This is a genomic window from Actinomadura livida (genome assembly GCF_014648675.1).
GTDB lineage: Bacteria > Actinomycetota > Actinomycetes > Streptosporangiales > Streptosporangiaceae > Spirillospora > Spirillospora livida.
Genome location: NZ_BMRO01000026.1, coordinates 1 through 40,492, shown reverse-complemented (window position 1 = coordinate 40,492; position 40,492 = coordinate 1). Strand labels below are relative to the sequence as shown.

General features: G+C 70.3%; 28 protein-coding genes and 2 CRISPR repeat arrays. Of the genes, 17 read left to right on the top strand and 11 right to left on the bottom strand.

From position 1 onward, the window contains the following. The 5 genes from IEZ03_RS38395 to IEZ03_RS36095 form a co-directional block, all read right to left on the bottom strand. A partial coding sequence (locus IEZ03_RS38395) for a TetR/AcrR family transcriptional regulator (protein WP_229808798.1) occupies positions 1–381 on the bottom strand: 381 nt, incomplete at its 3' end. 71 nt (positions 382–452) lie between these two features. Then, positions 453–2,036, bottom strand: a complete 1,584-nt coding sequence (locus IEZ03_RS36110) for a GMC oxidoreductase (RefSeq protein ID WP_184889617.1) — start codon at positions 2,034–2,036, stop codon at positions 453–455. Positions 2,037–2,233: 197 nt separating this feature from the next. Next, positions 2,234–3,136: an SDR family oxidoreductase gene (locus IEZ03_RS36105; RefSeq protein ID WP_184889615.1), complete on the bottom strand. Its 903-nt coding sequence runs from the start codon at positions 3,134–3,136 to the stop codon at positions 2,234–2,236. Between the two features lie 146 nt (positions 3,137–3,282). Further along, complete coding sequence (locus IEZ03_RS36100; protein WP_184889614.1) at positions 3,283–3,852, bottom strand: hypothetical protein; 570 nt, start codon at positions 3,850–3,852, stop codon at positions 3,283–3,285. Next, positions 3,849–4,865: a PH domain-containing protein gene (locus tag IEZ03_RS36095; RefSeq protein WP_184889612.1), complete on the bottom strand. Its 1,017-nt coding sequence runs from the start codon at positions 4,863–4,865 to the stop codon at positions 3,849–3,851. The genes IEZ03_RS36100 and IEZ03_RS36095 overlap by 4 nt, the downstream gene beginning before the upstream one ends. Positions 4,866–5,031: 166 nt before the next feature. Here IEZ03_RS36095 and IEZ03_RS36090 point away from each other — a divergent pair, with 166 nt between their 5' ends. Beyond that, entirely contained in the window at positions 5,032–6,528 is a 1,497-nt protein-coding gene (locus IEZ03_RS36090; protein ID WP_184889609.1) for an RsbRD N-terminal domain-containing protein, read from the top strand. A gap of 160 nt (positions 6,529–6,688) precedes the next feature. On the opposite strand, the gene IEZ03_RS36085 is transcribed toward IEZ03_RS36090, so the two are convergent. Continuing rightward, positions 6,689–7,888: a N(5)-(carboxyethyl)ornithine synthase gene (locus IEZ03_RS36085; protein WP_221480919.1), complete on the bottom strand. Its 1,200-nt coding sequence runs from the start codon at positions 7,886–7,888 to the stop codon at positions 6,689–6,691. A 929-nt stretch (positions 7,889–8,817) separates the two neighbouring features. Here IEZ03_RS36085 and IEZ03_RS36080 point away from each other — a divergent pair. Continuing rightward, entirely contained in the window at positions 8,818–9,984 is a 1,167-nt protein-coding gene (locus IEZ03_RS36080; protein ID WP_184889607.1) for a serine hydrolase domain-containing protein, read from the top strand. Between the two features lie 124 nt (positions 9,985–10,108). On the opposite strand, the gene IEZ03_RS36075 is transcribed toward IEZ03_RS36080, so the two are convergent. Beyond that, on the bottom strand, positions 10,109–10,675 hold the full coding sequence (locus IEZ03_RS36075) for a TetR/AcrR family transcriptional regulator (RefSeq protein ID WP_184889605.1): 567 nt from the start codon (positions 10,673–10,675) through the stop codon (positions 10,109–10,111). Between the two features lie 175 nt (positions 10,676–10,850). On the opposite strand from IEZ03_RS36075, the gene IEZ03_RS36070 reads away from it, so the two are divergent. The 5 genes from IEZ03_RS36070 (at position 10,851) to IEZ03_RS36050 (ending at position 16,384) form a co-directional block, all read left to right on the top strand. Continuing rightward, positions 10,851–11,696, top strand: a complete 846-nt coding sequence (locus IEZ03_RS36070; protein WP_184889603.1) for an alpha/beta fold hydrolase — start codon at positions 10,851–10,853, stop codon at positions 11,694–11,696. 179 nt (positions 11,697–11,875) lie between these two features. After that, on the top strand, positions 11,876–12,049 hold the full coding sequence (locus IEZ03_RS36065) for a hypothetical protein (RefSeq protein ID WP_184889601.1): 174 nt from the start codon (positions 11,876–11,878) through the stop codon (positions 12,047–12,049). 86 nt (positions 12,050–12,135) lie between these two features. Then, a complete protein-coding gene (locus IEZ03_RS36060; RefSeq protein WP_184889599.1) occupies positions 12,136–13,140 on the top strand; it encodes an MvdC/MvdD family ATP grasp protein in 1,005 nt (334 codons plus the stop codon). Continuing rightward, the gene (locus IEZ03_RS36055) at positions 13,137–14,213 is read left to right on the top strand and encodes a TIGR04500 family putative peptide maturation system protein (RefSeq protein WP_184889597.1); all 1,077 of its coding nucleotides are present in this window, start codon (positions 13,137–13,139) and stop codon (positions 14,211–14,213) included. Before IEZ03_RS36060 ends, IEZ03_RS36055 begins: the two co-directional genes overlap by 4 nt. After that, positions 14,198–16,384, top strand: coding sequence for a peptidase domain-containing ABC transporter (locus IEZ03_RS36050; protein ID WP_184889595.1), 2,187 nt, complete (start codon positions 14,198–14,200; stop codon positions 16,382–16,384). Before IEZ03_RS36055 ends, IEZ03_RS36050 begins: the two co-directional genes overlap by 16 nt. On the opposite strand, the gene IEZ03_RS36045 is transcribed toward IEZ03_RS36050, so the two are convergent. The 3 genes from IEZ03_RS36045 to IEZ03_RS36035 all read right to left on the bottom strand — a co-directional run bounded on the left by IEZ03_RS36045 (position 16,371) and on the right by IEZ03_RS36035 (position 20,899). Then, complete coding sequence (locus tag IEZ03_RS36045; RefSeq protein WP_246487593.1) at positions 16,371–19,001, bottom strand: LuxR C-terminal-related transcriptional regulator; 2,631 nt, start codon at positions 18,999–19,001, stop codon at positions 16,371–16,373. The two genes, IEZ03_RS36050 and IEZ03_RS36045, sit on opposite strands and share 14 nt — an antisense overlap. Positions 19,002–19,143: 142 nt before the next feature. Then, entirely contained in the window at positions 19,144–19,509 is a 366-nt protein-coding gene (locus tag IEZ03_RS38750) for a histidine kinase (RefSeq protein ID WP_308428023.1), read from the bottom strand. Positions 19,510–19,657: 148 nt separating this feature from the next. Continuing rightward, positions 19,658–20,899, bottom strand: coding sequence for an NAD(P)/FAD-dependent oxidoreductase (locus tag IEZ03_RS36035; RefSeq protein WP_184889589.1), 1,242 nt, complete (start codon positions 20,897–20,899; stop codon positions 19,658–19,660). A gap of 249 nt (positions 20,900–21,148) precedes the next feature. On the opposite strand from IEZ03_RS36035, the gene IEZ03_RS36030 reads away from it, so the two are divergent. Then, positions 21,149–22,651, top strand: coding sequence for a cryptochrome/photolyase family protein (locus IEZ03_RS36030; RefSeq protein ID WP_184889587.1), 1,503 nt, complete (start codon positions 21,149–21,151; stop codon positions 22,649–22,651). Between the two features lie 139 nt (positions 22,652–22,790). Here the strand turns inward: IEZ03_RS36030 and IEZ03_RS36025 are convergent, their stop codons facing one another. Then, complete coding sequence (locus IEZ03_RS36025) at positions 22,791–23,531, bottom strand: class I SAM-dependent methyltransferase (RefSeq protein WP_184889585.1); 741 nt, start codon at positions 23,529–23,531, stop codon at positions 22,791–22,793. Positions 23,532–24,278: 747 nt separating this feature from the next. Further along, positions 24,279–25,219: a CRISPR direct-repeat array (repeat unit 28 nt; unit sequence GAACCATCCCCGCGTGCGCGGGGCCGAC). A gap of 91 nt (positions 25,220–25,310) precedes the next feature. Continuing rightward, positions 25,311–29,122: direct repeats of the CRISPR family, unit length 28 nt; unit sequence GAACCATCCCCGCGTGCGCGGGGCCGAC. Positions 29,123–29,278: 156 nt separating this feature from the next. Here IEZ03_RS36025 and cas3 point away from each other — a divergent pair. The 9 genes from cas3 to IEZ03_RS35980 all read left to right on the top strand — a co-directional run bounded on the left by cas3 (position 29,279) and on the right by IEZ03_RS35980 (position 40,420). Further along, on the top strand, positions 29,279–32,161 hold the full coding sequence (gene cas3, locus IEZ03_RS36020) for a CRISPR-associated helicase Cas3' (RefSeq protein WP_221480918.1): 2,883 nt from the start codon (positions 29,279–29,281) through the stop codon (positions 32,159–32,161). A 222-nt stretch (positions 32,162–32,383) separates the two neighbouring features. Beyond that, positions 32,384–34,012, top strand: a complete 1,629-nt coding sequence (casA, locus tag IEZ03_RS36015) for a type I-E CRISPR-associated protein Cse1/CasA (protein WP_184889582.1) — start codon at positions 32,384–32,386, stop codon at positions 34,010–34,012. A 34-nt stretch (positions 34,013–34,046) separates the two neighbouring features. Further along, on the top strand, positions 34,047–34,673 hold the full coding sequence (gene casB / locus IEZ03_RS36010; protein WP_184889580.1) for a type I-E CRISPR-associated protein Cse2/CasB: 627 nt from the start codon (positions 34,047–34,049) through the stop codon (positions 34,671–34,673). A 48-nt stretch (positions 34,674–34,721) separates the two neighbouring features. After that, positions 34,722–35,867: a type I-E CRISPR-associated protein Cas7/Cse4/CasC gene (gene cas7e, locus IEZ03_RS36005; protein ID WP_184889578.1), complete on the top strand. Its 1,146-nt coding sequence runs from the start codon at positions 34,722–34,724 to the stop codon at positions 35,865–35,867. Positions 35,868–35,878: 11 nt separating this feature from the next. After that, entirely contained in the window at positions 35,879–36,664 is a 786-nt protein-coding gene (gene cas5e / locus IEZ03_RS36000) for a type I-E CRISPR-associated protein Cas5/CasD (RefSeq protein ID WP_184889575.1), read from the top strand. A 4-nt stretch (positions 36,665–36,668) separates the two neighbouring features. Continuing rightward, positions 36,669–37,427, top strand: coding sequence for a type I-E CRISPR-associated protein Cas6/Cse3/CasE (gene cas6e / locus IEZ03_RS35995; protein ID WP_184889573.1), 759 nt, complete (start codon positions 36,669–36,671; stop codon positions 37,425–37,427). Then, positions 37,427–38,431 carry a type I-E CRISPR-associated endonuclease Cas1e gene (cas1e, locus tag IEZ03_RS35990; protein WP_184889571.1) on the top strand — a complete coding sequence of 335 codons (1,005 nt, stop codon included), beginning with the start codon at positions 37,427–37,429 and terminating at the stop codon, positions 38,429–38,431. The genes cas6e and cas1e overlap by 1 nt, the downstream gene beginning before the upstream one ends. A gap of 51 nt (positions 38,432–38,482) precedes the next feature. Beyond that, positions 38,483–39,684, top strand: a protein-coding gene (locus IEZ03_RS35985) for an IS3 family transposase (protein ID WP_229808801.1) whose coding sequence is annotated in 2 segments (ribosomal slippage) — positions 38,483–38,750 and positions 38,750–39,684 — 1,203 coding nt in all. Because the reading frame shifts where the segments join, the coding sequence is not laid out codon by codon here. 220 nt (positions 39,685–39,904) lie between these two features. Beyond that, positions 39,905–40,420 carry a TadE/TadG family type IV pilus assembly protein gene (locus tag IEZ03_RS35980; protein WP_184889569.1) on the top strand — a complete coding sequence of 172 codons (516 nt, stop codon included), beginning with the start codon at positions 39,905–39,907 and terminating at the stop codon, positions 40,418–40,420. Positions 40,421–40,492 lie beyond the last annotated feature (72 nt).

Sequence of the window (40,492 nt, the reverse complement as noted above, 5' to 3'; positions counted from 1 at the left end):
CAGCACGGCCTCGATGCGCTCCTCCAGCCCGCGCAGCGGCGGCCGGCTCCGGACGAGCCGGCCCACCTGCGGATCGGTCATGATCATGGCGAACAGCCCGCGGTGCCGCACCACGAGGTCGACCACGCCCTCCAGCGCGACGCGGAGCCGGTCGTTGCGGCGCCGCTGCGCCTCCGCCGCGTCCGCCACGGCCTCCAGCTCCGCCAGCGCGGGCGCGATCACGGCCTCGACGATGTCCTCTTTGGAGTGGAACTGGTGGTAGACGGCGGCCTTGGTCACGCCGAGCTCGTCCGCGATCATCTGCAGCGAGGTGCCGCTGACCCCGTGCCGCATGAACAGGTCCAGGGCGGCCGCCAGCAGCCGGCTCCGAGCCGTTCCCACCGCACACCCCCTGTCCGCCCCGCCGGGAGCGCCGCCCCAAGGACCACGCAGCCTATCCATGGCGGGGACGGTCAGAACACCGTTCCAACGTCCTCGGCGACGAGTTCGTCGGTGGCCCGCTCGGCCACGGCGGCGATGGTCATGGACGGGTTGCAGGCCGCGGTGGTGCCGGGCATGAGCGCCCCGTCCAGGACGTAGAGGCCGCGGTGGCCGAGGACCCGCCCGGCCAGGTCGCAGACCACGCCCATCGAGGCGCCGCCGAGGGGATGCCAGGTGGACGGCACGATCGCGTTGGTGTCGAGGAGAAGCGAGGCCGGCCCGGTGATCTTGCGGGCGCGCTCGTGGAGCCGGTCGTACAGGGGGCCGTCGCCGCCGCGGGGCCAGCGCAGGACGGCGTCGTCCTTCCGCGCGTCGTAGACGAAGCGCCCGCGGCCCTGGCTGACGCCGTAGCCGACGAGCATCGTGGAGCGCAGGTTGACGGGCAGCGGCGGGAGGGACGCCTGGATGACGGTGTTCGCGGTGGCCGGGTCGTCCCACTCCTTGCTGCCGTAGACGACCGGGCCGCCCTGCGGGACGCCGAAGTCGTCGCCGAAGTCGGTCCAGACGTAGATCCGGTCGCCGTTGGTGCCCCAGTTGGTGCCCAGGCCATCGGGCATGTCCGGAATCTGGCCCTTGCCGGCCGCGCGCATCAGCAGCTTCGTGGTGTTGGCGGTGCCGGCCGCCATGACCAGGGCCCCGGCCGTGATGATCTTCTGCTCCAGGACGGTCCCATCGGTGCTGATCCGGTCGACGTGGACCTGCCAGCGGCCGTCCGCCGCCATGGCCACGTCGGTGACGTTGTGCTGGGTCGCGACCGTCACGAGGCCGGTGGCCTGGGCGGCCGCGATGTAGGTGACGTCGACCGAATGCTTGCCGCCGTTGTTCACGCCCAGGGAGCAGTCACCGTTGGTGTAGGCCGGCTTCATCTCGCCCTTGAGCTCGCGCAACGCGAAGGACCAGTCGATCGGCATCGGGATCTTCGACACCTCGTAGCCGGCGCGCTCGGCGTTGCGGGCGAAGACGCGGGACGGCCGGTAGGTGTCGCCGGCGATCAGCTCGTCCGGCGCGGTCTCCAGCTTGAGCATGCGCGCGACCCGCGGGTAGTGCACCCGGTCCATCCGGGCGAAGTCGAGCCCTCCGGGCATGGTCGCGTTGAAGACGTCCTCCGTCGGCTGGAGCGTCATCCCCTGGTACACCAGCGAGCCGCCGCCGACGCCCGCGGCGCACATGATGTTCATCCCGTCGCCCTTCACCAGTTCCAGGAGGCCGGTGTACGGGTCGTGGACGGGCATCGGGACACCGAACAGCTCCGGGTCGAGCCCCATCCACATCACGCGCTTGTCCGGGCTGGTGGCGCGCGGGAACGTCTCGGCGTTCGGGCCGGTGGGCCACCAGATGCCCCGTTCGAGGACGAGCGACGGCACCCCCGCCTGCGCGAACCGCAGCGCCGCGACCCCGCCCCCGAACCCCGACCCGACGATCACGAGGCGGTGCTCCTCGCGGGTCACCGGCACCCGCCTGCGTGCACCCGCGTGGGCCCGCGGCGCTCCGAGCACGGTGAGCCCGGCGGCCGCCGTGGCCCCGGTGAGCAGCGAGCGGCGGCTGATCTCGACCATGGCACTCCAAACCTCGGGGGACCCGCGAGCCCGGCGCACGAGCCCGCGACGACGGACCCGCAACCTGAAAGCGGTTACTTACCGGCGCGACCCCGAGGTTAATGATCAAGCGCCGCGTTGTCTAGCCGTTCGGCTAGCTTTTTCATAGCCGAACGGCTAGCACTCCCGGCGTTGCCGGCGGACGCTCCCGACGGCGCTCAGCGGGTGGTCGTCAGCCCGCCGGTGACGGCGATGATCTCGCCCACGGTGTAACCGGAGTCCGCGTCGGAGGCCAGGTACACGTACGCCGGCGCCACCTCCTCGGGCTGCGCCACGCGTTCCATCGGGCCCTCGCTGCCGAGCTGGGCGAGGCCGTCCTGCGGCATGTTCTGGTCGGCGATGTTGAGGACGGTCCAGGTGGGGCCCGGCGCCACCACGTTCGCGCGGATGCCGTCCTTGGCCAGGTGGGAGGCGATCGACTTGGTGAAGTTGACCAGCGCGGCCTTGCTGGCCGCGTAGTCGATCATCGTGTCGCTGCCCTTGAGCGCCTCTTCCGAAGCGGTCGCGATGACGGCGTCTCCCGCCTTCAGATGCGGGCGCGCCGCCTGCACGAGGTGGAAGTACGCGTAGGTGTTCACCTTGAAGGACCGGTCCCAGTCCTCGAAGGAGAGCTGCGACAGGTCCAACTGGCTGTTCAGGTGGGCGGCGTTGTTGACCAGGATGTTCAGCTGGCCCAGTTCCCGCACCGTCCGCTCGACGATCTCGCGGCAGAACGACGCGTCGGCCAGGTCGCCGGCCAGCAGCAGGCATGTGCGGCCTGCGGCCTCCACCGCGCGGCGGGTCTCGTCGGCGTCCTTCTGCTCCTCGGGCAGGTACGCGATGGCGACGTCGGCGCCCTCGCGCGCGTAGATCACCGCCACCGCCCTGCCGATGCCCGAGTCGCCACCCGTGATCAGCGCCACCTTGCCGCGGAGCTTGTCCGCCGCGCGGTAGCGTTCCGCCTGGTAGCGCGGCCGCGGCTCGACGTCCTGCTCGATACCGGGCGGCTGCTGGCGCTGCTTGGGGTAGGGCGGTGCCGGTTCCGAGAGGGACTGCGGATCGGTACCCGGGTCGTGCTGCATTTGCGACAACCTCCTGCGCTCGTCGCGAATTCGATCTCGTCGCTACCCGTGCCCAGGTTCCCGTGCGACCGCGCACCAAACAAAAAGGAATTCGGCCTGGAAAAACGAAGTGCGCAAATCCCGAATCCGAGTTCGGCGGCCGCCGGTCAGCGCCCCTTCGGCGGGAGCAGCCGCATCAGCTCGACGGCGGTTTCCTTGGCCTTGCCTGCGACGTCTGTTCCCTTGCCGGGCACACGGTAGGTGACCTGGGCTACGAGCACGCCGTCCCGGACGATGATGTGGGCCTCGGTGTAGTTGGACTCGTGCCGGACGTCGATCATGCTCAACTCGCCGATTCCGGCCGGCTCGCCTTTGTCCGGCGCTCGGCCGTCGTAGAAGTCCCGCACTTCAATGGACTCTTTCTCGGCTGTCAGCGCCCCCGAAGGGCGGTAGGCGCTCAAGCTCAACTGGGTGCGGTCGTCGGCACTGGTCCAGTCGCACTGCACCTCCCCATAGAAGATCGCCTGCGAGACCGGGGCGCGCGACTCGGGCACCAGTTGCGCGGCCTTTGCGGGCGGAAACCAGATGCAGAGATCCGCCAGCGGCGTCCGCTGCGGGACGAGTTCGCCGCCGTCCGACCGGGCGGCGGCCATGACCACCAGGAACGGCGCACACAGGAACACCGAAAGGAGAAGTGCTCCCATCAGCAGCCCGCTCTCGCGACGGTTCAGCCTCATGCCAGCTTCTCCGTCACCGCGCGCAGAACGTCACCGGCCTGCCGCCCGGCCTCGTCCGCCGAGGCCGCTCGCGCACTGTGCAGCGCGACGATCACCAGGTACCCCTTCACCTGCGTCCTTCCCTGGGCGGTGAAGCCCCAGCCGTCCTGCCAGGCCACGGTGTAGGCGTCGCCGTCGCGCAGCATGGTCGGCCTGCGCCCGGCGTCCCGCGTCGCCTTCAAGGTCTCCTCGTACGACCGCTCGGCATAGGAGCGCGACCACGAGCCGATGTGAAAGTCGATCCAAGTGCCGCTCTCAGAGGTCGAATCGGTGCTCCATCGGCAGGCCGCGGGATGGCCGTAACTGTGGGGACTCCCTTCCGGCAGCACCCGGGCGACGGCGTCCCGGGGGATCTGGTCGCAGGCGACGACCGCGTCGGGGGACCCGCCCCCGCCGGTCTCCGCGACGATCCACGCCACCGGCCCGACCAGGCTCACGACGGGGAGCGCGATCGCCGTCACCCGCACCCAGGGGCGCAGCCGCCGCCAGGGGAGAGGGGCCCGGTCGATCGGCGGCGGCGTCCCGCCGCAGGCCGCCAGGTGCTGCCCCTGCATGAACGCGACGGCGTCCTGCACCTGCCGGCCGTTCGGGTGCTGGAGGACGATCCGGCCCCCGTCCGTCAGCCGGAGCACGACGTGCGTGCGGCGGCCCCGCTTCTGGACGCCGAGCCACGCGATCGCCGCCCAGGGCACGAACTGCCGCCGCAACTGGACCGAGAAGACCGCGTGGCAGCGGATCCCGTCCGCGGCGACCACCGTCGGCGGCCGCACCCGCGCGGCGAACCCGCCGACCACGATGGGGGCGAGCGGGAACAGCGACACCAAGGGGATCAGGAGCACCCGGGGGACGAGGAGGGCGTACGCCACGACGCCTCCGGCCAGCAGCAGGCCGGCGAGCCCCCACGACCGGCGCTGCGCCGCGCCCGGCCCGAACTCGACGGGCTCCGGCCCGGCCGCCACTCCGCTCGCATGCATGATGAGCATTATTGGCCACTCGCCAACCATGTCGGCCGAATTGTCCCGCGTACCGGTCACCGCGTACCCGCACCCGGCGGCGCCGCGTCCCGGTGCCACGGTTCATGATCGTCCATGGACCACGACTCGCGACCGAGAGAGCATCGGTCATCCCCCGGGAGTCATGATGGACGATTCGAAACCGCGCCCGTGGTCGGTCGACCGGCTGCCGCGACTGGCCCCGCGCATCGTGGACGAGTTCCGGCGGCAGGTGCCGTTCTACGCGCTCCAGCCGCCGGAGATCATGGACGGCCCGGTGCGGCTGGCCGTCGAGGCGAACCTGTGGATGGTCGTCCGCACGCTCCAGGAGCGCCGCGCGCCGAACGCCGAGGAGCTGGCGGAGATCATCGAGTGGTCGGCGCGGCGGGCCGAGGAGGGGGTGCCGCTGGAGGCGGCCCTGGAGGCCTACCACCTGGCGATCGAGGTGTGCTGGCGGGCGGCGGCCGAGGAGGCCGGGCCGGCCGACGCCGGCGCCCTCCAGGACTTCGGGCTGCACCTGCTCGGCTACCTGCGCTCGGTCGTGCCCGCCGTGACGCTCGCGCACGTCCAGGAGCAGCAGCAGCTCTACGGCGAGCGGCGGGAGGCTCGGCACGCCCTGGTCACCGCACTGCTGAACGGCGACGACGCGCGCGGCCCGGCGGCCCGTGCGGGGGTCGCGCTCGCCGCGGAGTACACGGTGGTCGTGCTGCGGCTGGGCGGCGCGGCCCCGGAGCCGGGCGACGTCCGGCCGCTGCTGCGGGCGCTGGAGACCGCGCTGAACGCGCACGTCCAGTCGCACGTCCCGGCCTCGTTCGACGAGAACGGCGGCACGATCCTGCTGCCGGGGAGCGCGGAGCACCGTCTCGCGGACCTGGTCGCGCTGCTCGGCGCGGCGGCGGAGCGGCCCGCGACCGCCGCCCACGCGGCGGCCGGGGCGCCGGCGGAGATCCCGGCCGCCGCCGACGAGGCCCGCGAGGTCGCCGCGCTGGTCGTCCGGCTGCGCCGCCCGCCCGGCCTGTACCGGCTGGAGGACGTCCTGCTGGAGTACCAGCTGTCCCGGCCGGGGCACGGGCTGGCCAAGCTCGCGGCCCAGCTCGACGGGATCCGGGACCGGCCCGACCTGATGGAGACGCTGCGGGCCGTGGCCGTCCACGGCGACAACCGGCGGCAGGCGGCGCTCGAACTGCACAGCGCGTACCACCGGAAGGTCGACCTCGGCCGCATCGCCTCGGCCGGCCACTCCCAGGGCGGCGCGGGCGCGATCAACGCGGCGGTCGACCCCCGGGTCGACACGGCCCTCGCGATCCAGCCCGGCCCGCTCGCCGACCCCGACCTGATCGACGAGCCGACCTTCTACGCGGCCGGTGAGAAGGACAGCATCGTCTTCCCGTTCCTGGTGCGGAACTTCTACAACGACTCGGACCACATCCCGGCCGTGTACGGCGAACTGCGCGGCGCCGACCACTTCACCCCGGTCGGGAACGGCGGCGGGTTCCGCGGCCCGACCACCGCCTGGCTCCGCCACTGGCTGATGGACGACCCGGACGCCCGGACCGAGTTCTTCGGCCCGTCCTGCGGCTTCTGCTCCGACCCGAAGTGGTCGGACTGGCGCCGCAACGCCGAGGCCCTCCAGATCCCCGGCTGACGGCCCCCCGCCCGGCGGGGCATCCCGCCGGGCGGGACCATGCGTGAACTCCGGTCGCGCCGCGCCGGCGCCAAGCGGGGTCCCGCCTGGACCGCCCGGCGTCCTGGTGCCACCCGTCCACCGAGTTGGACGCCGTGCCGTTCGAGGCCCTGGTGCGCCTTCAGATCGGCGGGCCCGGCGGCGTGTGCGGGTAGTCGGGGGAGCGGCGCTGGAACGACAGGACGGCGGGGTTCTGGACGACGCCGTCGCGGATCTCGATGGCGGTCCGGATGGTCTTGTCGGCGTCCCAGGCGGCGGGGCCCGAGAGAACCTTCGACAGGTGCGGTATCAGGGCCTGGCTGATCTCCCAGGTCGCGGAGTCCCACAGGTAGGAGGGGCTGTGGTCGACGCCGTAGTGGTGGACGTTGTGGCCGACGACGAACATGGGGTCGGTGAACGTGGTCGGCCGGGCCCATTCGAAACCCATTCCCGCGTCGCAGGAGACGTCGACGATGAGGGTGCCGGGCGAGAAGAGCGGCAGGTCGTCGTTCGCGGCGAACATCAGCGGGGCGCCGGTGTCCTGCAGGACGCAGTTGACGACGATGTCGTGCCGGGCCAGGAACGCGGCCATCGCGATGGGGCCGTCATCGGTGAGGGCGAGGGTGCGCGCGGGGTCCTCGGGATCACGGTCGAGATGGACGATCTGTGCCGAGTGGATGGGCGAGCCGACGGCGCTGACGCCCCGGTGGGTCAGGACATGGACATCGTGGATGCCGTGGGCGTTGAGGGCCGTCACCGCGCCCCGTGCCGTCGCCCCGAAACTGATGACGGCGGCGCGGCGCCGCCGGCCGTAGGCGCCGGTGGAGCCGGTGAGGGCGAGGGCGTGCAGGACCGAGCAGTAGCCGGCGAGCTCGTTGTTCTTGTGGAAGACGTGCAGGTTGAATCCGCCGTCCGGCGTCCAGTGGTTCATCGCCTCGAACGCGATCAGTGTGAGCCGTCCGTCGATGGCGGCCTGGGTGAGCTCATGGTCCTGGACGCAGTGCGGCCAGCCCCAGAGAATCTGACCGGGGCGCAGTTCCCTGAGGTCGTGCGGCAGCGGTTTGAGCAGGAGGATGATGTCGCACTGGGCGATGAGCCGGTCGCGGGGGAGCAGCCCGGCGACCTGGGGAGCGAGTTCCTCGTCCGGAATGCCGAACCTCTCGCCGTAGCCGTGTTCGAGGTAGATGCGCGACCGCAGGCCAGGGTCGATCCGCCGGAGGTGCAGCGGATGTATCGGCTGCCGGTGCTCGTTCTCCTTGGCCGTCCGCGCCAGGACGCCGAGGCGCAGCCCGGGCCCGGGGTTCCGCGCGGCGATGGCGCCGGAACGATGAGACTCGTGCAAGTCCGACAAGGTGTCCCCTCTCGGGGGGTGAAGCCGGTGGGGCGAGTCAGCCTCAGGGCTGGATGTCGCGGTTCCCCGGCTCTTCGGACCCTACTTCAGACCCCTCCGGGGCCGTCCTCGCAACCGCACGGGGCCGCCCTCAGGCCAGCGCGCGGTTCCGGTCGCTTTCGAAGGACAGGCGGGCCGGACAGCCCGAACGCCAGGGCCGCCAGGGCGGCCGACAGCATCGCGATCGTCGGGGTCGTCATCACCTCCCTGACCTGCCGCCGGAACCTCGGGTGCGCGCGCCGCGGAGGGGGAGCGTCCTTCACCGGCGCCTTCGGGCCGGGCTCGTCGCCGTGCGGGGCGGTGTCCGGCGGGTCGAAGAACATCCCGAACCCGGTCGCCAGGCTGGAGGCGAGCGTGGCGACGGCCCAGCACAGGACGACGACGGTGAGGATGCGGGTGCGGCGGTACCGGTCGGTGAGGTAGCCGGCCAGTGGCGTTCAGCGTGATCGCGGCCAGCGCCGCGCCCAGGGGGAGCATTCCGGCGGCGGTGTCGCGGAAGCCCCATTCGTCCTGGATGAAGGGGAGCACGCCGGGGAGCATCTGGTGCTCGAAACGGTCGATGAATCCCGCCGTGGCGATGACCGCCCGCGGGCATGGTGATCAGGCACCTGGCGCCGCATTCGGGCCGGTAGATCACCATCCGAGCGAATAGTGGCCTATTTGCACTCGGAGTGCAATAGTTGTGCCATGACGGGATGCGAACGGAGCGGGCGGCGATGACCGCACGACTCGCCGCCGGAGGACGGTGCAGACTCGACGCCGGGGAGGCGCTCGTCATCGACGCGCGGCCTCCGGAATGCCGCTACTGGGGGGTTCACTTGGCGAACCGATGGGGACAGTCACTCGATCACCGGGCCCGGCGGACCGGCGGGGTGAGCTAGATGCCGCGAGGGCCGAACCGCCTCACCGCCGCTGCACTCACCGCCGCCCTCCTCACCGCCGCCCTCCTCACCGGGGCGTGCTCGTCCGGGTCAGGCGGCGGGGCCGGAGGAACGACCACCGAGCCGTCGCGGCATTCGGCGGACCCGTCCCCCTGGGAGACGACGGCGCCCGCGGCCGTGGGCCTGGACGCGGGGAAGCTCGCGCGCGTCGCGGCACAGGCCGAGAAGGGCAAGTCGGACTGCCTGGCCGTCGTGCGCCATGGGCGGCTGGCCGGCGAATGGAATTTCGGGGGAGACCGGGACACCCGGCGGCCGGTCTGGTCCGTCACGAAGTCGTTCACCAGCGTCCTGGTCGGGATCGCCCAGGACGACGGCGTGCTTAGCCTGGACGACAAGGCGGCGAAATGGATCGGCGAGTGGAAGGGGACCCCGGCGGAGGCGGTGACGGTCCGCGACCTGCTGAGCAACGACTCCGGCCGGGAATGGACCTTCAAGACCGACTACCAGGAGCTGCTCGCGGCCCAGGACCGAACGAAATTCGCCATCGGCCTGAGGCAGCAGCACGAACCCGGCACGGTATGGGCGTACAACAACTCCGCGATCCAGACATTGCAGCACGTGCTGCGGGAGGCCACCGGAAAGGACGTCTCCCAGTACGCCGAGGAACGCGTCTTCGTCCCGCTGGGCATGAAGGACACCACCATGAGCCCGGACGGGGCCGGTAACACGCAGACCTTCATGGGGATGAACTCCACCTGCCGGGACCTGGCGAGATTCGGGCAGATGATGCTCGACAAAGGCATGTGGCGCGGCCGGAGGATCGTGTCCGCCGACTATGTCCAGGCGGCCACCGGCCGGTCGTCGACGAAGCTGAACGCGGCCTACGGATACCTGTGGTGGCTCAACCGGCGCGGCGTCGTCCGCGGTCCGGTCGCGGCGACCGACCTCGGCGGCGCGCGGAGCTCCGCGGCGGCGCGGGGGCAGCTCGTGCCGGGCGCGCCGCCCCGCCTGTACTGGGCGCTGGGGCTCGGCAACCAGCTCATCCAGGTCGATCCGGTGTCCAAGACCGTCGTGGTGCGGATCGGGGCGACCGAACCGCGGCCGAAGCCGCCGACGTTCGGCCCGGCCGAGGCCGCCAGGGTCGTCACCGAGGCCGTCGTCCGGTAACCCCGCGGGGAGTAGGCGGAGCCCGGCGCGCCTCCCTGCGCTCCGCCTACGACGAGTCGGAGTTCATCGTGCGCGACATCGGTGTGCGTACGCGGGCCGGAAGGCCCATGGGACGGGCGGCCGGTCAGGCGGGGATCAGCGCGCGGAGCAGGTCGCGCAAGCAGCGCCGCCTGTCCTCCAGGCTGAGCCGCCGCAGGTGGTACCAGGAGCCCCAGCTGACGGCGGCGTCCACGATGTCCGGAAGCAGCGGGTCCCGCCCGGCGAACTCGGCCGCGAACACCTCGCGGAGCATGTGCCGCAGCCACTCGTCGCCCTCGTTGATCAGCTTGGCCACCACCCCCGAGGCGGAGGCGGCGATGGCGACGCGCCGGACCGGCGTCATGGTCTCGTAGACGCGTTCGAGCCGGCCGGCGAACCGGTCGATGCGCTCGGGAAGCGGGAGGCCGGGGTCGATCGGCTCGATCGCGGCGAGCAGCCGCTCGGCCTGGCGCTGCCCGGCCGCCACGTACAGCTCGTCCAGATCGGCGAAGTGGACGAACACGCTGCGGCGGGACACCCCGGCTCTGGCGGCGATGTCGGCGGCGGTCGGGACCCGGCCGCGTTCTCGCAGCAGATCGAGGAGGGCCTCGGTGATCGCTCGCCGGGTCTGCTCCGGACGACGCGAAGGCTGAGTTGCGCGGGCCGTCCCCATGACACGGCAAGTAGACCAGCCTCCAATGACCGGTGCAAGCGCGCGTCCTTAGCCAGGGATCACCTCTCCCTGGCCTGGCCGGTGCGAGGAGTGGACACTGGGGACAGTGATCACCCGCCCACGCTCGGGGCGACCACCTCGCTCACTGGACGCAGCCCCCCACCAGGGAGAACCAATGCCCATCACATCCACGCTGGTATTAGTTCACGGTTTCTGGCACGGCTCCTGGTGCTGGAGCGAAGTCATCCCACGAGTGGTGGCCGCCGGTCGTCCGGCCGTCGCGGTGGACATGGCGGGGCACGGGCTGTACGCCCGCCGTCCCCGGTGGTTCACCGAACAGCCCTACGACCCCGAGGCGGTCGGCCCGGAGGTCTCGCCCGTCGCGGATGTGAGTCTCGACGATGCGGCGGAGTTGCTGACCTCGCAGATCAAGCGGATCGGCGGCGGCGAGCCGGTCACGGTGGTCGCCCATAGCGCGGCCGGCCCCGTACTGACGCGAGTGGCGCAGCAGGCACCGGAACTGGTGGCGCACGCGGCGTACCTTTCTGCGTACATGCCGGCATCCGACGTGCCGGCCGCGGCGTACACGCGGATGCCCGAGGCCGCCGGTGACCAGGTGGCGCCATTGCTGCGGGGCGACCCGTCCCAGATCGGCGCGCTGCGGCTGGACTTCGCGACGGACGACGCGGTCTACCGGCAGCGGCTCTACGAGGCGTTCTACGCGGACGTGGACCCGGCCCTCGCCGACGCCGCCACCGGCCTCCTGACGCCCGACGGCCCGATGGGCATCATGCTCGGCACCACCACGCTGACCCGAGACGGCTGGGGTTCGGTGCGGCGCACGTACCTCACCTGCACAAAGGACAGGGCGATCGGTCCGGCCCTGCAGGCCAGGTTCATCGCCGAGGCCGACGCGGCCTTCCCGGACCACCCGATCTCCGTCGTCCCACTCGACGCCTCCCACTCGCCGTTCCTCTCGATGCCCGACGAACTGGCCGACATCATCACCTCCCTCGGCTGACACGGTCGACGCGTAGGCGGTCCACCGAACCCCAGCCCGGACTTTCGCGCGCTGTGATGCACATCACCCGCTTCTGAGTAGTCACTACTCAGGCGGGTGTCCGGAGTGCGAAGGGACCATGCGGAGCGAGACCAAAGCGGTGCGGGGTGTCGTGCCGCACGATGGGAGGGGAAGGAAAGATGAACAAGCTCCAGATCGGTGATCTTGCACCGGAGGACGCCGATGTCGTCGAACTCGGCGACGACGACCTCGACCTCATCGTCGGCGCGATGGCCCCTGGCTCGGGCTTCGTCTGCTCCGTGACCAGCGGAGACGCGATCGGCAAGCCCGCGGAGGAGTGCTTCCGGGTCTAGCGTCCGACTCGAACCGGCGTGGCGCGCACCGGCGGGGATCGACCGGGCGCGCCACGGCCTTTGCGAAGTGGCCTTGGAGCTCTCACATGCTTTTGATCATCAGTAGTCCCGACGACGCCGCCACCATTGATTTCGTACGCCCCAAGGTGGAAGCGCGCGGAATCCCGGTGCTCTGGTGGGACGAGGATCAGTACCCGGCGCACAGCCGGCTGACCGTCGAGATAGACGACGGCGGATGCCGGCAGATCCTGAAACACCGCGGCCGGACGTACGACCTGGCAGAGGTCACCGCTGTCTGGGATCGTCGCCCCAGCCCGATCCAGGTCGGTGACCTGGTGACCGATGAGGACTACCGGGCGCATGCCGATCTGGTCGCCGGCCGCTTCCGCGACGGCTTCTGGGAACTGCTGCCGGCGCGCTGGATGCCGGCCAAGCCCACTCGGGCGCTGTGGGCCGACAACAAGCTGCTTCACCTCGCCAAGGCCGCCGAACTCGGCTTCACCGTGCCGCAGACCCTCTTCACCAACGATCCGGACGAGCTGATCCCCGCCTGGAACCGCGCCGGCGGGCAACTCATCAGCAAAGCGCTGACGTACAAGGACTTCTGGGTCTACGGCGAGCAGCACCTCATCTACACCACCCAGGTGCAGCGGCGTCACCTCGCCGGCCGGCACCGGATCCAGCACGCGCCGGTGATCCTCCAACCCAACATCGCCAAGGCCGCCGAACTGCGGGTGACCGTGGTGGGCGACCAGATCTTCGCCGCCGAGATCGATTCGCAGTCCTCCCGGCTGACCGCGCAGGACTGGCGGCGGTACGACGACAACACGGTCGGCTACCGTGCCGTCAAGCTTCCCGGCGAGGTGGCCGGGCGCTGCCTGGACTTCATTTCCGCACTCGGGCTGAACTTCGGGGCCATCGACCTCATCCGCCGCAAGGACGGAGAGTACGTCTTCCTCGAGGTGAACGTGAACGGGCAGTGGGGCTGGATCGAAACTCTCACCGGACTGCCGATCAGCGACGCGATCGCCGATTGGCTGACCGCCGACGAACCCGTCACCCCGGACGCGACCAAGGAGACAGCGCCGTGACCACCCGATCGGCATCGACAGCAGTCGCCGAAGCCGCCGCCGAAGCCGGCGTGGACGCTGAATTCGGCGCTGATCTGGTCAGCGCGGTGGCGCTGCTGCGCCGACTGCCCCGGCACCGGGACCAGGTCGGCGACGCCAGGCGGATGGTCGCCGACTGGTCCTCCGCCCACCCGCGGCGCCGACCCGAACTCGTCGTCGATTCTCCGCCGGGAGACCTGCGGGTCGGCTACGACCTGGTGCTCGCCCACCCGGAGGGCGGGAGCGTCGCCCTCACCGGGCAGACCGAAGACGGGGTTCCGTGGTCGATCGAGTACTCCACCCACTTCGCGGCCAACCGGCTGCTCAGCGTGAATGAGCGCTCGCTTTCGGTCCCCTCCGCGCTGTTCACGATCCGTGCCCTCAACCGGCGGGACCCCACCCTGCACCGGCAACTCGTCGACTACTGCCTCCTGTGGGACCAGGTGTTCGACGAGGACGAGGCGGCGACCGCCCAAGAGCTGGCGGCGGCCGCTGACACGTTCCGCCGCGGCCGTGGCCTGCACAGCCGGGCGGCCACCCTCGAATGGCTGGCCGACGTCGGTCTCTCCGAACGGGCCTTCGCCACCCACATCGAGTTCGTCGCCCGCATCGAGCGGTTCCGGCGGAACTTCAAGGCCGAGCACGCGGCCGGCCACCTGCGGGCCCACCTTGCCGACTTCGACCGGGTCGACGCGGTCTGGGTGCGGGCGGCCGATTCGAAGGCACTGGACGACTTCGCGGCGGCGCGCACCCCGGCCGACCTTCTCACCTGTCCCGGTCGGCGCACCGGGGACACCCGGCAGGTCGGAGAGGTTCAGCTCACCATGGACCGGCGCTGGGCGCTGGACCTGCCCGCACCGCTGCGCTCCCTCGCGGCGGGGGAGCTCGCCGGGCCGGTGCCGGAGGCAGGACAGGTCATTCTCGGTGGCGTGCGGGGACGGGAAGCCGCCACCGAGGCGGATCCGGCGGCGCTGGCCCGCGCCGGCGAAGCGGCGCTGACCGAGTGGCTCGCCGAGCAGCGGGCCAAGGCGGAGATCCGGTGGCACTGGTTGTGATCCGCCGGTTGCGGCCACGTCGCCGCGTACCGCTGCGGATGCAACTCTCCGCGGCGGACTGCGCGGCCGCCTGCCTGGCCATGGTGCTGAGCTCCCACGGCCGGCGCACCTCCGTCATCGAGGCACGGCGGCATCTCCCCTCGGACCGGGACGGCGCCTCCGCCCGCGAGCTGATCGGTGCAGGGAAGCACTTCGGGCTGGAGCTGCGCGCGTTTGCCGCGCCGGCGGCCGGCATCGCCCGGCTGCCGGGCCCGCTCATCGCCCACTGGGGGCAGAACCACTTCGTCGTCGTCGAGGACGTCCGCGACACGGAGGTGAGCATCGCCGACCCGGCCAAGGGCCGGCGCCGGCTGAGCCCTGCCGAGTTCAAGGCCGGCTACAGCGGTGTCGTACTCGCCGGGAAACCCGCCGGGAAGCTGCCCCGCGGCTCCGACTCGACCTGGGGGACCGCCGCCCGGCTGCTCACCGGCGTGCTCGGCGACCGGCGGCTGATCGCCGCCCTGGTGGCCGCGTCCCTCGTGGTGCAACTGTTCCCGCTGCTGGTGGCGGGGGTCACCCGGGCGGTGGTCGACGGGACGACCAGCGGAAGCCTCGCGGACATGCTGCTCCCGCTCGCCGCGGCGGCGGGCGTCGCCTGGCTGGTCTTCACGGTCGTGAGCTGGCTGCGATCGGTGCTGCTGATCCAGCTGCAGACCGGCGTGGCGGCCCGCCTGATGCGCCGGCTCGTCCAGCACACCTTCACCCTGCCCTTCCGCTTCTTCGACCAGCGTGGCTCCGGTGACCTGCTCACCCGCCTGTCCACCGCCTCGACGCTGCGCGACCTGCTGACGGAGCGGTCCCTCGCGTTCGGCATCGACTGCCTCACCGGACTGGGATACCTGGTGGTCCTGCTCGCGGTCGCCTCCCCGCCGATCGCGGTCGCCGCCACCGCCGTCGCGGCCCTGCAGGTGCTCATCGCGCTGCTGGCCGGGCGGGCGAGCATCCAGCGCGTACGCGAATCGCTGAACGCCCAGGCGCTGACGCAGAACACCCTGGTGGAAAGCCTCGGCGGGGTGGAAACGGTGATCGCCTGCGGGGCGGAGGAGGCCACCGTAGCCCGCTGGCGGGACCGCCATGACCGGGAGCTGGCGGCCGCCCGGCGGCGCGACCTGTTCCTCTCCGGAGTCCAGGCGCTCACCACCGCGGCCCAGACCGGCCTGACCGTCGGGCTGCTGCTCATCGTCGCCTACCAGCTGCCCGGCCCGACGCAGCTCGGTGAGCTGCTCGCCTTCGCCGCGCTGGCCGGTGCCGCGCTGGCGCCGCTGGGGTCGCTGCTCACCACCGTCCAGCAACTGCATGCCGCGATCGCCCACCTGGAACGCCTCGGCGACATCATGGACACGCCATCGGCCCCGGCGGGCCGGGTGGAGCTGCCCGGCGGCCTGCGCGGCCGCATCGAGGTGCGCGACGCGTACTTCGGCTACCACCCCTCCCGCCCGGTCCTGCGCGACATCACCCTGCGGATCGAACCGGGGCAGCGCGTCGCGATCGTCGGGCCGACCGGTTCCGGCAAGACCACCCTCGGCCGCCTCCTGCTCGGCCTGCTCGAACCCACCGGCGGGCGGATCAGTTACGACGGGGTGCCGCTGGACCTGCTCGACCGCCGGCGGCTGCGCCGGCAGATGGGGATCGTCACCCAGCAGCCGTTCCTCTTCGAGGGCACGATCGCCGACAACATCACCGCAGGGAAGGACCACTGCACCACCGAGCAGATCCAGGCAGCGGTACGGGTGGCCGCGCTCACCGAGGACATCGCGGCCATGCCGATGGGGCTGCACACCGCCGTCGGTGAGGGCGGCTCACAGGTCTCCGGCGGCCAGCGGCAGCGGATCGCGCTGGCCCGTGCCGTGGTGCACCAGCCCAGCGTTCTCCTGCTCGACGAGCCGACATCGAGCCTGGACGCCCGTACCGAGGCGATGATCCAGGCGGGACTCACGGCGCTCGGCTGCACGCAGGTGGTGATCGCACATCGGCTCTCCACGATCCGGCACGCCGACCTCATCGTCGTCATCGACCGGGGGACGATCGTGGAGCAGGGCACCCACGACTCCCTGGTCTCCCGGGACGGCCGCTACGCGCGGCTCGTCCGCGAACAGCAGGTCGAGCGGGACCCGGCGATCAGCGGCCCATGAGGCCGTCCTCGGCGAGCGCCGCCGCCAGCTCCGTGCGGCGGTGGATGCCGAGCTTGTCGTACGTCCGCTGGAGATGGTTCTCGACCGTCCGGGGGGACACCGACAACGTCCGCGCGATCGTCGCGTTGTCCATCCCGCCCGCCGCCAGCTCGCTGACCTGCTGTTCCCGGCGGGTCAGCGGCGGTGCCTGTTTCGGTGCGGGCAGCCACTCCGGCCAGGCGCCCCGGTGCTCGCCGAGCAGCCGCCGGGTGCGGCGAGCCAGGGCGTTCACTTCCCGGCCGCCGTTGAACGTCGCCCCGGTGGCGGCGGCCTCCAATGCGAAGCCGCGATATCCGCGCTGCTCGAAGGCGGCGCTGACGCGGTTCATCCCGCGGAGATCCCGCTGAGCCAGCGCGGTGGCGTGCTCGGCGAGCAGGGTGAACAGTTCCCCGTCGGCGCTCTCCGCGATCCGCCGAAGCCGGGCGGCCGTGGCCGAGGAGGGGTTGAGCCGCATGTCGACATGGAGGAACTCGGTGGCCATCAACACGTTGCCCACGGCCAGGGCCTCCGCCGCCCGGCGGCGCAGGACCACGCCGGCGCCAACGCGGTCCCCGGATATCACCAGCGTCCACACCTCACCGAAGGCGCCGTAGTCGGCCGCCGACGGGTCGGCGCCGGCCGTACCGAGCCGGTCCAGCAGTTCACGGGCCTCATCGACGAGGCCGAGATCCGCGGCGACGCCGGCACTGATCGCCAGTACGGTCTCCCGGAACCGGAATCTCGGATGGCCGTCGGTCAGCGCGCGGGCTTCCCGCAACCACGCCGCGGCCTGCTCGGGCCGCCCCTGATAGTAGGCGCAGATCCCACCGGCCAGAGCGACAAGGCCCACCCCGGCGGGCGAACCGTGCTCGACCGCGTCTTGGTAGTAACGCCGCACCGTCTCGGCCGCCCGCGCCACCGCACCGGTCATGACCAGCGCGTGGACGTGGCAGGCCTGCGTCATCGCCCGCATCATCGGCCACGCGCCGGAGAATCCGGTCGGCGCCGCGGTCAGTTCCACGATCGCCTGCGCCGGACGGCCGGTGAAGAGCAGCAGCTGCGGCCGCAATGGTGCGATCGCGCCGGCCAGGACCGGATCGTCCGGGGGGTGGTGCAGCAGGCGTGCCACCATCTCGGTCGCCGCGTCGGCCCGGCCGTCGAAGACCGCGACGAGCGCTTCGGCGGCCAGCAGGTCACCGGAGCAGTCCGCCGGTAGCGCGGCCCCGGCCTCGGTGAGGACCTCGAAGGCCCGTCGCCGGTCACGGAAGCCCCAGAAGAGGTTGACCGCCCGGAGAGCCGCCACGTTCGCCCGCGAAGCCGGGTCGGTCAGCTCCCGGGCCGCCTCGGCCAGCCACTTCTCCGCCTCGACGTACTCGCCCCGGGCGACCAGCACCCGGCCGAGCCGCCAGACCCCGGCCGGTGTGGGGACCTGGCGGGCCAGATGTTCCGCCAAGGCCGCATCCCGGTCGCGCAGAGCCTCGTCGGCCGCCGCCAGCACCTCGTCGTCGGGTACGTCCAACCGGGCGGCCAGTCGCCACTGCACGGTACGGATCCGATCGTCCGGCCGGCATGCCGTCACCGCGGTGGCGAGGTCGGTGCGGATCCGCCGGATCCGCAACGCTCCGGTGCGGGCGATGACCGTGTGGGCGTGCAGCGGGTGGGTCACCCGGAGCAGGGGGACACGTGCGGACTGGTCGAGCCGGATGAGTCGGTGGTCCTCCAGCCGTTCGAGCATCGGCACCGGGACGAGTCGCTCGATCACCTCCAGCGGGGCCGAGTCGGCGACGGCCACGTAGCGCAGTGCGTCCAGCTCCTCGGGCGAGAGCGCTTCGAGCGCCGCTGCCGCGGTGTCACTGGGATGGGCGTCGCCGACCACTCCACCACGCCAGGTCATGACGCCTTCCCGCGTCACCAGGGCGTCGTCGTCCACGGCACCGCAGAGCACCTCGCGCAGGAACAGCGGGTTACCGCCGGTGATCCGCCACAGCCCGTCCAGGGTGAGCCCGTCCGCGGGAGCCCCGAAGACCGCCTCGACCAGGTCCTTCGTCTGCGGCCCGCCGAGCGGGGCGAGGTCGACCCGGGACCATCGGCCCCAGCTCCGCAGTGCCTCGACCGGTGGCGCCGCGGCGGCCTCGGTCCGGACGGCCGCCAGCACTCGCGCGCCGACGTGGACGACCAGCTTCTGGACGACCGCTGCCGACTCTTCGTCCAGCCAGCTCGCGTCATCGATGGCGATGACGATCGTGCGTCCCCTCGCGGCCCTGAGCAGGGCGGCGGCAACGGTGTCGGCGAGCTCCATCGAGTCGCCCGGCGAGCCGCTCGGCTCCGGGAGGAGCTGGCGGACGGCTCCGAACGGGAGGTCACGGTCCGCCGGTGTGCAGGTGATCCGCGCGGTGTGGCATGAGCTGACGGCGCAGCGGTGCAGAACGGCCTCGACGACGCGGCTCTTGCCCACCCCGGTGTCACCGGCGAGCAGCACCCCGTGCTGGCCGTCGGCGAGGAGCGACCGGAGAATCGCCTCCACATCCGGGCCCCGCCCGGTCAACGGCCACCGTCGCCGGACGTGATGGGCGCTGATCGTCGTCGTCAGATCGGGCATGGGGGCATCGGCCGTCCGTAACGTGTCGGCGAAGACCCGAAGGCCCGCCGCCCACCGTTTCTCACATCTGGTTCTCTCCCGTCGCCGGGACCAAACGCAGGAAGTGTATCCGAAGCCCGTCTGACCTGCGGCTCCGGCTCGATCACCCGATCGGCGGTGCGCTTGCGGTGATGCTTTCGGCGTGCACCCGGCCCGGCATCGGTGTCAGGTCCGAGGACGCCGACTCGCCGGTCGCCTCCAGCACGCCGAGCAGGAATCGGAGTTCGGCCAGCGCGCGGCGGCCGGTGCCGCTGATCGCGCCGAGGGCCTCGGTGACGCGCTCTGGCGACCCGGTGAGGTACTGCGCTGCTCCGGACTGCACCACCATCGCGGTCACATGGTGGGTCACCACGTCGTGCATCTCCCGGGCCAGGCGGCTGCGTTCCGCGGCGATCGCGGCCTGAGCGAACAGGTACCGCCGCTCGACCTCGCGCGCTTTTCGCCCGACTATGCCGCCACCAAGCTGCACGTTTCCCACCATCGGAACACGGCGCCGTTCACCTCCAACCCCGACGCCGCCCGCACCTGCTAGGGCGGCGGACTCGCGACCGCCGCCGCCGGAACCGGCTCACGGCGCCGGATCGCGCAGGTGGCCCGGTCGATCCGGCTGCCCTCGCTCATCCCGGGATCGGGACGGTCGTGCGCAGGCGGGAGTCGGTGAGGACGGCCTGCGCGGCGCGGCGTCCCGACACCAGGGCACCCTGGATGGAGCCGGTGTCGCGGTGGTCGCCGCAGACGTACCGTCCGGGCCGGAGCCGCACCGGCTGCCGCATCCGCAGCGGGGGCGGCATCGCGGGGAGGGCCGCCTCGACGGGATAGGTCCCGATGAGCCGCCATCCGGAGGTGTCGCCGTAGATCTCGGTCAACCGCTCCAGCACGCGTGATTCGTCCGCGTCGAGGCCGAGCACGGACGTCGAGATGAGCGCGCGGCCGTCCGGGGAGTAGCGCGGGGCCGCGTCGGTGAGGACCAGCGTGTCGGCGATGACGCCCTCGGCGTCGATGATCTGGATCGGCTCACGCAGCGGCGAGGAGGGAGCCACGTGGTAGAAGGTCGTCACCGCGCGCATGACGGGTGCCTCGACCTCGGGCAGCAGCCGCGCCGCCTGGACGGGGTCGGTGGCGACGACCACGGCGCGGGCCTCGACGGTGGAACCGTCGCCGGTTCGCACGCCGCCGTCGGTGATCTCTTGGACGGCTGTGTCGAGCGAGATCGTCCCGCCGGGCAGCCGGTCGGCGAGCTGCTGGGGGATGCGGCCCATTCCCAGCGCGGGGAGGGTGATGGTGCCGCGGACGAACGACCGCCAGATCAGGTGAAAGTACCGGCTGGAGGTCTCCAGTTCGCGTTCCAGCAGCACGCCGGACAGGAACGGGCGCAGCAGCCGGTCGATCATAACGTCGGACAGGCCCCGCAGCCGGAGTTCGTCGTAGGTGCTCCGTTCGGGACAGTCACGCAGCCAGGAACCGGAGGCGGCCAGGTCCCGGGCGGTCATCGCCGCCAGCGCCGCCTTGTCGCCGACGGTGCCGATATCGGCGAAGGCACCGCTCAACGCGTGCTCGGGATGCCTCCATGGCAGCATCACCCGCTCCCGGCGGCCTTGGTGGAACACCAGCAGACCGGACGAGAACGGCTGGAGGTCCAGAGCCGCATAGTCCAGAACCTGCTGGGCCTCAGGATAAGCGGTGTTGAAGACCTGGAAACCGCGGTCGAGGCGGAACCCCTCCACCACGTCGGTGCGCACCCGGCCGCCGATCCCGTCGGACGCCTCCAGCATCCGAACCGGCACACCGGCCTGGTGCAGTCGCACGGCACAGGCCAACCCGGCCAGTCCCGCCCCGACGATGATGACGCTTTCGGGCATCGCTTCCCCTTCCCCCCGGAGCGACCGTCCCGGCCACCCGGCGCCGTTTCTCCTGCTCAGCGCGATCGACTCGGCGACATCCGTTCACAGGGCACCATGCCCGCCTTGTCCGTGGTCACTCCGGGCCTGGCCCCGACCGGGGGAACGCCTACAGGTCTCGTCGGCCTCGCGCGCAGCGCGCCGTCTGTGCCCGCGACGGCTCGTGCGCCACACTGAGCGGACGTCCAGGCATCTCGGGGGAGGATGCGCATGGGGGCGCACGACGGCCCGAAGGCCGCGTTCCACTGGCTGTTCGGGGACCAATTGGGCCCGCACTTCCTGCGGCCCGACAGCCAGATCGTCATGATCGAGTCGCGCGGGGTCTTCCGCCGGCGCCGCTTTCACCGCGCCAAGGCGCACCTGCTGCTGTCCGCGATGCGGCACCGCGCGGCCGAACTCGGTGACCGGGTGCGCTACGTCCAGGCGGAGACTTACCGTGACGGCCTGAACCGAGCCGTCGGCGACGCGCCCGTGACCGTCCACCACCCCACGTCCCACGGCGCCCTCCGCTTCGTGCGGGAGCTGGAGCAGGTGGAGGTCCTGCCGCCGCGCGGATTCCTCGTGCAACCGGACGCGTTCGGCCGATGGGCGGACTCCGCCGGGCACCTGCGGATGGAGGACTTCTACCGGCACGTGCGCCGAGCCCACGATCTGCTGATGGACGGCGAACAACCCGCGGGCGGGAAGTGGAACCTGGACACCGCCAACCGCGAGGCCCCGCCAAAGGACGCCGCGGTCCTTCCGGTGCCGGCGCCCTACCGGCCGCGGGAAGACGCCATCGACCACCAGGTCAGGGCGGATCTGGACCGGTGGGAGCGGCGCGGGGAAGTATCGTTCGTCGGCCGGGACGGACCACGCCGTTTCCCCGCCAGCCGCGCCGAGGCCCGGCGAGCCCTGCGCGTATTCGTGCAGAAGCGCCTGCCCACCTTCGGCCGGTGGGAAGACGCGGTGCTGGCCGAGGACTGGGCCATGAGCCACAGCCTGCTGTCCGCCTCGCTCAACCTCGGGCTGCTGGACCCGGCGGAGTGCGTCGAGGCCGCCGAGAACGCCTACCGTGCGGGCGAGGCACCGCTCAACTCCGTCGAGGGCTACATCCGGCAGGTCGCCGGATGGCGCGAGTACATGTGGAATCTCTACTGGTACCTCGGGCCCGGCTACCGCGAGTCCAACGCCCTGGGGCACCACGCGCCGCTACCGGACTGGTTCGCCCGCCTGGACGCCGACGCCGTGCAGGCGCGCTGCCTGTCGACCACTTTGGCGGAGGTCCGTGACCGGGGCTGGGTGCATCACATACCCCGGCTGATGATCTTGGGCAATCACGCCCTCCAGCGCGGCTGGGACCCGGCGGGGGTGACCGACTGGTTCCACCGCTGCTTCGTCGACGGATACGACTGGGTGATGCTCACCAACGTGATCGGCATGTCCCAGTACGCCGACGGCGGCCGCATCACCACCAAGCCGTACGCTTCCGGCGGCGCCTACATCAACGGCATGAGCGACCTGTGCGGCCCCTGCGCCTACCGGCCCACCGAACGCGTCGGCGAGCGGGCCTGCCCCTACACCGCCGGCTACTGGGAGTTCATTCACCGCCACCGCGAACGGCTGGCGCACAACCACCGCACCGCCCGTGCCGTCAAGCAGCTCGACCGCCTCAACGACCTGGACGACGTCCTCCGCAACGCACGCCGCCGCGACCCGGACGCACCCCCCTGACCGCGCCCGGCTGGAAGGGAAACTTCCCGCCATCCCGGCCGACCAAGCGGTGTCCTGCGATGGGCTGGCGGGACTGCTGCACCAAAATCTCAACGCCGCAGACTCGATGGTGGACCTTCACGTCTCGGTGCGGCGGTGTTTACGGTTTGTGGGTTATCCAGAGCATTTCTGCTGGCCAGTGGTGTGCCCAGTCGGGCGGGTCGGTTTCGTTGTAGCCGTTGGGTGTTCCGGGTTCGGGGCGCGGCTCGATGAGGTCGTCGATGATGAGGCCCGCGCCGCGCAGGGTCTTGATCCAGCCGCCGTAGGTGAGCTGATAGCTGACCGCGCCGTGGTCTTCGGCGATGGTGTTCAGCCCGAAGTAGTCCTGGTGCAGCGTGGTGGTCGCGCGGCGGGCGTCTTCGTCGTAGCAGGCTTCGAACCATGGGCTGGTGGTGTTGAACACCAGGCGCCCGCCGCGGCGTAGGACGCGTGCGGCCTGCGGGACGGCCAGGTGCGGGGGCGCCCAGCTGAGCCCGCCATGGTCGCAGAACACCAGGTCGAAGCTGTCGTCGGCGAACGGGAGTAGTTCGGCGGCGCCTTGCACCAGCGGGTAGCGGGCCGCTCGCATCGCGCGGGCCGCTGCGGCGAGTTGGGCTTCGGACAGGTCGAGCCCGACCACGGTGGCACCCTCGGCGGCGAGTGACCTGGACCACTGGCCGGCGCCGCAGCCGAGTTCGAGGACGCGCTTGCCGGTGACGTCGCCCAGGGCGCGCAGGCGCGCGTCGGGGACGGCGTACATGCCCCACAGCCTGGGCGTGGCCCCGATCTGCGGGTCGTGCTCGTGCTGGTAGGCGCGGCTGATCCGGTTCCAGAACTTCCGGTTGGCGGGGATGCTGTCCACAGGCTGACTCCAGCAGTGCCTGCCCGTGGTGGTCAACACGATTTGGACACGGGACCGGGATGGATCAAACCGCGCAGACCCGCCACGGCCGCACCCTCCGCCAGGCCCTGGGCCGCTGATCACCGCGGGCCGAAAAGGCCGCGTTGGAGAAGCCGCTGGTTGGCCTCGCTTCGTGCGGTCAGGCTCGCGGGCGCGAAGGTTCGCCACCGATGACGGCCGCCAGCGCCGGTTCCAGGGAAGGCGCTATCTCGGCGGCCGTCCTCCTCGCAGCTACACGCTTGTGGACGGCGGGCCACACCCACATCTCGAGGCGCGTGGCGTCCGGCTCGTCTACCACCCGGACAAACAAGAAATCCGGGTCGAGGCTAACCTCAACCCGGATCGCATCGTGACGTCCATGCCCCCGAATTTGGGGAAACGGTACGTGTCCGAGGGGCGACCACAACCATTTGCACATGCCGACATCAACCCTGATCGGCAATGTCTACCGCGTCCCGGTGGGATAGCTGCCCGCCGTAGCAACCTTCCGGCCCATACGCGGCGTTACCGCGTATGGGCCCATTGCTATCGAGAGCTGCCCGGCCCGCATTCCAAACTGGTCCCAAAGACACGGGATAGATCTCCCTGCGCTGGTTCAAATAAAGTACGGGGGACCGCGCACATGGCTGCACCCACAACCCCACCGCACCCACCGCTGCCAACTAACAATCCCGTCCCGTTTCAAAATCCCGACTGACCGTCGTCCAGAAACCATCCCCACGTCCGCAGGGCCGACGTGTCCACGTTGACCTGCGCGTCGCTGCGGCCGGAACCATTCCCGCGTGCGCAGGGCCGACGAAACGAGCAGCGCCAACCTGCTGCAAGAAAGAACCATCCCCGCCTGCGCGGGGCCGACTGGGTCGTGGCGACGAGGACGTACGGCGTGCCCGAACCATCCCCGCGTGCGCGGGGCCGACGAGCTTCGGGAGGACATCCCGGACAGCGACACGGGACCATCCCCGCGTGCGCGGGGCCGACGCCGAGTACCAGCGACTGCTGGAGGATGCGGGAGAACCATCCCCGCGTGCGCGGGGCCGACTGCGCGCCGTACAGGGACGCGAGGCGGTCGGGGGAACCATCCCCGCGTGCGCGGGGCCGACCAGCAGGGGATCCGGGGGTAGATCAAGGAGACCGAACCATCCCCGCGTGCGCGGGGGCGACTGGGGGAGAGCAGGGGAGACACACAGTCTCCCCGAACCATCCCCGCGTGCGCGGGGCCGACCGGGTCGTCACGGTCCGCGCGTCGAAGGTCTACGAACCATACCCGCGTGCGCGGGGCCGACACCATACAGCCCGTAGCGAAGCAACTACCGAGAGAACCATCCCCGCGTGCGCGGGGCCGACGAGCGGCGCGGGCCGGAGCTGATCCGCGACGGCGAACCATCCCCGCGTGCGCGGGGCCGACTCCTGCGAGTGCTCATGCTGAGCATCGATCGGGGAACCATCCCCGCGTGCGCGGGGCCGACGCCCCCGTCGAACGGTGGCCCGTCACGGACATCGAACCATCCCCGCGTGCGCGGGGCCGACGACCGCAATCGGATCCGCGAGTTCGGCGGAAGTGAACCATCCCCGCGTGCGCGGGGCCGACGGCGGCGCGCAGATCACCAACCGGGTGTACCGGGAACCATCCCCGCGTGCGCGGGGCCGACCGATGGGACCGTGCCCAGCTCAGAAGGCAAAAGGAACCATCCCCGCGTGCGGGGCCGACTCGGCCGCGAGCCCGGCGAACTCGGGCCGCCCGGAACCATCCCCGCGTGCGCGGGGCCGACACGTCCTCGACGGAGATGTCCTCGCCGGCCTCGGAACCATCCCCGCGTGCGCGGGGCCGACTCTCCACACAACCGGCGTCAACATCCCCTCCGAGAACCATCCCCTCGTGCGCGGGGCCGACGACGTATGACCCGTCCGTCCCGCGCACGTCCAGGAACCATCCCCGCGTGCGCGGGGCCGACCTGCCGGTGCTGGCCCGGTACGGGCTCAAGCGCGAACCATCCCCGCGTGCGCGGGGCCGACATTTTCACGCCCAGTAGCGTCATTCCTGCAGTAGAACCATCCCCGCGTGCGCGGGGCCGACAGTGACACATGTGTCCACACACAAAGTGGTGTGGAACCATCCCCGCGTGCGCGGGGCCGACTGAACTAAGGAAGGTAAAGAACCTCTGATGGCAGAACCATCCCCGCGTGCGCGGGGCCGACCTCATCACCCCACCATTCAGGGTCGTTGACCCTGAACCATCCCCGCGTGCGCGGGGCCGACCGGCCCCATGACCAGCCCTGCGTTCCGGTGCGGGAACCATCCCCGCGTGCGCGGGGCCGACGGCTCGATCCGCCACCAGCTCGTCTCCTCGAAGGAACCATCCCCGCGTGCGCGGGGCCGACACGCCCTCCGACGGCAGCGCACGCGCGGACGCCGAACCATCCCCGCGTGCGCGGGGCCGACGCCAGGCAGAACGGGAAGACGACCGTCGTCGAGGAACCATCCCCGCGTGCGCGGGGCCGACGATCCCTTCTGTGCGGGCCGTTCCCGCTATGCCGAACCATCCCCGCGTGCGCGGGGCCGACTCCAGCGACGCGTCCTCCATGGACCGGCCGACCGAACCATCCCCGCGTGCGCGGGGCCGACCGGGGGGACCGGCGCCGGGAATCCCGGGTCGGGGAACCATCCCCGCGTGCGCGGGGCCGACAGCCGACGCCGCCTGACCGCCGCCCCTACCGGCGAACCATCCCCGCGTGCGCGGGGCCGACCAAGAACATCAGCGGCCTCGTCATGGTCTGCGCGAACCATCCCCGCGTGCGCGGGGCCGACGTTCCCGCCGTACTGCCCGGAGCGCCGCGTCCCGAACCATCCCCGCGTGCGCGGGGCCGACGCCCGACCGGCTACCGGGTGGAGACCGTCACCGGGAACCATCCCCGCGTGCGCGGGGCCGACGGGCTCGCCGCAGCATGAACACTGTGGCCACCGGAACCATCCCCGCGTGCGCGGGGCCGACTACTTCACAACCGCAGGTGTCGTGACAGAGATCGAACCATCCCCGCGTGCGCGGGGCCGACCTGTGCGGGCAGAGGTCCAAGCCCGGCGCATCGGAACCATCCCCGCGTGCGCGGGGCCGACACGACCACCCGCACCCCCGGCGACCCGGAGAACGAACCATCCCCGCGTGCGCGGGGCCGACGTCGCAAGGGTCGCGTTCGCGGCCATCGCCAGGGAACCATCCCCGCGTGCGCGGGGCCGACATGGTGACGTCCTCGGCGGGCTCGCTCGTGATGGAACCATCCCCGCGTGCGCGGGGCCGACTACCGCGGCAGGTCCCCAGTCAGCTCGACCCAGGAACCATCCCCGCGTGCGCGGGGCCGACTCGGTGTGGGTGCCACGGCCAGGAGAGGGGCAGGAACCATCCCCGCGTGCGCGGGGCCGACTCGGCGTGGACGTTCGACAACTCCGGCAACGACGAACCATCCCCGCGTGCGCGGGGCCGACCGGAACAGCGTCACCGTGCACTCCTCATAGCCAGAACCATCCCCGCGTGCGCGGGGCCGACGCCCATGAGGTGTACGCCTTGACGCCGTGCGAGGAACCATCCCCGCGTGCGCGGGGCCGACCAGGTCGACCGCCTGCGCGGCCTGTGGGACCTCGAACCATCCCCGCGTGCGCGGGGCCGACGCCTCCAACTCGACGGCGCCCGCGCCCGCGTCCGAACCATCCCCGCGTGCGCGGGGCCGACATGCACTCCGAGACCCTCGCCGAGGCGCTCGGGGAACCATCCCCGCGTGCGCGGGGCCGACCCGATGCACGTGCAGAATGCGTCTACCTGCGGCGAACCATCCCCGCGTGCGCGGGGCCGACCGCGGGTCCGAGCTGTAGACGTACCCGCCCCACGAACCATCCCCGCGTGCGCGGGGCCGACTCTCTACGCGTGGAACATGAACCCCAAGGTCCGGAACCATCCCCGCGTGCGCGGGGCCGACAGCTCGAACTGCGTGCGGCTGCTGCGGGCGGTGGAACCATCCCCGCGTGCGCGGGGCCGACATCGCCGACGTCGCGACCGGGCGGTGATGGGCGGAACCATCCCCGCGTGCGCGGGGCCGACAAAATCCGTCGCGGCCTCCGCGATCATGGCGGCGAACCATCCCCGCGTGCGCGGGGCCGACGCGAGCTGGATCATGTGCGCGAGGTCGGCGCGCGAACCATCCCCGCGTGCGCGGGGCCGACATGTCGGGACTGGACAACCCGCGGTCCTTGAGCGAACCATCCCCGCGTGCGCGGGGCCGACGAAGACTCTCCGCAAGCCTCGCCCGTATGCGTAGAACCATCCCCGCGTGCGCGGGGCCGACACCCGCTCGTACGTCGCCGCGAAGATCCCCGGCGAACCATCCCCGCGTGCGCGGGGCCGACGGGCCTGGTCGTCCCCAAACGCAAGGTCGGCTAGAACCATCCCCGCGTGCGCGGGGCCGACTGGTGTCGGCGGTGCGCTGCAACGACTGCCGGAGAACCATCCCCGCGTGCGCGGGGCCGACACCGAGCACCGCGAGTACGGCGTGGGCGTGGACGAACCATCCCCGCGTGCGCGGGGCCGACCACGCGGCGACCTCCTCGCCGTACAGCGCCTGCGAACCATCCCCGCGTGCGCGGGGCCGACTCGGCGCTGCGCTGGTACTGGGCCTACGTGAAGGAACCATCCCCGCGTGCGCGGGGCCGACATCACGGCGTTCTTGATCGACGCCCACGCGGCGGAACCATCCCCGCGTGCGCGGGGCCGACATCGCGCGCATCGCGCCGTACGCCTCGTGGGTCGAACCATCCCCGCGTGCGCGGGGCCGACGGAAATGTTCGGGGCCGTCAAGCGATCATGGTCGAACCATCCCCGCGTGCGCGGGGCCGACGGCTTCGCCGGGGCCGGTTTCGCGGCGGGTTCCGAACCATCCCCGCGTGCGCGGGGCCGACGTCGCCGCGGCCGCGCCCGTCGCGACCTTCACCGAACCATCCCCGCGTGCGCGGGGCCGACCGCCAGGACGGTGATGATGAATCGCATGTGAGAGAACCATCCCCGCGTGCGCGGGGCCGACCGAAGATGACGACGGTTCAGCGGGCGGCGGGGAGAACCATCCCCGCGTGCGCGGGGCCGACCGCCTCGCCCTCGATGTCCGGCTCGGGCTCCGGGAACCATCCCCGCGTGCGCGGGGCCGACTCCACGACCGGCCCGCGGTGTCGCTGAACGCGGGAACCATCCCCGCGTGCGCGGGGCCGACGCATGGAACTCCAGGTAGCGCTCGGCCGCCTGAGAACCATCCCCGCGTGCGCGGGGCCGACCCCGGACGCGGAACCGACGGTGCGGGCGATGGTGAACCATCCCCGCGTGCGCGGGGCCGACCCGGGCATGGCGCCCGCTCAGGTCGCTGCCCGGGAACCATCCCCGCGTGCGCGGGGCCGACGCGGACGTGGACCTGCTCGCCAGCAAGATCGGTGAACCATCCCCGCGTGCGCGGGGCCGACCGGCGTTCATCGCGTCCCGGAGGGCGGGGTGAGGAACCATCCCCGCGTGCGCGGGGCCGACGCTTCTTGACCTGCGACGTTATCGGCGAGGGGGGCGGTTTTCATTCGGTTGGTTGACGATCATGGTCGAGGATTGTGAATGTTTGGGACTCCGCTGCGGTGCGATGCAGCTTCTGCGTCGTCGGTTTTGTCGGTGGTCACGACTACCTTACGCGTTGTGAGCTACGAGAGGCTGGCGTCGAGCGTCCAGAACCCGTTGGCAGTGCTATGGGGCAAGAGCGCGGGCAAGGGTGGCGGCCGGTCCAACTTGCTGTTACAGCACCTGTTGGACACGGCGGCCGTTGCCGAGCTCATGTGGGATCACTATTTGGCGCCATCAGTACGGCAGATGCTGGACGGCGTTGCGGGTGATGGCGGGGGCCGCCGGCTGTTCGCGTGGCTGTGCGGGATACATGATTTCGGCAAGGCGACTCCGGCGTTCCAGCACATGGATGCAGCTGGCGCGGCCCGTGTGCTTGCTGCGGGCTTGACCTGGGATCAACGAACGGTAGAGCGGTACCGCAACCGCTGGCGACATGACCGGGCGGGTGGTGCCTTGATGCGCCGGTACCTTAAGGAAGTCGGCTGGTCGGAGGAAAGCATCGGTTGGGTGTGGCCGCTGATCGCGGGGCATCACGGGCTGTTTCCGACGCTCGGCAAAGCGCGAGAGCCTGAACGCGCCCGGGGGCACCTCAGTGGTAAGGCGGTGGCGTGGGATGAGGCGCGCCGCGCGTTGCTCGATGCTTTCACGCGGGCGGTGGGCTTCCATGATGTCGCGACAGCCGAGCCGTTGGGTTCTCCTAGCCGAGCAGCGCAGTTGCAGTTGAGTGGCTTCGTGGTGATGGCGGACTGGATCGCCAGCGACCAACGCCATTTCGCGGGTGTGGACGAGTTTGGGCAAGTCAGCCTCCGAGGCGCGCGGGCGCGCGCTGGGACGGCATGGGGACGGCTTGGGCTGCGCGGCGGCTGGGGGGCGTTGGGCGAGCCGGAAGGGAGTGTCTTCGAGCAACGGTTCGGAGACGATCCTCGGCCCTCGCAGGCGATGGTGGTGGACGTCGTCAGCCGCATGGAGGCGCCGGGCTTGGTGGTGGTCGAGGCGCCAATGGGAGAGGGGAAGACCAAGGCGGCGCTGGTCGCTGCCGAAGCCTTGGCCGCGAGGTGGGGGATGGACGGGGTGTTCGTCGGCATGCCTACGCAGGCGACGTGCGATCCGATGTTCACCAATGTCCGTTCCTGGGTCGAGGCGATATCGCCTTCGCTGGCCTCGCAGGTGGCGCTGTTACATGGCAAGCGGCTGTTCAACAAGCAGTGGCAGGACCTTCTCGAGGACCCTGCTCCCGATGACCGGTTCATCGGCGTCGCCGAAGACGAGTTCGACCTCGCTGATCCTTACGGAATAGCGAGCGGTTCGTGCTGCCCGGAAGCTGCTGCAGAGCGTCGCGCGCCGGCGGAGTGGTTCCTGGGAGCCAAGCGTGGGCTACTGACGCCGTTCGTGGTGGGGACCATCGACCAATTGTTGTTCGCTGCCACCCGTACCAAGCACGTGATGCTGCGCATGGCAGGGCTGGCGGGCAAGGTCGTGATTTTGGACGAGGTGCACGCTGCCGACGTCTACATGTCGCAGTTTCTGGCCGAGGGACTGCGATGGCTGGGACAGGCACGAGTACCGGTGGTCCTGCTATCGGCGACACTACCTCCAGCGCAGCGGCGTGAACTGGTGGCGGCCTACTTGGCGGGTGCCGGAGACCACCAGGAACAGGCGGCCTCGGAGGCCGCCACGGTGCGGGAGCCCGTCGGCTACCCGAACGTGACGGTCGTGTGGAGGACCACGACGTTGATCGGGCACCTTGTAGAGAGTGGCCGATCCTGGCGAGAAGATCTTCAAGTCGGGGTCGAAATTCTTCCGGAACCTGTCAGCGCCACGTCGTCCACGGCCGATGACTTGTGTGCCGGGGATGCTGAGGTGCTTTCGCTGCTGCGCGACCGACTCGCCGAGGGTGGATGCGCCCTGGTGATCCGTAACACGGTTCGCCGCGCGCAGGACACCTTCACGGCTCTACACGCAGAATTCGGCGACGAGGTGCGTTTGCTGCATGGGCGGCTCAGCGCCAGCGACCGCGCCGACCGGACGGAGGAGTGTCTGCGAGCATTGGGCCCGCCGCAACCCCGTGGTTCCGGTCGTCCAGCTCGCCGGATTGTGGTGGCGACCCAGCTTGCCGAGCAGTCTTTCGATGTCGATGCCGATCTGTTGGTCACGGATTTGGCCCCGATGGATCTGCTGCTGCAGCGCATCGGCCGTACGCACCGGCACTCAGGAGTGCACCGACCCGGCCCGGTCAGTGAGCCGCGAGTGGTCGTCACCGGGTTCTTTCCTCGCGACGGGGCACCGCCGGAGTTGCCGGGAGCTGCCGAAGCCATCTATGGCAGATATCTGTTGTTGCGCACTGCGGCGCAGGTATGCGCTGCTGAGGGCGAGCGCTGGTCGATACCCGGGCAGGTGCCGCGGTTGGTCGCTGATGTGTACGGGCCGGATCAATACTCGGTTCCGAGTAATTGGGCCGAGGCCGAACGTCGGGCGCGCGCCGACTGGGAGATCCGGCAGCGTGCACGCGCGGAGAGCGCTGAGCCATTCCTGCTCACGCGGGCGGGAGAGCACACTCGCCGAACGCTAGAGGGTCTGCACAGCGGCGGGGTGAGTCAGAACTTGTCGGAAGAGCACCACCAAGCGGTCGTGCGTGATGGCGACCGGAGCATCGAGGTGGTGCTGGTGCGTCGTGACGATCGTGGCTTTCGTGCTTTGTCAGGCCGGTCGCTGGGGACGCAGGGCGAGGCTTCCAGGGATGTGCTGGAGGACGTGCTCGGCGGAACCGTACGACTTCCCGCCAAGCTCACCGAAGCGGCCGAAGCGGAGCTGGGGCCGTTGGCCGGGTGGCGGGATCATCCGTGGCTGCGCTACAGCTTCGCCTTGCCGTTGGACGCGTCCGGCGTGGCCTGTCTTGGCGAATACACCCTTTGCTATGACTCGCTGCTGGGCCTGGTGGTGAAGGAGCCGCGCCGATGAAGGGGGCGGGACGGCAGTTCGCCGTCCCGCCTTTCCCCGCGTGCGCAGGGCCAACATGCAGCTCATACACAACCATGAGCCATCCCCCGTAGGGGCGCGGACGAGCTCGGCGTTGTCCAGCGCGAGGCCGTGTCCGGCCAACCCTGCCATACCCCCGACGACTCGCCGCAGACCGGGCTACAGTCGAAAAATTCCTATACATAACTATTTGAAGGGTCGACGATGGCCGAGTTCGACCTGGTCACCGAGGAATGGTTACGCCCGCGGCTTGATGATGGTCAAACCATCGAACCGATGGGGCTTCAAGGGGTGCTGCACCGTGCCGGTGACATCACCGAGATCGTCGTCGACTTCCCGACGCAGGCGCCGGCGCTGCTGCGGCAGGTGCTCTTGCCGGTCGTCGTAGACGCGCTGGGAGCCCCGACCGACCGCCGAGCATGGGGGGACAGGTTCTCGCAGGGGGCATTCAACGAGGCCGAGTTGGACAAGATCGACACCTACCTTGAAGAGCACCGTCCCCGTTTTGACCTGTTCCACCCCGAGACACCGTTCTCCCAAGTCGCAGGGCTGCATACGGCTTCTGGAGATATCAAGGGGTCGGGATTGCTGGTCGCCGCAGAGGCCACCGGCAACAACGTGCCTTTCTTCTCCGCACGAACGGAAGGCGATCCGCCGCAGCTGGCACCAACAGAGGCGGCACTGTGGCTGCTGCACGCGCACTGCTGGGATACCGCGGCGATCAAAACCGGTGCTTTCGGTGATCCGATGGTCAAGGCCGGTAAGACGACGGGCAACCCCACAGGGCCGCTCGGACAATTAGGAGTGGTCGTTCCGATCGGCCGGACACTCTACGAGACTCTTCAGCTCAACATTCCGATCGGTGTGCAAGGGCGTCTCGGCACTCCCCAGTGGAGACGACGCATCGGCCCCCAATGGGAAAGTCGGACGGCGTCCGGCCTGCTGGACCTGTGGACTTGGCAGTCACGGCGAATCCGGCTCGTCCCTGAACAGACCCCGGACGGCGACCGCGTCACCGGTGTCATTGTTGCGGCGGGAGACCGGCTTGCGACGACTCCCGACTGGGAGCCACACACGGCTTGGCGAGTCGATAAGCCCACGAAGAAGGCGGCGAAGCGAGCGAAGCCCGTGCCGGAGCGGCCGCTTCGGTACACGCCGGGCAAGGCCATTTGGCGGGGGATGAGCGCCTTGCTCGCCGTCGAAGCTGTCGATACCGCGGCGTTTCGCTCCAGTGAACTGCTTGACCAAATCAGCGGGCTGGCAGCCGATGAATTGATCGACGACCGCTACCCGTTGCGCGCGGAGACCTTTGGAGTGGTCTACGGCAACCAGTCCGCGATCATTGAGGATGTCCTGCACGACATGACACCGCTGCCGATCGCGGCATTGCGCGCCGACGCCGACGTGCGCTTCGCGGTGCTGGACGCCACTGAGCAGGCCGAGCAACTCGCCCAGGCCCTCAACTATCTGTCGGCTGATCTACGTCGCGCCAGCGGCTTGGAGCCCATTCCCTGGGACAAGGGGCAACGTCCTGGAGAGCGGTTGCTCTACCTGCTGGACTCGGTGGTGAGGCGTCTGCTGCGCGGCTTGCAGAACATCTCCGACGCCGAGACGCTCGACCGCGGCCTGCTGGCGTGGGAGCAAGAAGCTCGAAGGCTTGCGCTCCAGGTCGCCGACTCGGTCCATGCCGCCGTCCCCGAAAGCGTGTTCGCCGGCCGCGAGACCAGGAAACCCGACGGGACGACCGCGGCGGCCTATCCCTTGGGCGTCGCCGTGAATGACTTCTCTCGGCGGCTCGACCGCATCCTGCCGCGCACCACGGACGAGCGCTAACCGCTCGCACCCAAATTCACTCGCGAAGGCACTCATGACTCAGCGCTACTGGAACCGCATCGCCACCAACGGTGATTGGCTCGCATACGACCCGCGCAACGGGCGCCCGCTTGGACCTCCTCCTGGTGAGGATCTGGCTGCCCTGCGTGCCGGGCTGGGGCGGGACGCAGGTGAAGTCCCGACCATGTGGCGGTTCTACACCTGCCCTGTCGACGACAGACTCGCCCAGCGCGGTCAGGTGTCGGTCGAGCAGCGGGCCGAGCACGCCGCGTTGGCTTTTTACGGACTGCATCAGCAGTCCAAGCGGATCTCGATGCACCACCCAAAGAGACCGCTGGGAATGGCGCTACACCGGTTGCGCGCCAGTGGCCGCTTCAGCGCCCAGGCCGTGGACACACGCGTTAACGCCGCCGCCACGACCACCAACCCCGCCGCGCTGCTCATGCGGCTCCGCGGCCTCATTGATCAGCTCCGCGTCATCAGCGAGCCCGTGGATTACGACGGGCTGATGCAGCTCATCCAAGACTGGCACTACGAGGATGGCCGCCGCCGCGCGCGCCGCCGCTTGGCCGTGGAGTACCAGGTCTGGGCACAGCAAGACGACGTCGCAGCCGGCGACAACGGTGCGGCCCTGACGGAGGGGAAACCTCCCACGTCCTGATAGCCGATCCCGGCTACCTCCAACACCAACATCTTCAAGGGATCCAGCATGCCGAAGCAGCAGTACGTCGAATACCACCTCCTGCAGACCGTCCCGCCGGCCAACCTGAACCGTGACGACCAGGGCAATCCCAAGGAGGCGTTCTTCGGCGGTGTCCGCCGCTCCCGGGTCTCCTCGCAGGCATGGAAGCGCGCGACCCGCATCGAGTTCGACCGGCATCTGCCAGAAGCCGACCAGTCGACCCGCACCAAGCAGATCGCCAAGCAACTGGCCGGACGGCTTCGGGACCGCACGGACGTGGATGCCGAGCAGGCTCAGCGGCTGGCCGGTGCACTGCTGGAACCACTGGGCATCAAGGCGGGACGGAAAGCGGGAGACACCGCCTACCTCCTGTACTACGGCTACGGACAGCTCGACCGCATCGTCGACCTGGTCGCCGATCGCGCCATCGACCTCGCGGCGCTGCCCGAGGACGAACTGACCGCCGCCGTCAAGGACATCAAGGTCGCCGACGAACTCAAGAGCGGTCACCCCATGGGCGTAGCTCTGTTCGGACGCATGGTCGCCGACATCCCTTCGCTGAACGTCGACGCCGCCGCCCAGGTCGCCCATGCGCTGTCGACCCACCGAGTGGAGCTGGAAGCCGACTACTACACCGCCGTCGATGACGCCAACGAGCAGGACGAGACCGGCGCCGGAATGATCGGCAGCATCGGCTTCAACTCAGCCACCCTCTACCGCTATGCCGTCATCGGCCTACACCAACTCGTCGGCAACATCGGCTCCACCGAAGCGGCCCTGGAAGCCATCCAGCGGTTCGGCCGGGCGTTCGCTCTTTCCATGCCCACCGGCCACATCACCTCTTTCGCGCATCGCACCAGGCCCAGTCTGGTCGCCGTCGTCGTCCGCGACGACCAGCCTGTCAACCTGGTCTCAGCCTTCGAGCGTCCCGTTCCGGACGCCGATCCCTCCGGTGCCGCCTGCGGCGTGGCAGCCGAGTCAGCCGGTCGCCTGGCTCACGAATACCTTCGTTCGGTCCGCCAGTGGGGTGACCAACCCGTCCACGCCGGGGTCTCGCACGCGTTCGACGCCACCGCCGACGACGACATCGCCCGCGCCTTCGGTGACAACCAGCCTTTCGACCAGATGCTGCAGGGCTTGGACGAGGCCCTGGCGCGCACGTGGCAGAGCTGAGGACCATCCCGATGGCAGACCACCAGCGAGTGTTGATGCTGCGGCTCGCCGGGCCCCTGCAGTCCTGGGGCGATCAAAGCCGCTTCAACCGTCGCGAGACCCGCCCCGAACCCACCAAGTCCGGAATCCTGGGACTGCTGGCTGCCGCACAGGGCCGCCGCCGCGAAGACCCACCAGGCGAACTGCTCGACCTTGCCCTCGGAGTGCGAGTCGACCAAGCCGGGACGCTGCTGCGCGACTACCACACCGTCAGTGACTACCGGGGCCGTCCGCTGCCGCAGGCGGCCGTCAGCGCCAAAGGCGTGCAGAAACCCACCTCGCCCGCCAAATACACGCACGTCACACAGCGCTATTACCTGCAGGACGCCGTATTCGTCGTCGGCATCTCTGGCCCTCCTGCCCTGGTGGACACGCTAACTGCCGCTCTTCGGCGCCCAGCGTTCCCGCTCGCGCTCGGGCGGCGCTCGTGTCCGCCCACCCAGCCGCTGATTCTCGGCACACACGACGGGGGACTGAACGAAGCTCTCGGCGAGCAGCCGTGGCAGGCGGGACATGCCGCACGACGCGAATTCCAGCGCCGCCACGGACGGCCGCCCCGGATCGACCTGCCGGCGACCGTCGAGACCCCCGACGGCGACGATGTCATTAACGACGTCCCGCTGTCGTTCTCCCTGCGTGACCGCCGCTTCACCAGTCGCCGTGTCGCCCACTCATGGGTCTCAGCCCCCACTGGATTCTCTGACCCCGGTGCACCCACCGACGCAAGCCACGACCCCTTCGCGCTGCTGGGCTGGTGAACCGATGACCTACCTCTCCCGCGTCCGCATCAACCCCCTGCGGCAGCAGTCCCGGGAACTGCTCACCAACCCGCGGGCCATGCACAGCCACGTCTGCGCAGCCGTCCCCGCGACACCCGACACTGAACGTCGGCTGTGGCGGCTGGACACCGACAACCCGCACCGCCCCCACTTGATCGCCCTGACCCGTTCAAAACCCGACTGGTCGCATCTGGTCGAAGCCGCCGGGTGGCCCGCCGCCGACGATGGCGAACACTACGTCGTGGCCGACTACGCCCCGCTCCTGGCACAGCTGGCCATCGGCCGCGAGTTCACCTTCCGGCTCACCGCCAACCCCGTCCAGAACATCCCGAGCCCGCCGGCAGGGGCAAACGTCCAAGGCGCCACGGACAACCAGCCCACCGGCAGACGCCGCACCTCCATCCGCACCGGACATCGCACTGCCGCCCACCAGCTCAACTGGCTTCTCAAACGAACCGGCAGCTACGGATTTCAGATCCCCCCCGCCCGTACGGACCCCGGCTTGCCGATCCCCGGGGCTGAGGCATCCGCCGCCGCGCCCGACGTGCGAATCATCCATAGGGACCGTCTGTCCTTCTCCAAGGGCTCCCGCCGCCACGTCGTTCTACATGTCGCGACCTTCCAAGGACGCCTCCAGGTCACCGATACCGACCTGCTCACCCGCGTACTTCTGAACGGAATCGGACCGGCCAAGGCTTACGGCTGCGGACTGCTCACCCTCGCACCCCTGGCAGGACGCTGATGCCTGACATCTGGTGGAAGGCGCACCCCCACGACCTGCACCGCCTCCAAGACCGCATCTCCAGCGTCTACGTGGAACGCAGCCACGTGGATCGCGACGAGAACGCCGTCGTCGTCATCAACAAACGCGAAACCGTGCGCGTCCCGGCTGCCCTGGTCGCCGTCCTCCTGCTCGGCCCCGGTACCCGCATCACCCACGGTGCCGTCAACCTGCTCGGCGACTCCGGCACTGCGATCTGCTGGGTCGGCCAACACGGCGTCCGCCTCTACGCCTCAGGACTCGGCCCAGCTCGCGGGGCCGGGCTCCTTCACCGGCAGGCGTACCTGGTCACCAGGCCCAAGGAACGCCTCAGCGTCGCCCGCGCCATGTACGCCATGCGCTTCCCGGGCGAAGACGTCTCCACCGCGACCATGCAGCAACTTCGTGGACGCGAGGGGACCCGCGTCCGCAAGCTCTACCAAGCCCATGCGCAACGCACCGGCGTCTCCTGGAACCGCCGCGAATACAAGGCCGGAGACGCGCACGCCGCAGGCGACGACCTCAACCGCCTCTTGTCAGCCGCCAACGCCGCCCTCTACGGCATCTGTCACGCCGTCATCGTCGGCCTTGGAGCCAGTCCCGGGCTCGGCTTCGTCCACACCGGGTCGGCCATCTCTTTCGTCCTGGACATCGCCGACCTCTACAAAGCCGAGTACACGATCCCCCTCGCCTTCAACCTCGCCGCCCAAGGTCTCACCGACGAACGCGACGCGCGAACGGGCCTACGCGACCTCATCGCCGAAAACCGCCTCCTCGGACGAATCGTCCACGACGTCAAAACGCTGCTCACCCCTGACGACGCAACCCGCATACCTATCGACGAAGACGTCAACCAACTCTGGGACGAACGAGCCGGGGCCGTCGCCGGAGGCGTCAACTGGTCCGGAAGCGAAGACCTCATCCAACCCGGTATGGGTGACCAGCATGTCGCCATCATCGGCCCTGAGCCGTACCGGGTTTGGTGAAGTCCTTCAAGCCAGTCATGATCTTGGCTGGCTGGGAGGAGAATGACCGCGATGGCGGCACCACGGAAGTACCCCCAAGAGCTCCGAGAGCGGGCTGTCCGGCTGGCGCTGGAGTCGGATCGGCCGATCGCTCAGATCGCGGCCGATCTTGGCATCCACCGCGAGTCACTGCGCACCTGGGTGCGGCAGGCTCAGGCCGATGCTGGCAAGCGCCCCGAGCAGCTGACCAGCGTCGAGCGCGAGGAGCTCAAGCGGCTGCGCAAGGAGAACAACGAGCTCAAGCGAGCCAACGAGATACTGAAGGCCGCCAGCACGTTTTTCGCCGCCGAGCTCGGCCAGCCCCGGACGAAGTAGTCGCGGTGGTCGACCATCTTCGCGACCGCTTCGGGGTCGAGCCGGTGTGCAGGGTGCTGAACCTGTGCCCGGGCACCTACTACGGCCGCAAACGCCGCCCGCCTTCGACCCGCGCCCAACGCGACGCGGTGCTGTCCGAGCAGATCAAAGACGTGCACCAAGCCAATTACGGGGTCTACGGGTCCCGGCGCGTCCACCAGCAGCTGCGCCGCCAGGGCGTGCAGGTGGCACGGTGCACGGTCGAGCGACTGATGCGCGAACACGGGCTGGAAGGAGTGCGGCGCGGCAGTCGCCGGCGCACCACCACACCGGATGAGTCGGTGCCGCGGCCACCGGACTTGGTCAACCGGCGTTTCGCCGCGGACCGGCCGGACCGGCTTTGGCTGGCCGACATCACCTACGTACGCACCTGGGAAGGCTGGGTGTACGTGGCGTTCGTCCTGGACGCCTGCTCCCGCCGGATCGTGGGCTGGCAACTGGCCGACCACCTGCGCACCGACCTGCCCCTGGACGCGCTGGAGATGGCGCTGTGGCAACGGCGCCGCGAAGGGCGGCCGCAGGCCGACGGCCTGATTCATCACAGCGACAACGGCTGCCAATACACCAGTTTCCGGTACGTCGCCCGCCTCGCCGACGTCGGCGTCATGGCATCGGTCGGTTCGGTCGCCGACTCCTACGACAACGCCATGGCCGAAGCCCTGAACGGCACCTTCAAGGCCGAACTGATCCACCGGCGAACCTGGCGCACCCGTGACCAGGTTGAATACGCCATCCTCGAGTGGATCGGCTGGTACAACCACCGCCGTCTGCACTCCGCCATCGGTGATGTGCCACCTGCCGAGTACGAAGCCAACCACTACCGTTACACCAACACCCCAGCGCCAACCGGCGCCAGGTAGACCGGACTTCACCAAACCCGGTACGGCTCACCGCCGCAGCAACCTTCGCCCGCGCCGAGCCGGTCCTGCAAACACCCACAGTCGCTGTGTCCGGTACCAACACCGTCACCGTGCAGGTTGCCGGGCGCGCGCCCTCGCTGCTGCCAGGCGTCAACATCACCGTCTCCAAGACCGTGCGCGGACCCCGTGAACGCTTCACCACCCCAGGACCAGCGTGGCCATGAGCAAGGTGACGCCGGTCCGTTCAGGTCGGCCGCGGGACGCGGGAAACGCGGTAGTGGAGACCGCGATCCTCGCGCCGCTGTTCATCACGTTTCTGGCCGGGCTGCTCGTGGTGATGCGGGTGACGCACGGCAGCGCCGTGGTCGCACAAGCCGCCGCCGACGCCGCCCGCCAAGCCTCCATCGCCCGCACCGCACACCAGGCCCACGCTCAGGCGCGCACCAGCGCCATGCACACCCTGCGCGACCGGGGCCTGCACTGCACGCCGACCGTCCGACTCGACCTATCCGGCTTCAACCGTCCAGCCGGGCAGTCGGCCACGGTCTCCGCCCAGGTGACCTGCGTCATCCAGCTCAGCGACGTCGGGCTCCCCGGGATGCCCGGTGCCCGGACGGTCACTAAGACCTTCCGATCACCCATCGACCCCTACCGGGCGAGAGCTTTCGGGTTCGCGGATTCGGAACCGGCGGTCGCGCTGAACCGGAGTGTGGGTGGTCGTGATGGCTTCTCTTAGTGCGTGTTTGAGAAGGATCTTGTTATTGGTATGCGAGGGGGCGTGGGCCTTGGCGGACGGCGGGCTGGCCAC

Bases quoted from the DNA above. Each gene is read 5' to 3' on its own strand.
- IEZ03_RS36070 (WP_184889603.1), top strand. From the start codon at position 10,851: ATGCCCATCACATCCACGCTGGTATTAGTTCACGGTTTCTGGCACGGC.
- IEZ03_RS36100 (WP_184889614.1), bottom strand. From the start codon at position 3,852: ATGAGGCTGAACCGTCGCGAGAGCGGGCTGCTGATGGGAGCACTTCTC.
- IEZ03_RS36065 (WP_184889601.1), top strand. From the start codon at position 11,876: ATGAACAAGCTCCAGATCGGTGATCTTGCACCGGAGGACGCCGATGTC.
- cas6e (WP_184889573.1), top strand. From the start codon at position 36,669: ATGACCTACCTCTCCCGCGTCCGCATCAACCCCCTGCGGCAGCAGTCC.
- cas5e (WP_184889575.1), top strand. From the start codon at position 35,879: ATGGCAGACCACCAGCGAGTGTTGATGCTGCGGCTCGCCGGGCCCCTG.
- IEZ03_RS36035 (WP_184889589.1), bottom strand. From the start codon at position 20,899: ATGCCCGAAAGCGTCATCATCGTCGGGGCGGGACTGGCCGGGTTGGCC.
- IEZ03_RS36030 (WP_184889587.1), top strand. From the start codon at position 21,149: ATGGGGGCGCACGACGGCCCGAAGGCCGCGTTCCACTGGCTGTTCGGG.
- cas7e (WP_184889578.1), top strand. From the start codon at position 34,722: ATGCCGAAGCAGCAGTACGTCGAATACCACCTCCTGCAGACCGTCCCG.
- IEZ03_RS36045 (WP_246487593.1), bottom strand. From the start codon at position 19,001: ATGCCCGATCTGACGACGACGATCAGCGCCCATCACGTCCGGCGACGG.
- IEZ03_RS36110 (WP_184889617.1), bottom strand. From the start codon at position 2,036: ATGGTCGAGATCAGCCGCCGCTCGCTGCTCACCGGGGCCACGGCGGCC.
- cas1e (WP_184889571.1), top strand. From the start codon at position 37,427: ATGCCTGACATCTGGTGGAAGGCGCACCCCCACGACCTGCACCGCCTC.
- IEZ03_RS36080 (WP_184889607.1), top strand. From the start codon at position 8,818: ATGCCGCGAGGGCCGAACCGCCTCACCGCCGCTGCACTCACCGCCGCC.
- IEZ03_RS36095 (WP_184889612.1), bottom strand. From the start codon at position 4,865: ATGCATGCGAGCGGAGTGGCGGCCGGGCCGGAGCCCGTCGAGTTCGGG.
- IEZ03_RS36105 (WP_184889615.1), bottom strand. From the start codon at position 3,136: ATGCAGCACGACCCGGGTACCGATCCGCAGTCCCTCTCGGAACCGGCA.
- casA (WP_184889582.1), top strand. From the start codon at position 32,384: ATGGCCGAGTTCGACCTGGTCACCGAGGAATGGTTACGCCCGCGGCTT.
- IEZ03_RS36060 (WP_184889599.1), top strand. From the start codon at position 12,136: ATGCTTTTGATCATCAGTAGTCCCGACGACGCCGCCACCATTGATTTC.
- IEZ03_RS36075 (WP_184889605.1), bottom strand. From the start codon at position 10,675: ATGGGGACGGCCCGCGCAACTCAGCCTTCGCGTCGTCCGGAGCAGACC.
- IEZ03_RS36090 (WP_184889609.1), top strand. From the start codon at position 5,032: ATGGACGATTCGAAACCGCGCCCGTGGTCGGTCGACCGGCTGCCGCGA.
- IEZ03_RS35980 (WP_184889569.1), top strand. From the start codon at position 39,905: ATGAGCAAGGTGACGCCGGTCCGTTCAGGTCGGCCGCGGGACGCGGGA.
- casB (WP_184889580.1), top strand. From the start codon at position 34,047: ATGACTCAGCGCTACTGGAACCGCATCGCCACCAACGGTGATTGGCTC.